This window comes from Paraburkholderia sp. GAS33, from assembly GCF_050436645.1.
GTDB classification, from domain to species: Bacteria; Pseudomonadota; Gammaproteobacteria; order Burkholderiales; family Burkholderiaceae; genus Paraburkholderia; species Paraburkholderia phenazinium_B.
This window is the reverse complement of sequence record NZ_JBNDMP010000015.1, coordinates 111004-167355: the sequence shown is the minus strand read 5'-3', so window position 1 is coordinate 167355 and position 56352 is coordinate 111004. Positions and strand designations below refer to the sequence as shown.

Genomic DNA, 56352 nt, shown 5'->3' with positions numbered 1-56352 from the left:
AGCTGGCCGGTATGCGTGGCCTGATGGCGAAGCCGGATGGCTCGATCATCGAGACGCCGATTACGGCGAACTTCCGCGAAGGCCTGAACGTGTTGCAGTACTTCATCTCGACCCACGGCGCACGTAAGGGTCTGGCTGATACGGCACTGAAGACGGCAAACTCGGGTTACCTGACGCGCCGTCTGGTGGACGTAACGCAGGATCTGGTGGTGGTCGAAGACGATTGCGGTACGTCGAACGGCGTCGCCATGAAGGCGTTGGTCGAAGGCGGTGAAGTCGTCGAAGCCCTGCGTGACCGTATCCTCGGTCGCGTGGCGGTGGCTGACGTCGTCAATCCGGAATCGCAGGAAACGCTGTACGAAGCAGGCACGTTGCTCGACGAAGACGCGGTCGAAGAAATCGAACGCCTCGGCATCGACGAAGTGCGCGTGCGTACGCCGCTGACTTGCGAAACGCGTTACGGTCTGTGCGCAGCCTGCTACGGCCGCGACCTGGGCCGCGGCTCCTCGGTCAACGTCGGCGAGGCAGTGGGTGTGATCGCTGCGCAGTCGATTGGTGAACCGGGCACGCAGCTGACGATGCGTACGTTCCACATCGGTGGTGCGGCATCGCGTGCGGCAGTGGCCTCGTCGATCGAAGCCAAGTCGAACGGTACGGTTCGTTTCACGTCGACGATGCGTTACGTCACGAATGCGAAGGGCGAGCAGATCGTCATCTCGCGTTCGGGCGAAGCGATGATCACCGACGACCACGGCCGTGAGCGTGAGCGTCACAAGGTGCCGTACGGCGCGACGCTGTTGCAACTGGACGGCGCGCAGATCAAGGCCGGCACGCAACTGGCGACGTGGGATCCGATGACGCGTCCGATCATCACCGAGTACGGCGGTACGGTGAAGTTCGAAAACGTCGAAGAAGGCGTGACGGTTGCCAAGCAGATCGACGATGTGACGGGTCTCTCGACGCTGGTCGTGATCGACGTGAAGCGCCGCGGTTCGCAAGCTTCGAAGACGGTGCGTCCGCAGGTCAAGCTGCTGGATGCGAGCGGTGAAGAAGTCAAGATCCCGAACACCGAGCACTCGGTGCAGATCGGCTTCCAGGTCGGCGCTCTGATCACCGTGAAGGATGGTCAGCAGGTGCAGGTGGGTGAAGTGCTCGCACGTATCCCGACCGAATCGCAGAAGACGCGTGACATTACCGGCGGTCTGCCGCGTGTGGCGGAACTGTTCGAAGCACGTTCGCCGAAGGACGCAGGTATCCTGGCGGAAGTCACGGGTACGACGTCGTTTGGTAAGGACACGAAGGGCAAGCAGCGTCTCGTTATCACGGACCTCGAGGGCAACCAGCACGAGTTCCTGATCGCGAAGGAAAAGCAGGTTCTGGTGCACGATGGTCAGGTCGTCAACAAGGGCGAAATGATTGTCGACGGTCCGGCCGATCCGCACGACATCCTGCGTCTGCAGGGCGTCGAAGCGCTGTCGCGTTACATCGTGGACGAAGTGCAGGACGTGTACCGTCTGCAGGGCGTGAAGATCAACGACAAGCACATTGAAGTGATTGTTCGTCAGATGCTGCGCCGCGTGCAGATTACGGACAACGGCGATACGCGTTTCATCCCGGGCGAACAGGTCGAGCGGTCGGATATGCTCGACGAGAACGACCGTATGATCGCGGAAGACAAGCGTCCGGCAACGTACGAAAACGTCTTGCTCGGTATTACGAAGGCGTCGCTGTCGACCGACTCGTTCATCTCTGCGGCATCGTTCCAGGAAACGACCCGCGTGCTGACCGAAGCAGCGATTATGGGCAAGCGCGACGACCTGCGCGGTCTGAAGGAAAACGTGATCGTTGGCCGTCTGATTCCGGCCGGTACGGGTCTCGCGTTCCACAAGGCACGCAAGAGCAAGGAACTGTCCGACCGCGAGCGTTTCGATCAGATCGCCGCGGAAGAGTCGTTCGAATTCGGTACGCCGGAAACCCCGGCCGCCGAACAGCAACACTCAGGCGAATAAGTCCTGGCGGCGCAAGCCGCTTGGGCTCGTAAGCCAGAAGCCGCTCAGTTTCGACTGAGCGGCTTTTTTTTTTGTCGACAGGAGTCAGTGCTTTGGCACTCACTCCTGTCCCACGCACCACAGTCGCTTTTGACACGCCTTTGAGCGGTTTTGTAGGCCAATTGGCTAACGTTGTCGGAAAGCGCGGGCGCAGTACGAATGCGTTGGTAAAATTCGTGTCACCGGCAATACGCTGTCCTCTCTCAAATTCATGTCCCGTTCGCTCGAAATCCTCAACGAAGTCTTCGGTTACCCCGTGTTCAGAGGGCAACAGGGGGAGATTGTCGAACATGTCGCCGGCGGCGGCGATTGCCTCGTGTTGATGCCGACGGGCGGCGGCAAATCGCTCTGTTACCAGATTCCGTCGCTGGTGCGGCGCGAGGCCGGACTGGGCGCGGGGATCGTGGTGTCGCCGTTGATCGCGCTGATGCAGGATCAGGTTGCTGCGCTCAAGGAAGTCGGCGTGCGCGCGGCGTATCTGAATTCGACCTTGTCTGGCCCGGAGGCCGCCGCGACTGAGCGCGCATTGCGCGAAGGCGAGATCGATCTGCTGTATGTGGCTCCCGAGCGGCTGATGACGTCGCGCTTCCAGGAGCTGCTCGAGCGCACGCGCATCGGCTTGTTTGCGATCGACGAAGCGCACTGCGTTTCGCAATGGGGGCACGACTTCCGCCCTGAGTACATTCAGCTGTCGGTGTTGCACGAACGTTTTCCGAACGTGCCTCGCATCGCGCTTACGGCTACTGCAGATGCCATCACGCGCGATGAAATCATCCACCGCCTGGCGCTCGACGATGCGCGGGTTTTCGTCTCCAGTTTCGACCGCCCGAACATCCGCTACCGGATCGTCGAAAAGGACAATGCGCGGACGCAATTGCTCGATTTCATCCGCGCCGAACATTCCAGGCCCGACGGCACGACCGACGCCGGCGTCGTGTATTGCCTGTCACGTCGCAAGGTGGAAGAAACGGCCGAGTGGCTGAAAGAGAAGGGCATGCGTGCGCTGCCTTATCACGCTGGCATGGAGTTCGAGATTCGCCAGAAGCACCAGGAGATGTTCCAGCGCGAGGAAGGCATCGTCATGTGCGCGACGATCGCGTTTGGCATGGGCATCGACAAGCCGGATGTGCGTTTTGTCGCTCACCTGGATTTACCGAAAAGCGTCGAAGGCTACTACCAGGAAACGGGCCGCGCGGGCCGCGACGGCATGCCGGCGAACGCATGGATGGCCTACGGCCTCGGCGACGTCGTGCAGCAGCGCAAGATGATCGACGAATCGGACGCCGACGATGCGCATAAGCGCGTGCAGACCGGTAAACTCGACGCGCTGCTTGGCTTGTGCGAAGCGGCGACATGCCGCCGGGTGCGTCTGCTTAACTATTTTGGCGAATCGAGCAAGCCCTGCGGCAATTGCGATACCTGTCTTGAACCGCCCGACACCTGGGATGCAACGCGGGAGGCGCAAATGGCGCTGTCCTGCGTGTTCCGCGCGCAACGGGCGAGTGGTTTCCACTTCGGCGCCGGCCATCTGATCGACATCTTGCGTGGCAACCGCAGCGAAAAGATCTTGCAACGCGGTCATGAAAAGTTGACCACCTTCGGAATAGGCGCTGCGCTGGGCGAGCCGGAATGGCGCGCCATCTTCCGCCAGCTCGTCGCGTTCGGGTACCTGACGGTCGACCATGAGGGCTTCGGCTCGCTGGTGCTCACCGAGGCAAGCAAAGCGGTACTCAAGAGCGAGCAGAACGTCACGATGCGCCGCTATGTGAAGCCGACGCGTACCCGCCAGTCGTCTGGCCGCACCAGTGAGCGCGCGGATCCGACGATCGGCATGGGGCCGCGCGAGCGCGCCCGCTGGGACCGTCTGCGTGCCTGGCGCACCGAGACGGCGAAGACCGACGGCGTGCCGGCCTACGTCATCTTCCACGACGCGACTTTGGCGGAAATTGCCCGCAACGGCCCCGATTCCATCGAGACCTTGCGCGGCATTCCGGGCATGGGTGCGCGCAAACTGGACCGCTTCGGTTGGGAATTGCTCGAAGTGGTCGGTGCCGACTAGGCATTACAGAGTCAGTCGGGGCTTCGAGACCTCGCAAGCTATTGACTCACTTAGTCTTTTCGGAATATTATGCTAGGTTCCGGTTCTTGGAATGCCGCCGCGCGGGTCAAAGCAAGATGAGCTCGCACGCTGGCAATCGGATCCGGAAGTTCGATGCGCAATCGTTTCTGCTTTGCCCAGAAAGATTTGCGTCGATTTTGTTCAATTTCAGGAATAAACAATGCCAACCATCAATCAACTGGTTCGCAAAGGCCGCGCTTCCGAAACAGTGAAGAGCAAGAGCCCGGCTTTGCAGGACTGCCCCCAGCGTCGCGGCGTGTGCACTCGCGTGTACACCACGACGCCGAAGAAGCCGAACTCGGCACTTCGTAAGGTCGCCAAGGTGCGCCTGACGAACGGCTTCGAAGTCATTTCGTACATTGGTGGTGAAGGCCACAACCTGCAGGAACACTCGGTCGTGCTGATTCGCGGCGGTCGTGTGAAGGACTTGCCGGGTGTGCGTTACCACATGGTTCGCGGCTCGCTGGACACCCAGGGCGTCAAGGATCGTAAGCAGGCTCGTTCGAAGTACGGTGCCAAGCGCGCCAAGGCTGGCAAGTAATTAGCCGGTCAGTCGTTTCAGGTCGCCTGCAAAGGCGGTATTAGCGGTGGTGCCGGAATCGCCGGTGCTGTCGAGTAAGTGGTCACCCGACCGGGCTGGTAAGTCGTAAGAGATGAATCGGGTTAGTTGGTGGCCGCGGGGCTAAAAATAGCTCCAACTGAAAAAGTTAAAGGAAGAAACATGCCGCGTCGTCGCGAAGTCCCCAAGCGGGAAGTGTTGCCGGATCCGAAGTTCGGTAACGTAGATGTAGCCAAGTTCATGAACGTGCTGATGCTCTCCGGCAAGAAGTCGGTTGCCGAGCGTATCGTGTACGGCGCTTTTGAACAGATCCAGACCAAGGGTGGCAAGGACCCGCTGGAAGTGTTCACGGTAGCGCTCAACAACGTGAAGCCGGTGGTCGAAGTGAAGAGCCGTCGCGTTGGTGGTGCGAACTATCAGGTTCCGGTCGAAGTGCGTCCGTCGCGTCGTATGGCATTGGCGATGCGTTGGTTGCGCGAAGCTGCGAAGAAGCGCAGTGAGAAGTCGATGGCCCTGCGTCTGGCAGGTGAACTCTCCGAAGCGGCCGAAGGCCGTGGCGGCGCGATGAAGAAGCGCGACGAAGTTCACCGGATGGCAGAAGCCAACAAGGCGTTCTCGCACTTCCGTTTCTAAGCTGCCCGATCCCGGGTTAGCGGAAGAAATCGGCAAGAAATTCCGGGCGGGTGCGCTTATAAAGCGCCTCGCCCGTTTGTGTTACAGCGCGATGGGTCTTTCTCGCATCGCGTTATCCCCATAGAGGATCAAAGTGGCTCGCAAGACACCTATCGAGCGCTACCGCAATATCGGTATTAGCGCTCACATCGACGCCGGCAAAACGACGACGACCGAGCGCATTCTGTTCTATACCGGCGTGAACCATAAGATTGGTGAAGTTCACGACGGCGCTGCCACCATGGACTGGATGGAGCAGGAGCAGGAACGCGGCATTACCATCACGTCGGCTGCTACCACGGCCTTCTGGAAAGGTATGGCTGGCGACCGCGCCGAGCACCGCATCAACATCATCGACACCCCGGGCCACGTTGACTTCACGATTGAAGTCGAGCGTTCGATGCGCGTGCTCGACGGTGCATGCATGGTTTACTGCGCAGTGGGCGGCGTGCAGCCGCAGTCGGAAACTGTGTGGCGTCAGGCTAACAAGTACAAGGTTCCCCGTCTCGCGTTCATCAACAAGATGGATCGTACCGGTGCGAACTTCTTCAAGGTCTACGACCAGCTCAAGCTGCGTCTGAAGGCGAACCCGGTTCCGGTTGTGGTGCCTATCGGCGCCGAAGAAACGTTCACGGGCGTGGTCGATCTGCTGAAGATGAAGGCGATCATTTGGGATGACGCGTCCCAGGGCACGAAGTTCTCGTACGAAGAAATCCCGGCTGAACTCGTTGACACGTGCAACGAGTGGCGTGAAAAGATGGTCGAGGCCGCGGCTGAATCGAGCGAAGAGCTGATGAACAAGTACCTCGAAGAGGGCGAGCTGACCGAAGAGGAAATCGTCAAGGGTCTGCGCGACCGTACGATCGCTTGCGAAATCCAGCCGATGCTTTGCGGTACCGCGTTCAAGAACAAGGGTGTGCAACGGATGCTGGACGCCGTGCTCGACTTCCTGCCGTCGCCGATCGACATCCCGCCGGTTACCGGCGAGCTGGAAAACGGTGAACAGGGTGAGCGCCGCGCTGCTGACGACGAAAAGTTCTCGGCACTGGCATTCAAGATCATGACCGACCCGTTCGTCGGCCAGCTGATCTTCTTCCGTGTGTACTCGGGCGTTGTGAATTCGGGCGACACGGTGCTGAACGCGACGAAGGACAAGAAGGAACGTCTGGGTCGTATTCTGCAGATGCACGCAAACCAGCGTGAAGAAATCAAGGAAGTCCGCGCAGGCGACATCGCTGCTGCAGTCGGCCTGAAAGACGCAACGACTGGCGACACGCTGTGCGATCCGCAGAGCCCGATCGTGCTCGAACGCATGATTTTCCCGGAGCCGGTGATTTCGCAGGCTGTTGAGCCGAAGACGAAGCCCGACCAGGAAAAGATGGGCCTGGCACTGAACCGCCTGGCTCAGGAAGATCCGTCGTTCCGCGTGCAAACGGACGAAGAATCGGGTCAAACTATTATTTCGGGCATGGGCGAGCTCCACCTCGAAATTCTGGTTGACCGGATGAAGCGCGAATTCGGCGTCGAAGCGACTGTCGGCAAGCCGCAGGTGGCTTACCGCGAGACGATTCGCGGCAAGGCGGAAGACGTTGACGGTAAGTTCGTCAAGCAGTCGGGTGGTCGCGGCCAGTACGGTCACGCGGTCATCACGCTCGAGCCGAACGAGCAAGGCAAGGGCTACGAGTTCCTGGACGAGATCAAGGGCGGCGTGATTCCGCGTGAATACATCCCGGCAGTCGACAAGGGTATCCAGGAAACGCTGAAGGCTGGCGTGCTGGCAGGCTTCCCGGTCGTTGACGTGAAGGTTCACCTGACGTTCGGTTCGTACCACGATGTTGACTCGAACGAAAACGCGTTCCGCATGGCCGGTTCGATGGCGTTCAAGGAAGCAATGCGCAAGGCAAGCCCGGTCATCCTCGAACCGATGATGGCTGTGGAAGTCGAAACGCCGGAAGACTACATGGGCAACGTGATGGGCGATCTTTCGGGCCGTCGCGGTATTGTTCAGGGCATGGAAGACATGATTGGCGGCGGCAAGATTGTTCGCGCCGAAGTGCCGCTGTCGGAAATGTTTGGCTACTCGACGTCGCTGCGTTCGCTGAGCCAAGGTCGTGCAACGTACACGATGGAGTTCAAGCATTATTCGGAAGCACCGCGCAACGTGTCGGAAGCAATCATCAACGCGAAGTCGAAGTAAGCGCGCGGCAAGTCATTCAACGATTAACTTTTTGAAAGAAGAGAAACATGGCTAAAGGTAAATTCGAACGGACCAAGCCGCACGTGAACGTCGGCACGATCGGTCACGTTGACCACGGCAAGACCACGCTGACGGCAGCGATCACGACGGTGCTGACCGCGAAGTTCGGCGGGGAAGCGAAGGCGTATGACCAGATCGACGCGGCGCCGGAAGAAAAGGCGCGCGGCATCACGATCAACACGGCACACGTCGAGTACGAAACGGCGAACCGCCACTACGCACACGTTGACTGCCCGGGCCACGCTGACTATGTGAAGAACATGATCACGGGCGCGGCGCAGATGGACGGCGCAATCCTGGTGTGCTCGGCCGCTGACGGCCCGATGCCGCAAACGCGTGAGCACATCCTGCTGGCACGTCAGGTTGGCGTTCCGTACATCATCGTGTTCCTGAACAAGTGCGACATGGTGGACGACGCTGAGCTGCTGGAGCTCGTCGAGATGGAAGTTCGCGAACTTCTGTCGAAGTACGACTTCCCGGGCGACGACACGCCGATCATCAAGGGTTCGGCCAAGCTGGCGCTGGAAGGCGACAAGGGCGAGCTGGGCGAAGTGGCGATCATGAACCTGGCCGACGCGCTGGATACGTACATCCCGACGCCGGAGCGCGCAGTGGACGGCGCATTCCTGATGCCGGTGGAAGACGTGTTCTCGATCTCGGGTCGTGGCACGGTGGTGACGGGTCGGGTTGAGCGCGGTGTGGTGAAGGTCGGCGAAGAAATCGAGATCGTGGGTATCAAGCCGACGGTGAAGACGACGTGCACGGGCGTGGAAATGTTCCGCAAGCTGCTCGACCAGGGTCAGGCGGGCGACAACGTGGGTATCCTGCTGCGCGGCACGAAGCGTGAAGACGTGGAGCGTGGCCAGGTGCTGGCCAAGCCGGGTTCGATCAACCCGCACACGCACTTCACGGCCGAAGTGTATGTGCTGAGCAAGGACGAAGGCGGTCGTCACACGCCGTTCTTCAACAACTACCGTCCGCAGTTCTACTTCCGTACGACGGACGTGACGGGCTCGATCGAGCTGCCGAAGGACAAGGAAATGGTGATGCCGGGCGACAACGTGTCGATCACGGTGAAGCTGATCAACCCGATCGCGATGGAAGAAGGTCTGCGCTTCGCCATCCGTGAAGGTGGCCGTACCGTCGGCGCAGGTGTCGTTGCCAAGATTCTCGAGTAAAATCGAGGGTTCGCGGTTGCAGTAATTTGCAGTAAAGGTGCCCGGGGCCGGGCGCCCGCCCTCAGTGGGTGTCCGGTCCTACGTTCTTTTTATATTTGGCGATGCAACATCGCCTCGCTCTTTCCAAGGAATTGTCATGCAGAACCAGAAAATCCGCATTCGCCTGAAGGCTTTCGACTATCGCCTGATTGATCAATCGGCAGCTGAAATTGTCGACACGGCAAAGCGGACTGGCGCAATCGTTCGTGGTCCGGTGCCCCTGCCGACCCGTATTCAACGTTTCGACATCCTGCGTTCGCCGCACGTCAACAAGACGTCGCGCGACCAGCTCGAAATCCGCACTCACCAGCGCCTGATGGACATCGTTGACCCGACGGACAAGACCGTCGACGCACTGATGAAGCTCGATCTGCCGGCTGGCGTAGACGTGGAAATCAAGCTGCAATAAGGCTTTGCGGCGATGCCCAGTCCGCTGGGCGTCGCTAAGTCATTGATTGCTTGCGGAAAACGAAAAGCCTCGCTATAATAGTGGGCTTTTCGCGCATTTGCGCAAAAAAGTCGGTGTGCTTCAGCTTGAAAAACGCCGGCATTTTGTAAATTAGCCCCGACCAATCGCAGTCGGGAATGGAGAAAACGATGAGCCTTGGACTCGTAGGTCGCAAGGTTGGCATGACCCGTATCTTTACGGCTGAAGGGGATTCGATTCCCGTCACCGTTCTGGACGTGTCCGACAACCGCGTGACGCAGATCAAGACTGTGGAAACCGATGGCTATACGGCCGTTCAGGTTGCATTCGGTACGCGCCGTGCATCGCGCGTGACGAAGCCGCTGGCAGGTCATCTCGCCAAAGCCGGTGTTCAAGCCGGTGAAATCCTCAAAGAATTCCAGGTTGATGCCGCTAAGGCTGCCGAGTTGTCGAACGGCGCCGTAGTGGGTCCCGATCTTTTCGAAGTAGGCCAAAAGGTCGACGTGCAAGGCGTGTCGATCGGTAAGGGCTACGCCGGTACCATCAAGCGTTACAACTTCGCATCCGGCCGTGCCTCGCACGGTAACTCGCGCTCGCACAACGTGCCGGGTTCGATCGGTATGGCGCAGGATCCGGGTCGTGTTTTCCCGGGTAAGCGCATGACCGGTCACATGGGTGACGATACGGTAACCGTGCAAAACCTCGAAATCGCTCGTATCGACGCCGACCGCAAGCTGTTGCTGGTCAAGGGTGCCGTTCCGGGTGCTAAGGGCGGCAAGGTTTTCGTGACGCCGGCCGTGAAGACGCGCGCCGTGAAAGGAGCGAAATAATGGAACTTAAGCTCCTGAATGCCAATGGTCAGGAAGGCGCAGCTGTTAGCGCGTCGGACGTCGTGTTCGGCCGTGATTACAACGAAGCCCTGATTCACCAGGTTGTGGTGGCCTACCAGGCTAACGCCCGTAGCGGTAACCGCGCGCAGAAGGACCGTGAGCAAGTCAAGCACACGACCAAGAAGCCGTGGCGTCAAAAGGGCACGGGTCGCGCCCGTGCCGGTATGTCGTCGAGCCCGTTGTGGCGCGGCGGTGGCCGTATCTTCCCGAATTCGCCGGAAGAAAACTTTTCGCACAAGGTTAACAAGAAGATGCATCGCGCAGGTCTCTGCTCGATCTTCTCGCAGCTGGCTCGCGAAGGCCGCATCTCGGTGGTTGACGAGCTGACGCTCGAAGCGCCGAAGACGAAGCTGCTGGCCGAAAAATTCAAGGCGATGGGTCTCGAATCCGTGCTGGTGATTACCGACACGGTTGACGAAAACCTGTACCTCGCGTCGCGCAACCTCGCCCATGTGGCAGTTGTCGAGCCGCGTTACGCCGACCCGCTGTCGCTGATCTACTTCAAGAAGATCCTGATCACGAAGGCTGCGGTCGCCCAGATCGAGGAGTTGCTGTCATGAGCGAGATTCGCAAGAACGATCATCGTTTGATGCAGGTCCTGCTCGCGCCGGTGATCTCCGAAAAGGCGACGCTGGTGGCCGACAAGAACGAGCAAGTCGTGTTCGAAGTCGCGCCGGATGCCACGAAGCAGGAAGTGAAGGCCGCTGTTGAACTGATGTTCAAGGTGGAAGTCGATTCCGTCAACGTGCTGGTCTCGAAGGGCAAGGCAAAGCGCTTTGGCCGCTTCATGGGCAAGCGCAAGGACGTGAAGAAGGCCTACGTCTGCCTGAAGCCTGGTCAGGAAATCAACTTTGAAGCGGAGGCCAAGTAATCATGGCAATCGTTAAAGTTAAGCCGACTTCGCCGGGTCGCCGCGCGATGGTCAAGGTGGTCAACAAGGATCTGCATAAGGGCAAGCCGTTCGCACCGCTGCTCGACGCGCAATCCTCGATCGCCGGCCGTAACAACAACGGTCACATCACCACGCGTCATAAGGGCGGTGGTCATAAGCATCACTATCGTGTCGTCGATTTCCGTCGCACGAAGGATGGCATTCCGGCCAAGGTCGAACGTCTTGAGTACGATCCGAACCGTAGCGCGAACATCGCGCTGGTTCTGTACGCGGACGGCGAGCGCAAGTACATCATCGCTCCGAAGGGTGTGACGGTGGGTCAGCAACTGATGTCGGGTTCGGAAGCTCCGATCCGCGCAGGTAACACGCTGCCGATCCGCAACATTCCGGTCGGTACGACGATTCACTGCATCGAAATGCTGCCGGGCAAGGGCGCGCAAATGGCGCGTTCGGCTGGTACGTCGGCGATGCTGCTGGCTCGTGAAGGTACCTACGCACAGGTCCGCCTGCGTTCGGGTGAAATTCGCCGTGTGCACGTTGAGTGCCGCGCGACGATCGGTGAAGTTGGCAACGAAGAGCACAGCCTCCGTCAAATCGGTAAGGCTGGCGCAAACCGCTGGCGCGGTATCCGCCCGACGGTGCGTGGCGTTGCAATGAACCCGGTCGATCACCCGCACGGTGGTGGTGAAGGCAAGACGGCTGCAGGTCGCGACCCGGTGAGCCCGTGGGGCACGCCGACGAAGGGTTATCGTACCCGCAGCAACAAGCGCACGACGAGCATGATCGTCCAGCGCCGTCACAAGCGTTAAGGAGTAGGCAATGGCACGTTCTGTAAAAAAAGGTCCGTTCTGCGACGCCCATTTGCTGAAGAAAGTTGAGGCGGCTGCAGCTTCGCGGGATAAGAAGCCGATCAAAACCTGGTCGCGTCGTTCGACGATTCTGCCGGATTTCATCGGTTTGACGATTGCCGTGCACAACGGCCGTCAACACGTTCCGGTGTATATCTCGGAAAACATGGTCGGCCACAAGCTTGGCGAGTTCGCATTGACCCGGACGTTCAAGGGTCACGCGGCCGACAAGAAGGCTAAGAAATAAGGGGCTCATGATGGAAGTGAAAGCAATTCATCGCGGTGCCCGCATCTCGGCGCAGAAGACGCGCCTTGTGGCTGACCAGATCCGCGGTTTGCCGGTCGACAAGGCGCTGAACGTTCTGACGTTCTCGCCGAAGAAGGCTGCGGGAATCGTGAAAAAGGTCGTGCTGTCGGCGATCGCGAATGCGGAGCACAACGAAGGCGCCGATATCGATGAGCTCAAGATCACGAGCATCTATATCGACAAGGCTGCCTCGCTCAAGCGTTTTACCGCGCGCGCTAAAGGCCGCGGTAACCGCATCGAGAAGCAATCCTGTCACATCACTGTGACGGTCGGTAACTAAGGGGTCATACGATGGGACAGAAAATTCATCCGACTGGCTTCCGTTTGGCCGTCAGCCGCAATTGGGCGTCGCGTTGGTACGCGAACAACAACAATTTCGCGGCGATGTTGCAGGAAGACATCGGTGTACGTGAGTACCTGAAGAAGAAGCTGAAGAACGCTTCGGTTGGTCGCGTCGTTATCGAGCGTCCGGCGAAGAACGCGCGCATTACGATTTATAGCTCGCGTCCGGGCGTGGTCATCGGCAAGAAGGGCGAGGATATCGAACTGTTGAAGTCGGAACTCCAGAAGCGTATGGGCGTTCCGGTTCACGTCAACATCGAAGAAATCCGCAAGCCGGAAACCGATGCGCAACTGATCGCCGATTCGATCACGCAACAGCTCGAGCGCCGGATTATGTTCCGCCGCGCGATGAAGCGTGCAATGCAAAACGCCATGCGTCTGGGTGCTCAAGGCATCAAGATCATGAGCGCTGGCCGCCTGAACGGTATCGAAATCGCCCGTACGGAATGGTATCGCGAAGGTCGCGTACCCCTTCATACGCTGCGCGCTGACATCGACTACGCAACTTCGGAAGCGAAGACGACGTACGGCATCATCGGCGTGAAGGTGTGGGTCTACAAGGGCGATACGCTCGGCCGCAACGACGCACCGGTGGTGGAAGAAGTCGCCGAAGAAAAGCGTCCGCGCCGCAATGCACGTCCGGGTGGCGATCGCCGTCCGCGTCGCGATGGTGAAGGTGGTGGTCCGGCAGGTGCACGCCGTGGCGCCCCCCGTCGTGCTGGCGGTGACGGGAAGACTGGAGAATAACGATGCTGCAACCGAAACGCAGAAAGTATCGCAAAGAGCAGAAGGGTCGTAACACCGGTATCGCCACCCGCGGCAACGCGGTGTCGTTCGGTGAATACGGTCTGAAGGCTATCGGTCGTGGTCGTTTGACCGCGCGCCAGATTGAAGCGGCGCGTCGTGCAATGACCCGTCACATCAAGCGTGGTGGCCGTATCTGGATCCGCATTTTCCCGGACAAGCCGATTTCGCATAAGCCGGCTGAAGTACGTATGGGTAACGGTAAAGGTAACCCTGAGTACTACGTCGCAGAGATTCAACCGGGCAAGATGCTGTACGAAATGGACGGCGTAACCGAAGAGTTGGCACGCGAAGCGTTCCGTCTGGCTGCAGCGAAGCTGCCGCTCAAGACGACCGTTATCGTTCGTCAGCTCGGCGCCTAAGGAGCAAATGATGAAGGCTTCCGAACTTCACCAGAAAGATCAGGCCGCGCTCAACAAGGAGCTGTCGGACCTGCTGAAGGCGCAATTCGGCCTGCGCATGCAACTCGCGACCCAGCAGCTCACGAACACGAGCCAGCTGAAGAAGGTCCGTCGCGACATCGCACGTGTGCGGACCGTCCTGACTGAGAAGGCGAACCAGAAATGAACGATAGCGTAAAAACCTCGCTCAAGCGGACGCTGGTCGGCAAGGTCGTCAGCAACAAGATGGACAAGACGGTCACCGTGCTGGTCGAGCACCGCGTGAAGCACCCGATCTACGGCAAGTACGTTGTGCGTTCGAAGAAGTACCACGCGCACGACGATGCGAACACGTACAACGAGGGCGACCTTGTTGAAATCCAGGAAACACGTCCGATTTCTAAGACGAAAGCTTGGGTTGTGGCTCGCCTGGTCGAGGCTGCTCGCGTCATCTGACGCCGCAAGTTGTAGAAGTAGTTGAAATCGCAGTAAGTTTCGCTTGCAAGACCGAGATTATTTGTTATAATCTCGGTCTTCCCTCTTTGTGGGAGCCCCGTCGCGGGCGAAGTTGGTGGGGGAAGCGGTTCAGGCGCCAGTCTGTTCCGAAGGATTCACCGGATTGCGATGGCGGGTTTCGTTTGCCGTCGCTGCTGTTCTAACCCAAGCAGCCGATTGGCTGACGGGACCAAGACTGACCGGGTGCGCCATGGTGGTGCGACCGGATTAAGTTGGGAATGATAAACCATGATCCAGACCGAAACTCGGCTTGAAGTGGCCGACAACACGGGTGCACGTGAAGTCATGTGCATCAAGGTGCTCGGCGGCTCGAAGCGTCGTTATGCCAGCATTGGCGACATCATCAAGGTGACCGTCAAAGAAGCAACGCCGCGCGGGCGCGTGAAGAAAGGCGAAATTTATAACGCCGTGGTGGTTCGCACCGCCAAGGGCGTTCGTCGTCAGGACGGCTCGCTGATCAAGTTCGATGGCAACGCCGCTGTGTTGTTGAATGCCAAGCTCGAACCTATTGGCACCCGTATTTTCGGGCCTGTCACGCGCGAGTTGCGTAGCGAACGATTCATGAAGATCGTTTCGCTGGCACCGGAAGTGCTGTAAGGAGTCGCGATGAACAAGATTCGCAAAGGTGACGAAGTTATCGTCATCACCGGCAAGGACAAGGGCAAGCGCGGCATCGTGCTGTCCGTTGGCGAGAATCATGTGACGGTCGAGGGCATTAACCTCGTCAAGAAGCATGTCAAGCCGAACCCGATGAAGGGTACGACGGGCGGCGTGGAAGCCAAGACGATGCCGCTGCAAATTTCGAACGTCGCATTGGTCGACGCGAATGGCAAGGCATCGCGTGTAGGCATCAAGGTCGAAGGAGACAAGAAAGTCCGTTTCCTTAAGACGACCGGTGCCGAGCTGAGCGCCTGACGCTGCGGAGTAAAAAAATGGCTCGTTTGCAAGAGTTTTACAAAGAGAAGGTTGTACCCGGCCTCATCGAGAAGTTCGGTTACAAGTCCGTGATGGAAGTGCCGCGCATCACCAAGATTACCCTGAACATGGGCCTTGGCGAAGCGGTTGCTGACAAGAAGATCATCGAAAACGCCGTTGGCGACCTGACGAAGATTGCTGGCCAGAAGCCGGTGATCACGAAGGCACGTAAGGCAATCGCTGGCTTCAAGATCCGTCAGGGCTATCCGATCGGTGCAATGGTCACGTTACGTGGTCAGGCAATGTACGAATTTCTGGACCGTTTCGTGACGGTTGCGCTCCCCCGTGTGCGCGACTTCCGTGGCGTGTCGGGTCGTGCGTTCGATGGTCGCGGCAACTACAACATCGGTGTGAAAGAGCAGATCATTTTCCCCGAAATCGACTACGACAAGATCGACGCACTGCGTGGGCTGAACATCAGCATCACGACGACTGCGAAGACCGACGACGAAGCAAAGGCCCTGCTCGCCAGCTTCAAGTTCCCGTTCAGAAACTGAGGTTACCGTGGCTAAACTGGCACTGATCGAACGTGAAAAGAAGCGTGCTCGCCTCGCTGCTAAGTACGCTCCCAAGCGTAACGAGTTGAAGGCGATCATTGGCGATATGAGCAAGTCGGACGAAGAGCACTACGCAGCCCGTCTCGAACTGCAACAACTGCCGCGCAACTCTAATCCGACCCGTAAGCGCAACCGTTGCGCAATTACCGGTCGCCCGCGCGGCACGTTCCGTAAATTCGGGCTGGCGCGTAACAAGATTCGCGAAATCGCGTTCCGCGGCGAGATCCCTGGCCTGACCAAGGCGAGCTGGTAATAGGAGAAACGTAAATGAGCATGAGTGATCCTATCGCCGATATGCTGACTCGCATCCGCAATGCGCAGATGGTTGAGAAGGTTTCGGTGCAAATGCCCTCGTCGAAAGTGAAGGTTGCGATCGCGCAGGTCCTGAAGGACGAAGGCTATATCGACGATTTCGCAGTGAAGTCCGAAGGTGCGAAGTCGGAATTGAACATCGTGTTGAAGTACTACGCTGGCCGTCCGGTCATCGAACGCATTGAACGCGTTTCGAAGCCTGGTCTGCGTGTGTACCGCGGCCGTAACGACATCCCCGTGGTCATGAATGGCCTCGGCGTGGCAATCGTGTCGACGCCGAAGGGCGTGATGACGGACCGCAAGGCGCGCGCTACGGGCGTTGGCGGCGAAGTCATCTGCTACGTCGCTTAAGGCCGAAAGGAGAGAAACATGTCTCGAGTAGGTAAAAGCCCGATCGTGCTGCAAGGCGCGGAAGTGGCCCTGAGCGACGATCGCATCACCGTCAAGGGTCCGTTGGGCACGATTACGCAAGCTGCAAACCGCCTCGTGAAAGTGGTGAACGACAACGGCACGCTGAAGTTCGAGCCGGTTGACGAAAGCCGCGAAGCGAACGCGATGTCGGGCACGATGCGCGCACTCGTTGCGAACATGGTGAACGGCGTGACGAAGGGTTTCGAGCGCAAGCTGACGCTGGTTGGCGTCGGTTACCGCGCACAGGCGCAAGGCGACAAGCTGAACCTGTCGCTGGGTTTCTCGCACCCCGTGGTGCACCAGATGCCGGAAGGCGTCAAGGCTGAAACCCCGACGCAAACCGAAATCGTGATCAAGGGGATCAATAAGCAACAAGTTGGCCAGGTCGCTGCAGAAGTGCGCGGCTATCGTCCGCCGGAGCCCTATAAGGGCAAGGGTGTGCGTTACGCCAACGAGGTTGTGATCCTCAAAGAAACGAAGAAGAAGTAAGGGTGCGCAATCATGGATAAGACTCAATCTCGCCTGCGCCGCGCTCGTCAGACGCGTATCAAGATCGCTGAGCTGCAGGTCGCGCGTCTCGCCGTGCATCGCACGAACACGCACATCTATGCGCAAGTGTTCTCGCCGTGCGGCACCAAGGTGCTCGCCAGCGCGTCGACGCTCGAAGCCGAAGTGCGTGCGCAACTGGCTGATCAGACCGGCAAGGGTGGCAACGTTGCTGCTGCTACGCTGATCGGCAAGCGCATTGCAGAAAAGGCTAAGGCTGCCGGCATCGAATCCGTCGCCTTCGACCGTTCGGGTTTCCGTTACCACGGCCGCGTGAAAGCGCTGGCTGATGCGGCGCGCGAAGCCGGACTCAAGTTCTAAGGGAAGAATTCGTCATGGCAAAGATGCAAGCGAAAGTTCAGGCTGACGAACGCGACGATGGCCTGCGCGAAAAGATGATTTCGGTCAACCGCGTGACCAAGGTTGTGAAGGGCGGCCGGATTCTCGGTTTTGCCGCACTGACCGTGGTTGGCGACGGCGATGGCCGCATCGGCATGGGCAAGGGCAAAGCGAAGGAAGTTCCGGTTGCTGTTCAGAAGGCAATGGAACAAGCTCGCCGCAACATGTTCAAGGTGCCGCTCAAGAACGGTACGTTGCAACACGAAGTGCACGGTAAGCACGGCGCATCCGCAGTCCTCCTCGCTCCGGCGAAGGATGGTACCGGCGTGATCGCTGGCGGCCCGATGCGCGCAGTGTTCGACGTGATGGGTGTGCAGAATGTGGTGGCCAAGAGCCACGGTTCGACGAACCCGTACAACCTCGTTCGTGCAACGCTCGACGGCCTGCGCAAGCAGTCCACGCCGGGCGACATCGCGGCGAAGCGTGGCAAGTCCGTCGAAGAAATTCTGGGCTAAAGGTGGACACCATGTCTGATAAAACTGTCAAGGTTCAGCTCGTCAAGAGCCTGATCGGGACCCGCGAAACGCACCGCGCTACGGTGCGTGGCCTGGGCCTGCGTCGACTCAACTCGGTTAGCGAGTTGCAAGACACGCCGGCTGTGCGCGGCATGATCAACAAGGTTTCGTACCTCGTTAAGGTCATCAGCTAAGCGGCTGACCCGGACTCAAGGAGTTGATAATGGAATTGAATAACCTGAAGCCGGCCGAAGGCTCGAAGCACGCAAAGCGTCGCGTGGGTCGTGGTATCGGTTCGGGCCTCGGCAAGACGGCTGGCCGTGGTCACAAGGGTCAAAAGTCGCGTTCGGGCGGCTTCCACAAGGTTGGCTTCGAAGGCGGTCAAATGCCGCTGCAACGTCGCCTGCCGAAGCGGGGCTTCACCTCGCTGACGAAGGAATTCGTCGGTGAAGTGCGTCTGTCGGATCTTGAAAAGCTGCCGGTCGACGAAATCGATCTGCTGGCTCTGAAGCAAGCCGGCCTGGTCGGCGAGCTGATCACGAGCGCCAAGATCATCAAGACGGGCGAGCTAAAGCGCAAGATCGTTGTGAAGGGTCTGGGTGCGACGAAGGGTGCGCGCGCTGCGATTGAAGCAGCTGGCGGCTCCTTTGCCGAGTAACGTGCAAGTCGTTTGCCGTCACTAGCATTTGCATCGGAGAAGCTACTTGGCTAACAGCCCGAGTCTCGCAAAACCCGGTCGAAGCGCGGCGAAGTTCGGCGATCTGCGTCGGCGTGCAGTGTTCCTGCTGCTGGCGCTGGTCGTCTACCGTATCGGCGCGCATATTCCGGTTCCGGGTATTGATCCGGACCAACTGGCAAAGCTGTTCCAGAGCCAGTCGGGTGGCATCCTTGGCATGTTCAACATGTTCTCGGGTGGCGCACTTTCGCGGTTCACGATTTTCGCGCTTGGGATCATGCCGTACATTTCGGCGTCGATCATCATGCAGTTGCTGGCGATTGTCTCGCCGCAAATGGAAGCGCTGAAGAAAGAAGGGCAAGCGGGTCAACGGAAGATCACGCAGTACACGCGTATCTTCACGGTCCTGCTGGCAACGTTCCAGGCCTTCGGCATCGCCGTGGCGCTTGAGAACCAGCCGGGCCTGGTGATTGATCCGGGTATGGTGTTCCGTCTGACAACGGTCGTAACGCTGGTGACCGGCACGATGTTCCTGATGTGGCTGGGTGAGCAGATCACGGAACGCGGGCTTGGCAACGGTATCTCGATCATTATTTTCGGCGGGATTGCGGCGGGTTTCCCGAATGCAATCGGCGGTCTGTTTGAACTGGTGCGAACCGGCTCGATGGGTCCGTTCTCGGCGATTATCGTGGTTGCACTGATCGCTGCTGTGACCTACCTGGTGGTGTTTATCGAACGCGGCCAGCGCAAGATCCTCGTGAACTATGCGAAGCGGCAGGTCGGTAACAAGATTTACGGTGGGCAGTCGTCACATCTGCCGCTGAAGCTGAACATGTCGGGCGTGATTCCGCCGATCTTTGCATCGTCGATCATTCTCTTCCCGGCAACTATCCTGAACTGGTTTAGTTCGGGGTCGCGTAACAGCTGGTTCGCAGACACGCTGCACAACGTGGCCGAAGCGCTTAAGCCCGGTCAACCCGTGTATGTGTTGTTGTACGCGTTGGCGATCGTCTTCTTCTGCTTTTTCTACACCGCACTGGTGTTCAACAGCAGGGAAACGGCCGACAACCTGAAGAAGAGCGGCGCTTTCGTCCCGGGTATTCGCCCGGGCGATCAGACGGCTCGATATATCGACCGCATCCTCACGCGTCTGACGCTGGCTGGTGCGATCTACATCGTGTTCGTGTGTCTGCTGCCCGAATTTCTGGTGCTGCGCTGGAACGTGCCGTTTTATTTTGGTGGAACGTCGCTGCTGATCATTGTCGTCGTCACAATGGATTTCATGGCGCAGGTGCAGTCGTACGTTATGTCGCAACAGTATGAATCGCTGCTGAAGAAAGCCAATTTCAAAGGCGGCGGCGTCCCGATGCGTTGAAAGGACTTATGGCCAAAGACGATGTGATCCAGATGCAGGGTGAAGTCATCGAAAACCTGCCTAATGCTACCTTCAGGGTGAAGCTGGAAAACGGCCATGTCGTATTGGGACACATATCCGGCAAGATGCGGATGCACTACATCCGAATCCTGCCGGGCGACAAGGTGACGGTTGAATTGACGCCTTACGATCTGTCGCGTGCGCGGATCGTGTTCCGGGCGAAGTGATTTGAAAAAAGGGTAATATCATGAAAGTGATGGCATCGGTTAAGCGCATTTGCCGCAATTGCAAGATCATCAAGCGCAAAGGCGTTGTGCGCGTGATTTGCAGCTCTGATCCGCGCCACAAACAGCGTCAAGGCTGAACGCCGCGCTTTTGCTTGCGCTTTTTGTTTGAGGAAAAACAATGGCTCGTATCGCAGGGGTTAACATCCCGAATCACCAGCATACCGAAATTGGCCTGACGGCGATTTACGGTATTGGCCGCACGCGCTCGCGCGACATTTGCGTCGCTGCTGGTGTGGCATTTTCGAAGAAGGTCAAGGACCTGAACGACGCAGACCTCGAAAAGCTGCGTGAAGAAGTCGGCAAGTTCATCGTCGAAGGCGATCTTCGCCGTGAAACGACGATGAACATCAAGCGGCTGATGGATCTGGGCTGCTATCGTGGCGTGCGTCACCGCAAGGGCTTGCCCCTGCGTGGCCAACGCACGCGTACGAATGCCCGTACGCGCAAGGGTCCGCGTCGTGCAGCGCAATCGCTGAAGAAGTAAGCGGAACTGACAGTTACAGGAAAACGTAATGGCTAAGGCTTCGAACAACTCCGCGGCGCAACGCGTTCGCAAGAAGGTCAAGAAGAACGTCGCCGAGGGCGTGGTTCACGTTCACGCGTCGTTCAACAACACCATCATCACGATCACCGATCGTCAGGGCAACGCACTCGCCTGGGCAACGTCGGGTGGTCAGGGCTTCAAGGGTTCGCGTAAATCGACCCCGTTTGCAGCCCAGGTGGCAGCTGAATCGGCTGGCCGCGTGGCGATGGAATACGGCGTGAAGAACCTCGAAGTGCGGATCAAGGGCCCTGGCCCTGGCCGTGAGTCCGCGGTGCGCGCGTTGCATGGTCTTGGCATCAAGATCACCGCGATCTCCGACGTGACGCCGGTACCGCACAACGGCTGCCGTCCGCCGAAGCGTCGTCGTATCTAAGACGCTTGTTTCGCTAGCGCCTGTTGCCGCCGGGTAGTGTGCCGGCGACGACGGGCTGCTTGCGTTATTGAATTGACTAAGCCCACCGTTCGACCCAAAGGGTTCGGACTAGCGTGAACGCGAGTTCACGTGATCAATCATTGAAGGAATCAACGTGGCACGTTATATCGGCCCTAAGGCCAAGCTGTCCCGCCGTGAAGGCACTGACCTCTTCCTGAAGAGCGCCCGTCGTTCGCTGGCTGACAAGTGCAAGCTTGACAGCAAGCCTGGCCAACATGGCCGCACTTCGGGTGCCCGTACGTCCGACTACGGCACGCAGCTGCGCGAAAAGCAAAAAGTGAAGCGCATCTACGGCGTTCTCGAGCGCCAGTTCCGCCGTTACTTCGCTGAAGCCGACCGCCTCAAGGGCAACACGGGTGAAAACCTGCTGCAATTGCTCGAGTCGCGTCTCGACAACGTCGTGTATCGCATGGGCTTCGGTTCGACGCGCGCTGAAGCGCGTCAACTCGTCGGCCACAAGGCGATCACGGTGAACGGCGTCGTCACCAACATCCCGTCGCTGCAAGTTAAGGCAGGTGACGTGGTTGCGGTGCGTGAACAGGCCAAGAAGCAAGCGCGTATTCTCGAAGCGCTGTCGCTGGCTGAGCAAGGCGGTCTGCCGAGCTGGGTCGCTGTCGATTCGAAGAAGTTCGAAGGCACGTTCAAGAGCAAGCCGGAACGCAGCGATATCGCTGGCGATATCAACGAAAGCCTGATCGTCGAATTGTATTCGCGGTAATCGGATTGGCGGCCGGGGCACCCTGATTGCGATGCGCAAGGGGGCGCCTCGGCTGTTTATTTTCAGGTTGTTACCGGTCAGCCTTATCGGTGTAACGAGCCGAGGGTATTGAAAAGGAAAACCTATGCAAACCAGTTTGTTGAAGCCCAAGATCATCGCAGTTGAATCGCTTGGTGAGAGCCATGCGAAAGTGGTCATGGAACCGTTTGAACGCGGTTACGGCCACACCTTGGGTAACGCGCTTCGGCGCGTACTGCTGTCGTCGATGATCGGCTACGCGCCGACCGAAGTGACGATTGCAGGCGTGGTTCACGAGTATTCGACGCTCGACGGTGTGCAAGAGGACGTAGTCAACCTGCTGCTGAACCTGAAGGGTGTCGTGTTCAAGTTGCATAATCGTGACGAAGTGACGGTTACGCTGCGCAAGGAAGGCGAAGGCGTTGTCACCGCCGGTGACATCGAACTCGCGCACGATTGTGAAGTGATCAATCCGGATCACGTGATTGCGCATCTGTCGAAGGGCGGCAAGCTCGACGTTCAGATCAAGGTCGAAAAGGGCCGCGGTTATGTGCCGGGCAACGTGCGTCGCTACGGCGAAGAGTCGGCCAAGATCATCGGCCGTATCGTGCTGGACGCTTCGTTCTCGCCGGTTCGCCGTGTGAGCTATGCCGTGGAAAGCGCGCGTGTCGAACAGCGTACCGACCTCGACAAGCTCGTCATGAACATCGAAACCAACGGTGTGATTTCGCCGGAAGAAGCGATTCGTCAATCGGCACGTATTCTGGTCGATCAGCTGTCGGTGTTCGCTGCGCTGGAAGGCACGGAAGCTGCCGCTGAAGCGCCTTCGCGTGCGCCGCAGATCGATCCGATCCTGCTGCGTCCGGTGGATGATCTCGAACTCACGGTTCGTTCCGCGAACTGCCTGAAGGCCGAGAACATTTACTACATCGGCGACCTGATCCAGCGCACGGAAAACGAACTGCTGAAGACGCCGAATCTGGGCCGCAAGTCGTTGAACGAAATCAAGGAAGTACTGGCGTCGCGTGGTCTGACGCTCGGCATGAAGCTCGAAAACTGGCCGCCGGCTGGGCTGGACAAGTAAGCGCGAGCTTATTGAGTATTCGTCCGGGACGAAAGTCACCGCGGCACGACTGGCACGGACGCGGATTTTCCTTTAAAATCCGCGTCTTGCCTTTTTTAACTACCGGCCCGTGCACTCGCAACCCTCCGGGTTCGCCGAGCGCGATAGAAGAGCTGGACCAAAACTTTGAATCGAAGGAATTGAAATGCGTCACCGTCATGGTCTGCGGAAACTGAACCGCACGAGCAGCCACCGTCTGGCAATGCTCCGTAACATGTCCAACTCGCTGATCGAGCACGAAGTCATCAAGACGACGCTGCCGAAGGCGAAGGAACTCCGTAAAGTCGTCGAGCCGCTGATCACGCTCGGCAAGAAGCCGTCGCTGGCAAATCGTCGTCTGGCGTTCAACCGCCTGCGCGATCGTGATTCCGTCTCGAAGCTGTTCGACGTGCTCGGCCCGCGCTTCGCAAACCGTCCGGGTGGCTACCTGCGCATCCTGAAGTTCGGTTTCCGCGTTGGCGACAATGCACCGATGGCACTGGTCGAATTGATGGACCGTCCGGAAGTCGAAGAAGTTGAAGTGCAAGAAGCTGAATAAGCTTCCCGCATCGCTCAGAAGGCCAGACGAAAGTCTGGCCTTTTTGTTTGTGGACGCAGACAGAATCAGACCGTAGCTAATCAAGCGGCAGCATGCCGGGCGCCTGCCTGCGGCCGACCGAGTCCGGTGATACGATAGCAACACGCGTTTTCCACCCTGCCGGAGTTATCCGTGACCTCGAATGTGACGCTGATCCTGACGACCGTGCCCGATGCGGACACGGCGCAGAAGCTCGCCACACAGGCGCTGGATGCACGCCTTGCCGCTTGCGTCAGCCAGCAGGGAGTGATCCATTCGACCTACCACTGGCAGGGCAAGCTCGAGTCCGCCGATGAGATCCAGCTACTCTTCAAAACGAGCGCGGCACGGGCTCTGGAGCTCGAGTTATTCATCGAGAAACATCATCCGTACGACACCCCCGAAATCCTCTGCTGGCAAGCCACGGCCTCTGTAGCTTACGGCCAGTGGGTCATTGCTGAGACTCAACGCCCTGTTCATGTTTAATGCTCTTCACCGACGGGGGCGCGATTCCCTGCGCGCGGCCGTGCTGTTCGTCTCCTGCCTGCTGGTAGTCCTGATGTCCGCTGCTGGCGCGGCGTATGCCGACGACGATTTCCTGGATCCGGCTGTTGCCTTCAAATTCAGCGCAAGCGAACAGCCTGGCGAAGTGCTTGTTCACTACAAGATCGCGGACGGGTACTACATGTATCGGGAGCGGTTCTCCTTTGCGACCCGCAACGGAACCGTGACGATCGGCGATCCACAATTGCCCGCGGGCCACGTCAAGTTCGATCAAACGTTCGGGAAGAATGTCGAAACCTACCGGAACGAGTTGACCATTCGCGTCCCGGTAAAGCAGGCCGCGGGGCCCTTCGATCTCGCGGTGACTTCGCAAGGTTGCGCCGACGCGGGTATTTGCTATCCGCCGATGGAGCGCGTGTATCACGTCGAAGGCGCCGCGCTGCACGCCGCTAGCGTCTCGCCCACCCCCGCAGTCACCACTCAAACGGCAAACAACGCCGACGTAGCAAACACCTCCTCGTGGTACGAACGCACAACCAGCGCTGACTACGCGCAGTCGCTTTTGCAGGGCGGCAGCTTCTTCACGATCGTCGGCCTGTTCTTCGTCGCCGGCGCTGTGCTCAGCCTGTTGCCGTGCTCGTATCCGATGATCCCGATCCTGTCGGCCATTATCATCGGCGAAGGGGCACGTGTGACGCGTGGTCGTGGCTTCGCGCTGTCGCTTGCTTATGTGATCGGTATGGCGCTCGTCTATACCGTGCTCGGTATCGCCGCGGCGCTTGTGGGTCAGAGCCTCGGCGCATGGTTGCAGAATCCGTGGGTATTGGGTGCATTCGGTGTGCTGCTGACGGCGTTCGCAGTGACGCTGATCGCCGGCTACGACATTGCCTTGCCGCAACGCTGGCAGGACGGTGCGTCGTGCGCATCGCAAGGGCGCTCCGGTGGCAAGTTCGCGGCGGTGGCGGCGATGGGCGCGCTGTCCGCGCTGGTCGTCGGCGCTTGCATGACGGCGCCGCTGTTCGCGATCCTGGCGTTTATCGCCCACACAGGCAACGCCGTGCTCGGTGCGGCCGCGCTGTTCTCGATGGGTATCGGCCTGGGCGTTCCGTTGTTGATCATCGGCTTGGGCGCAGGTACCTTGCTGCCGCGTGCGGGTGTGTGGATGGACGGCGTGAAGATCTTCTTCGGGGTAGTGCTGCTCGCCGCCGCGTTGTGGATCGTTTGGCCAGTGCTGGGTGCGACTGCGCAAATGTTGCTGAGCGCGTTATGGCTGCTGGTCGCCGCGGCCTCTCTCGGACTGTTCTCGCCACCAGCCGGCGCCAGTTCGGTGTGGCGTCGACTTGGTCGGGGTCTGGGCGTCGCGCTGACCGTCTGGGCCGTGGTGGTGCTAGTTGGTCTCGCGGCCGGATCGTCGGATCCGCTCAAGCCGCTCGCAGTACTGGCCGCGCGCAGTGGCCCCGGTGATGTGGCCGGCGCCCCTTCGGGGGCAGCGAACGCCGCTACTGCGGCAGACAGTCTCACGTTTGCCCCGGTACGCTCGTCGACCCAGCTCGACCAGGCCGTAAAGGCCGCTGCCCAGCCGGCGATGCTCGACTTCTACGCGGACTGGTGCGTGAGTTGCAAGGAAATGGAGAAATTCACTTTCAGCGACCCGCGCGTACATGCCCGGCTGCAGCAACTCAACCTGCTGCGCGCGGACGTGACTGCCAACAACCCCGATGACCAGACCTTGCTGAAGCGCTTCAAGCTGTTTGGGCCTCCGGGCATCATCTTCTTCGACCCGAGCGGAGCGGAGGTGCTGCGCGTCGTCGGCTACGAGTCGGCCGACACGTTCCTGCACAGCCTCGACCGCCTGGCCACGCCGCCGCAATCGTAGTCGCCGCGGTCCTGACAAAGCACGCCGTCGCAAACAGCACGCGAGACTTTCAGCCATTAAAAAAGCGGAGACCCGCTCCCGGTGCCTCCGCTTTCATCAAACTTCAAACCTGCTGCACAGCGTCTGCGTCTGACATCATCGTTCGTCACGAGGTGCCCAACCCAGCGCCTCAGCCCGCATCACTTCTGCGCGCGCAAAATCCGCGCAGCATCCAACGCAAAATACGTCAGCACGCCATCTGCGCCCGCCCGCTTGAACGCCAGCAACGATTCCATCATTGCCTTGTCGTGATCGAGCCAGCCGTTTTGCGCGGCCGCTTTGAGCATCGCGTACTCGCCGCTCACCTGATACACATAAGTCGGAAAGCGGAACTCGTCCTTCACGCGACGGACGATATCGAGGTACGGCATGCCGGGCTTCACCATCACCATGTCCGCGCCTTCTTCGATGTCCGCACGCACTTCGCGCAGCGCTTCATCCGAATTCGACGGGTCCATCTGATAGGTCATCTTGTTGCTCTTGCCGAGGTTCGTCGCGGAACCGACGGCGTCGCGGAACGGCCCGTAGAACGCCGACGCGAACTTGGCCGAGTAGGCCATGATCCGCGTATGAATGTGATCCTCGCTCTCGAGCATTTCGCGGATCGCGCCGATACGCCCGTCCATCATGTCCGACGGTGCCACGATATCCACGCCCGCTTCCGCCTGTGCGCGGGCCTGCTCGACGAGAATCTCGACGGTCACGTCGTTGATCACATAGCCCGCTTCATCGATCACACCGTCCTGGCCGTGGCTCGTGTAGGGATCGAGTGCAACGTCGGTAAGAACGCCTAGCTCCGGGAAATGCTTTTTCAGTTCGCGGACGGCGCGCGGAATCAGACCGGCTTCGTTGGTCGCCTCGCGGCCGTCCGGTGTTTTCAGCGACGGTTCGATCGCCGGAAACAGCGACAGCACCGGCACGCCAAGCGCGACGCACTGTTCGGCCACGCCCATCAGCAGATCGACCGACACGCGTTCCACGCCCGGCATCGACGCCACGGCTTGCCGCACGTTGGTGCCTTCTACGACGAACACGGGGTAGATCAGGTCGTTGGTGGTGAGGATGTTTTCGCGCATGAGACGGCGCGAGAAGTCGTCACGGCGCATGCGGCGCGGACGGTGATGCGGATAGAAGCTCATATCGAATGTCTTGGATTGCGTGGAGATGGTGAAGCAACAGCGCGTGCCTGAACCTGCTGAAAACTCTTTTCGAGACAATGGTATATCATACCGATCGAGCAAGGCGCCATGCGCTGACCTCCCCGCTTCTCCTCCCTGAGCGGGTGCCTGTCGTTTTTCGATTAGGCTGTTTGGCCCGCCGTCAGTTGCGGCGGGTTTTTTTATGGGCGAACGAAAAAGGGCCCAGACCAGGTTAATCCCCAGCCTGGCAGCGGAAGCTATTCGGACGCGACCACGCCGTCCGCGCTGCCCGCATCCTCAGGAACGAGCCAGCTTTCAATCAGCTCGTGAGCCTCGTCCAGACCGACCCGCTTGAGGGCCGAGAACAACTGGGCGGTCAACTCTCCCCGATAACCGCCAGCCGTATATTCCGCCAGCCCTTTGTGGGTGGCCCGCAGCGCGTTGATGCTCTCCTGCCGCGTCAATTTGTCGCACTTTGTCAGCAGGGTGTGGATCGGCTTGCCGGTCGGCGCAAACCACTCGATCATCACCCGGTCCAGATCGGTGAGCGGGCGGCGCGAATCCATCATGAGGATCATGCCGCGCAGTTGCGATCGCTGTTGCAGATAGCTCGACAGCAACGCCTCCCAGTGCGCCTTGGCGGCGCCGGGCACTTCCGCGTACCCATAACCGGGCAAATCCACCAGGTGGGCCACTGGCTCGGCTGCAGGCCCTACCGAGAAGTAATTGATATGCTGGGTACGGCCCGGTGTCTTACTGGCGAAGGCGAGACGCTTCTGGTTGCACAGCAGATTAATCGCCGTCGACTTGCCCGCATTCGAGCGTCCCGCAAACGCGATTTCGGGTTGCGGGGTGGCCGGCAGATCACGCAAGTGATTGACGGTCGTAAAGAAGCGGGACTGGTGGAGCAGGAAGGACATGGGGGAACCAGAATATGAGACGCCGGGGAACCCGGGGTGGGGACGGGTCAAGCCCGACTGGCGTCTAAGCGATTAGCGAGTTATTGTACAATATGATGGTTTACTGAATTTACTGAAGACCTGAGGAGGGGCCAGCGCGCGTGCCTCTGCGGTAAATCGGTCGCCGTCGTTTTGCAGAACCTCTAATTCCCACAAGACGAAACAGGGTGTGCGAATGAATCGACTGTGCAAAGCACTGATGGTATTTCAAGTAGCGGCAGGTCTTTCAGGTTTAGCAGTTCAGGCGCGAGCAGCAGATCCGGCAAAACCGGACGTCAATCGGGGACAGGCAATTGCGACGCAGGTTTGCGCGTCGTGTCACGGCGCCGACGGTAATAGCACCGGCGGGGCGTATCCCAAGCTGGCCGGCCAGCACCCCGAATATCTCGTCAAGCAGTTGATGGATTTCAAAACCCAGCCCGGTGCCAAGCAGCCTGCGCGTAATAATGCGATTATGGCCGGCATGGCCGCAGCGCTGTCCAGCCAGGATATGGTTAACGTTGCCGCGTATTTTGCGGCGCAGACGCCGAAGCCCGGTTACGCACACGACAAGAACACCGTCCCGCTAGGCGAGAAGATTTATCGCGCGGGCATCGCCGAGCGAGCTGTCCCGGCGTGTGCAAGTTGCCATGGTCCTACAGGCCAGGGCATTCCGGTGCAGTATCCGCGTCTGTCGGGGCAGTGGGCGGAATATACGGTGACGCAGTTGAACGCGTTCACGCAGGGCCCGGGCGCGCGCAACAACAGCGACCCGATGCATACCATTGCGTCACGGCTGTCGGATAGCGATATCAAGGCTGTGGCCGATTACATCGCGGGCTTGCATTAGTAAGTCCGCACGCAAGTGCAACCGGCCCAGCGAGGCCGGTGAAAAAACAAGAAAAGGGTGATGGCGTCGCTCGCTTCGTGCGTCAGCGGCGGCCGTTCACCCTTTTTTGCTGTTCTGTCGGAGTGTGAATGAGCGTCACCACGTCGGGTATTGAAATAACGTCGGGCCAGCGGCCCATGCGTCGCGTTATCGAGTTGATGAGTTCGATGCGATTCGCCATCGCGCTGCTGGTGATTCTGGCGATCGCGAGCATCATCGGCACCGTCCTCACCCAGGACGATCCGTATCCCAACTACGTCAATCAGTTCGGCCCCTTCTGGGCGGATATCTTCCGCTCGCTGAGCCTGTACACCGTGTACAGCTCCTGGTGGTTCATGCTGATCCTCTGCTTCCTGATGGTCTCGGTGTCGCTGTGCGTGATCCGCAATGCGCCGAAGATGGTCGCGGACATGAAGAGCTGGAAGGACAAGGTCCGCGAGTCGAGCCTGCGAGCGTTCCACCACAAGGGCGAGTTCGCCGTCGGCAGCTCGCGTGAGCAGGCCACGGCCACGCTGGCGAAACTGTCGGGCCGGCTCGGCTACAAGTTCGTGACGCGGGAATCGGAAGGCGCGACGTTGATCGCGGCCAAGCGCGGTGCGCTCACCAAGCTCGGCTATATCTCGGCTCACATTGCGATTGTCGTCATCTGCCTGGGCGGCCTGCTCGACAGCAATCTGCCGATCAAGCTGCAGATGTGGATGTTCAACAAGACGCCCATCAACAGCAACACGGTGATCAGCGACATTCCGCCCGAACACCGTCTGTCCCAATCCAATCCGACGTTCCGCGGCTACGCATGGGTGCCGGAGGGCGAGCATGTGTCGACGGCGATCCTGAACCAGCCGAATGGCTCGTTGATCCAGGACTTGCCGTTTTCGATCCAGTTGAACAAGTTCATCGTCGATTACTACTCGACCGGCATGCCGAAGCTGTTTGCGAGCGATATCGTCGTGATCGATCACAAGACCGGCCAGAAGATTCCGGCACGGGTCGAAGTGAACAAGCCGTTCGACTACGACGGTGTATCGATCTACCAGTCGAGCTTCCAGGATGGCGGCTCGCAGATGCAGATGACCGCCTTCCCGATGTCGGGCACCAGCGCCAAAACGGCTCCGTTCAGCGGCACGATCGGCAATTCGGTGCCGTTGGGTAATGCGGTGCCTGGGGCGGACGGCCAGACGATCGAATTCGCCGATTTCCGCGCCATCAACGTGGAGAACATCTCGAACGGCAGCGGCGCCAATGACGCGCGCGGCGTCGCGCATCAGACGCTGAAGGAAGCCTTCGACGAGCGGCTCGGTTCAGGCGCCAAGACCTCGAAGCCGCTGGATCTGCATAACGTCGGCCCATCGGTGCAATACAAGGTGCGCGGCAAGGACGGCCAGGCGCGCGAGTACAACAACTACATGCTGCCGGTCGACGTGGGTGGCGAGAAGATGTTCCTCGCCGGCATGCGCATCAACCCGGACGATCCGTTCCGCTATCTGCGGATCCCCGCCGACCAGGGCGGCACGGTCAACGAGTGGATGAACCTGCGCGCCGCGCTCGAGAATCCGGCCACGCGCGCCGCGGCGGCGCACCGTTTCGCGCTGCGCTCGGTGCCGGCATCGAACGCGGACCTGCAGCAGCACCTCGAAGAAAGCGCGTTGCGCGTCCTGACCCTCTTTGCGGGTGGCGACAGCAGCGTCGGCATGATGCAGGGCGGCCAGAACATCGGTGGTTTCCAGGCGATCGCCGCCTTCATCGACCATTCAGTGCCGAAGGGCGAGCAGGAAAAAGCGGCCTCGCTGCTGCTGCGCATGCTCGAAGGCTCGACCTGGGACGTATGGCAACTGGCCCGCGAACAGGCCAGCGAGCCCGACGCGACGCCCTCCGCGGACACGAGCCTCTTTATCCAGAGCTCGATCAATGCGATATCTGACAGCTTTTTGTATGGATCGCCGGTCTATTTACAGCTCGACTCATTCAAGCAGGTGCAAGCTTCGGTATTTCAGTTGACGCGCGCGCCGGGCAAAAAAGTCGTGTATCTTGGCAGCCTGCTCCTCGTATTGGGCATCTTCTCGATGTTCTACGTCCGCGAACGGCGCCTCTGGTTCTGGATCAAAGATACCGATCACGGTACGAACGTCGTGATGGCGATGTCGAGCGCGCGCAAGACGCTTGATTTCGACAAGGAGTTCGCCCAGACGCGCGACGCTGTCGGCGCTGTGCTGGGTGCCAAACCCAGTGACGCTGCCGAGAATGGCGCCACCTCCGGCGCACCGTCCGCAGGTTCACAAGATACGACCCGGTAAGATCATGGACTTGACTCAGGTTTCCTCATCTCCTTCGCGTGGTAACGCGTCGGCCAAGAACGCGGCAGCCAGTCCGGCGCAACATCCGGCGCTGCTCGACGAACGCTCGTTTCTGAAGCGCCTCGGCGCTTTCGACTGGCTGTTCGCTCTGGCGATGGTCGCGGGTGCGGGTTTCGCGCTGTGGCGCTATCACCCGTACATGAATTACTACGACAAGCTGATCCTGGTTTGCGCGGTGCCGGTGTTCGTGACGCTCGGCTGGCGTTGGAAGCCGGCCCGTCTTCTGATCGCCGGAATCGCGGTGCTGTCGCTGTTCGCGATCCAGACCTATCAGGGCGACCTGGCGCGCGCCGATAGCGCGTTCTTCCTCAAATATTTCCTGTCGAGCCAATCCGCGATTCTGTGGATGAGCGCGTTGTTCGTGCTGGCCACGCTGTTTTACTGGATCGGCCTGGTGTCGCGTTCGCCCACGGGCGCCGCGATTGGCTCGAAAATGACGTGGGCTGCGGTGCTGATGGGCTTCGTCGGCCTGATGGTGCGCTGGTACGAGTCATACCTGATCGGCTCGGACGTCGGGCATATCCCCATCTCGAACCTGTATGAAGTGTTCGTGCTGTTCAGCCTGATCACCGCGCTTTTCTACCTGTATTACGAGCAGCACTACAACACCCGCGCGCTCGGCGCGTTCGTGTTGCTGGTGATCAGCGCCGCGGTTGGCTTCCTGATGTGGTACTCGATTTCCCGCGATGCGCAGCAGATCCAGCCGCTCGTGCCGGCGCTGCAAAGCTGGTGGATGAAGATCCACGTGCCGGCTAACTTCATCGGCTACGGCAGCTTTGCGTTGTCGGCGATGGTCGGCGTCGCGTACCTGGTCAAGGAAAACGGCATGCTGGCGGACCGCCTGCCGCCGCTCGACGTGCTCGACGACCTGATGTACAAGTCGATCGCGGTCGGTTTTGCGTTCTTCACCATTGCCACGATCCTCGGTGCGCTGTGGGCTGCGCAGGCTTGGGGCGGTTACTGGAGCTGGGATCCGAAGGAGACCTGGGCACTGATCGTCTGGCTGAACTACGCAGCGTGGCTGCACATGCGGCTCATGAAGGGCCTGCGTGGCGCCGTCGCGGCGTGGTGGGCGCTGACAGGCCTGCTGGTCACGACGTTCGCGTTCCTCGGCGTCAACATGTTCCTCTCCGGGTTGCATAGCTACGGCAAGCTGTAATATCTGCGTTTCTGAACCGACAAAGAACCGCCGAGTGCTTCGCACCGGCGGTTTTTTCTTTGCGCATGGAATTTTGCTGCATCCAGAGTGTTCGCCAGAACAGTACCTATGGATGCGCAGTCGAACGATCATCAATCAACGTAGCCCGCCGGGGCCAGCAGGAGCAGCACCATGTGGATAAAGCGAAGCGACAGGATTGCACTGCAGGGCGACGATATTGCTCCGAGTGAAATCACGCCGAAACGCGTGTACGAGAGCCAGCGCGAGAACCGTCGACGCGTCCTGCGGGCGGCCGGTGCGGCGGCGATGGGCAGTTTGCTCGGCGTGAGCGGCGAGGCGCTCGCCGTGTACTCGTCGCCGGATGCGAAAGGACCTAAGCTGGCGGCGAAGACCAATCCGAAATTTGTCGCGACGGATAAGGTCACGCCTTACAAGGACATTACCACCTACAACAACTTCTACGAGTTCGGAACCGACAAGAGCGACCCCGCGCAGAATGCCGGCACATTGCGCCCGCATCCGTGGCGGGTGAGCGTTGAAGGCGAAGTGAAGAATGCCAAGGTGTTTGACATTGACGATCTCCTGAAGATGGCGCCGCTCGAGGAGCGGGTATACCGGCATCGTTGCGTGGAGGGCTGGTCGATGGTGATGCCGTGGATCGGATTTCCGCTTGCGGAACTCATCAAGCGAGCCCAGCCGAACGGCAATGCCAAATACGTGCAGTTCATCACGCTTGCTGATCCGTCGCAAATGCCCGGCCTGTCCACGCCTATTCTGGACTGGCCGTACTCGGAAGGCTTGCGGATGGACGAAGCGATGAACCCGCTGACCTTGCTGACGGTGGGTCTGTACGGCGAAGTGCTGCCCAATCAGAACGGTGCGCCGCTGCGAATCATCGTGCCGTGGAAATACGGCTTCAAGAGCGGCAAGTCGCTCGTGAAGATCCGTTTCGTCGACAAGCAGCCAGCCACGAGCTGGAATACCTACGCGCCGAACGAATACGGCTTCTACTCGAACGTGAATCCGAATGTCGATCATCCGCGCTGGAGCCAGGCCACCGAGCGGCGGATTGGCGAAGATGGGTTCTTCACGCCGAAGAGAAAGACGCTGATGTTCAACGGCTACGGCGATCAGGTCGCATCGCTGTATCAGGGCATGGACCTGAAGAAGAACTTCTAGGCGGGAATTGCGATGGCCTCCTCTGAAACACCAACCGTGTCTGAACCCGCTTCGCGTCGGCAGCCACCCGCTGCAAAGCGCTCCGCCGCAGCGGGCGGCCGCTGGGTGGTGCCGGCGAAGATCGCTGTATTCGTCGCGGCGTGGTATCCGCTCGCGCGAATCGTGTTCTTCGGCTTGACCGACCGGCTCGGGGCCAACCCGATCGAGTTCATCACCCGGTCAACCGGTCTGTGGACGCTGGTGTTCCTGTGCATCACGCTCGCCGTGACGCCGCTGCGCCGCTTGACGGGAGTGGCTGCAGTGCTGCGTTTCCGGCGCATGCTGGGTCTGTACACGTTCTTCTACGCCACGCTGCATTTCACGACCTATGTGTGGTTCGACAAATGGTTCGACGTGGCGGCGATCCTGAAGGATATCGGCAAGCGGCCCTTCATCATGGTCGGCTTCGCGGCGTTTCTTCTGCTCCTCGCGCTGGCTGTGACCTCGCCGCGCGCGATGGTGAGAAAGCTTGGCCGCCGCTGGCAGACGCTGCACCGCGCGATCTATGCGATCGGAGTACTCGCGATCCTGCATTTCTGGTGGATGAAATCCGGCAAGCACGATTTGCTGCTGCCGAAGATTTACGGCGCGGTAATGGTTGCGTTACTGGGCTGGCGGCTGCTTGTGTGGTTGCGCGCGCGTGGGGCGACGTCGGCTGGGAAGAGGTGACGGTTTCGCTGACGGTGCTCGTAGTCTCAGCCAGCGTTCAATAAAAAAGGCGATGCCGCAGTGGCATCGCCTTCTTGCTCTCAGCTTGTGGAGCGTCTGCCTTCGAGTTTAATCCGGCAGGACGGTTTCGCCGGAAAACAGCTGCTTGACCTCTTCGCGCGCGCGGACCACATACGCTTTCTCGCCGTCGACCATGACTTCGGCCGCCCGCGGACGCGTGTTGTAGTTCGAGCTCATCACGAAACCGTACGCACCGGCCGAACGCAAGGCGAGCAGATCGCCCGGCTCGATTGCGAGCAGGCGCTCGCGGCCCAGCCAGTCGCCGCTTTCGCAAACTGGGCCGACCACGTCATACACATGCGCCGGGGAGTCGCGCTTCACCACCGGTTCGATGCCGTGGTACGCCTCGTACATTGCCGGGCGCGCGAGATCGTTCATCGCGGCGTCGACGATGGCAAAGTTCTTTTCCGCACCGGGCTTCAGAAACTCGACACGCGTGAGCAGCACACCGGCATTGCCGACCAGCGAGCGCCCCGGCTCGAAATACACTTCACGATGCCCATGACCGCGTGCTTCGATGTGATCGAGTACCGTACGCACGAACTCGCCGATATCCGGCGGCGTTTCGTCGTCGTAGGTGATGCCAAGACCGCCGCCCACGTCGATGTGACGGATCGATAAACCGTCCGCTTCGATCTGTCCGACCAGCACCAGCAACTTGTCCACTGCGTCCAGATACGGCGCGATCTCAGTAATCTGCGAGCCGATATGGCAGTCGATCCCCACCACCTCGAGGTGCGTCATCGCTGCAGCCGCGCGATAGGTGGCGAGCGCCTCGTCGAACGCCACACCGAACTTGTTCGACTTCAGTCCGGTGGAAATATACGGATGCGTTTTTGCGTCGACGTCGGGATTCACGCGCAGCGAGACGGGGGCTGTCTTTCCCACCGAGGCGGCAACTGCATTCAGGCGGTCGAGCTCCGGAATCGACTCGACGTTGAAGCATTTGACACCCGCCTCGAGCGCTTCGCGCATTTCGTCAGCGCTCTTGCCGACGCCCGAAAACACCACGTTTTCCGCTTTGCCACCGGCGGCAAGCACGCGTGCGAGTTCGCCGCCCGAGACGATATCGAAGCTCGCGCCAAGTCTTGCAAACACGTTCAACACGGCGAGATTGCTATTTGCCTTGACGGCGACGTGCACGGTGGCGCGGCGGCCCGCACATGCGCCGGCGTAGGCCTGCCATGCGTCGGTCAACGCCGCGCGCGAATAGACGTACAGCGGCGTGCCGAACTGCTCGGCAAGGGAAACGGCGGAAACGCCTTCGGTGTGCAATACACCGTCGACGTAGGCAAATGCGGATCGAGTCATGCGAAAGTCTTATTGAACGGGAGTGCTATCGGAGGCCGGCAGTTGCGGTGCCGACGCAGCCGAATCGGGTACGGTGCGCAGTTCGGTTTCCGGCGACAGCGTGAGCGGTGTGCCGGTTGTGTCGGGTACGGTACCGGAGGCTGCCTGCGAATCGGGTTTCACTGCGTCAGTGGACGGCACCTGGGTTTCGTCAACGGGTTTGGCGGGTAGCGGTGGCACGGTCGGCAAGTAAAGCGGTCCGCGTTGTCCGCAGCCGCCAAGAGCGCAACCTGCGACAATGACCAAAGCGGCTACAATCGCGCCGGGCGTCGTCGCGCCGCGCGCCGTTGTGCCTGGCTGACTTACGCCGGGCGCCGCAGCGCGGGGCTGCCTTACACCGGGCACCATTGAGCGCATCCGGGAAACGACTCGCATGACTGTCCCTGAAAAAATTATCGTTGGAGTTTAGCATGTCCGATAGCGAATACCTGACCCGTGCCGAGGCCGCGCTTGCAGCCATTGAACGCACACTCGACGATACCGAAGCCGATATCGAATTCGAGCGCAGCGGCAACGTTTTGACGCTCGAATTCGAGAATGGCACGAAGATCATCGTGAACCTGCAGCCGCCGATGCAAGAAATCTGGATCGCCGCGAAGTCGGGCGGTTTTCATTTCCGTTATGCCGACGGCGCATGGCGCGACACCCGCAACGGCACTGAGTTTTTCGCCGCGCTGTCTGACTACGCGACACAACAGGCCGGCGAGCCGGTTCGGTTCGAAGCGTAAGCGAGGTGCTTTGGCGGGCGTCTTACTTTGAGTGTCGACGCCGCGCGGAGTACTGAGCATCAAGCGTACGCCGGCGAACCCGGCAGCAACTCCGGGTTAGTGCCCGCGGAACAGGTTCATGATGTTCTGCTTTTCCTCATCACCGACCTGTTGCGGGGTCGCTGCCTCCGCCGCGCCGGATACCGCATCGCTCGAATTCGCGTCCAGATCGGCCTGGCTCACCCCGACGGTCGCCACGAAACCATTGCCTGGCGTGAAGTTGTCGAAATACGGCTCGTCGCCTAGCATGACGAGGCCGCCAGGCATCGGCATCCTGTATTCCGGCACGCCCTTCAGTGCCTTGGCCATGTAGTCGATCCAGACCGGTAACGCGAGGCCGCCGCCCGTTTCCTTGTCGCCGAGGCTGCGCGGATTGTCGTAGCCGATCCATGCGATTGCGGTAAGCGTGTGCTGATACCCGGCGAACCACGCATCGCGCGAGTCGTTGGTCGTCCCGGTTTTGCCGGCGAGATCGGTGCGTTTGAGGACATTGCTCTTTGCCCCGGTGCCGCGTTGAGCGACGCTTTGCAGCAGGCCGTTCATCACATAAGCATTGCGCACGTCGATTGCGTGGGGCGCGCTCTGCCCTGCGACGAGCGGCCTGGCTTGCGCAACGATGGAGCCACGCTGGTCAGTCACTTCCGCGATCAGATACGGGTTGATCCGATAGCCGCCATTGGCGAACACCGAAAAACCTCCGGCCATCTGCAGTGGAGTGACGAGCCCGGCACCGAGCGCCATCGGCAGATAGGCAGGATGACGGTCCGCATCGAAGCCGAAACGCGTGATGTACTGCTGCGCGTATTTGGGGCCGATCTGGTTGAGGATGCGGATCGACACGAGGTTCTTCGATTTCTGCAGCGCGGTGCGCATCGTCATTGGACCGTCGAAGCCACCGCCATAGTTCTTGGGCTCCCACGCCTGGCCGCCGGTTTCCGCTGCGGTAAAGAACAGCGGCGCGTCGTTGATGACCGTGGCTGGCCCCAGACCTTTTTCGAGCGACGCCGAATAGATAAACGGCTTGAAACTCGAGCCCGGTTGCCGCCACGCCTGGGTGACGTGGTTGAACTTGTTCTTGTTGAAGTCGAAGCCGCCCACCAGCGCGCGGATCGCGCCGTCCTGCGGCACCACGGACACGAAAGCCCCTTCCACCTGCGGCAACTGCGTGATCGACCAGCTACCGTCATCACCCTTGACGATCCGGATGATGGCGCCGGGACGGATACGCTGATTCGCTTGCGCGCGCGGCCCGAGTGCGAGCGACGCGAAGCGCAGGCCATCGCCCTGCAGCGTCGCGACATTGCCGTCGGCGAGCGTCGCCTCGACCTGCTTCGGACTTGCGGAGGTGACTACCGCCGCGACGAACTCGCCGTCGTCCAGATGCTCGAGCAGCGCGTCGTCGATGGCCTGTTGGCGCTCGTCCTCGTCAGTCGGCAGATCGATGAACGCTTCGGGACCGCGATAGCCATGACGTCGTTCGTAGTCCATCAGACCTTTGCGCAACGCGTGGTAGGCCACATCCTGGTCGGCGGAGTCGATCGTGGTCACGACATTCAGCCCGCGGGTGTAGGCCTCTTCATGGTATTGGGCGTACATCATCTGACGCACCATCTCCGCCACATATTCCGCGTGCACGCTGAATTCCTTGACCGCGCTCTTGACGGCGAGCGGCTGCCTGCTCGCCTCGTCGTACTGCTCCTGCGTGATGTAGCGCAACTCCAGCATGCGCTGCAGGATGTACTCCTGACGAATCCTGGCGCGCTTCGGATTGACGACCGGGTTATAGGCCGAAGGGGCCTTGGGCAGACCCGCGAGCATCGCCGCTTCGGCGAGCGTGAGGTCCTTCATGTCCTTGCCGAAATACACCCGTGCTGCGCTGGCGAAGCCATACGCGTGCTGACCGAGATAGATCTGATTCATGTACACCTCGAGAATCTGATCTTTCGTCAGCTTCGACTCGATCTTGTACGCGAGCAACATCTCGTAGATCTTGCGCGTGTAGGTCTTTTCGCTCGAGAGAAAGAAGTTGCGGGCCACCTGCATGGTGATCGTGCTGGCGCCTTGCGTAGCGTGGCCGTTGGTGAGCGCGACGTAGCCGGCCCGCGCGATACCCGTCAGATCGACGCCGCCGTGATCGTAGAAGCGTGCGTCTTCAATGGCGAGCACCGCCTTCTTGAGATTCTCGGGGACATCCTGAATGTGCACGATGTCGCGCCGCTCTTCACCAAATTCACCGATCAGCACATGGTCTGCCGTGTAGATGCGCAGCGGAACCTTCGGACGATAGTCGGTAAGCGCGTCGATTGAAGGCAGGTTCGGCGTAGCAACCACCAGCGCATAACCGGTCACGAGTCCGGCGCATGCGATGCCGGCGAATATCAGACCTACCAGCCCTAGGACGAGCTTCAGCCACAGCGGACGTTTGCGCTTCTGTCGAGCGGGTGGCGAGGGCGGCGGGGATGTAGGTGAAGACGATTGCATATGAATACCAAAAAACAGTCCCGCGATTATAGCCGCCTGGCTCGTCAGCTTTCGACATGCTTACATTGGACATGCCGCGCAGGGGATGACCTTACTGTAGACGCTTTGAGGTCGCCCAGGGAGCCGTGAACCTCACGTTAGCCATTCGGCTGAATATCGCGCATCGCCGCCGCTGCGCACAATTGCCTCCGGTACTCGCGTTCGAATGTTTCGACGCGTGTGCCACGTATCTGGCATGTGTCTAAAGGGAGGCGGGATGACATTTAAAAGTTCGTTTCAGGTGAAGGTGCGGCGTTTTGCTGCTGGGATCGATGTGAGTCCGCAGGCGGTGAGGCTGGTGGTGTTGAGTCAGCGTTTGCCTGTGGACGGTCCGCTGCGTGTCGAATATCTAGCGGCCGTGCCGCTTCCTGCCGGTGCGATGGCTGGTGTCGAGATCGTGGACCGGGGCGCCGTGACGCGTGCACTGCGCGATGTGTTCGCGGAGTTGCCGCGTGCCTGTGCGTCGCGCACGCTGCGCTGTGCGATGGCATTGCCTGCCTCGGCAACGCTGATGTCGAGTTTGCCGCTCGCGCGACTGAGCCATGCTGGCGACGTCGAAGCAGCGGACGGACCTTCGCTCGCGGCGCTGGAGTTAGCCGTCTGGAGCGAAGCGGAGCGTATTGCGGGAATCGAGCGTCATGCGCTCGCGGTCGACTGGTTCATTGAACGCTCGCCGCATGGCGCCAGTGCGGTGACGATTGCGACCGCCGCCCGCCAGCATCTGGAGACGCGCATCGAGTGTGCCGCAGCGGCGGGTGTCACGCTGACGGCGATCGACGGCGAACCGCACGCGGCTTTGCGCGCACTGGTGCACGCGGCCGCTATGGAACTGGAGCAACACGAACCTTACGCGGCGATCTGGATCGGCGCAGAGGGTGTGTACGGGTGGCGCATTGTCGACGACGCGGTCGTCGGCGAGATGCATTATCCGTCGCCCGAGCACTCCGATCTGGCCGACGCGTTGCGCGATCTTGCGGGCGGCGTTGCCCTCGGCTATGCGTTCCTGGGGGGCGACGTGGAACTACTCGATGGCGTGGGTTTTTCCGAAGCAGATCTCGCCGACGTACTGGGCTGCACGGTGGTGCCGTTCGAATGCATTGCGCTGGGCGATTGCACGGGCCCGTTGCCTGCGAAGTTATTGCACGAGTCGAACTATGCGGTGGCATTCGGCCTCGCATTGCGCGGAGTGATGGAATGATGTGGATGAACTCGCGCATAGGGCCAGCCGGACATCCGGTGTGGATCGGCGGCTTCAATCTGCTGCCTTACCGGCAACGCGAGGCGCGCTGCGCGCGGCGACGCTGTCTGCTCGAATGGTTGGGCGCGGCGCTCGTCGGCTATGCGGCCGTGCTGGCGGCGGGTGGCTGGCAGACGTTCGAACGCGCACGGCTGGAGGCACAACGTGCTTCCCGCGAGAAGGAGTTGATCGGCCTTGCCGTGCCGCTTGCGGAGCACGCACGGCTCCAGCGCGACGCCGATGAGCGGAGCAAACGGGCCGCGCGTGCGATCGCGCTATCCGGTCCATTAGTACGTCTACTTGATCTGCTCGATACGTTAAGCCATGTGTCCGCAGATGACGTCGTGCTGCAGCAGCTTCGACAACGTATGCACGAGACGGAGTTGCTTGCGATATCGAAGGACCCTTTGGCGTCCACTGTCTGGCTCGAAGAGTTGGGTAGCATGCGTGGCGTGAAGAGTTCCGAGGTCATCGACCTGCATCCTTTGCCGCGCACCGGACACGATACTGCGGCAGGTAACAGCAGCGCGGTCGAGTTTGCCGCGCGGTTGCGATGGGATGAGCCCGCTAAAAGCGCGGGGCATCCGGCAGTACCCGCGAACGGGGGATCGCATGAGGTCGATCAGAAGCGAGGTGCGCGATGAGTACGTTGTTTGCGGATCGCACCGGCGTTTTGAATCAGACTACGCAAGCCACGAACTGGATGAATCAGATCCGTTTGCCGCTTGAAGCGTGGAGCGCGCGTCGACGCCATGTGGCGGGGGCTCTCATCGCGGCGACGGTGTTTGGTGTTGGCGCGAATGCCTGGATTGCGGCCGATCTGGCTGGCGTTCAGGCAAGCCGTTCGGCCCTTTCCGAAGCGCAGCAGCGTGTCGCTCAAGCAAGGCGGTCGGTTGCCCAGTTGCCTGAGCAACACCGAAGCGCCGCGCTTGCTTCGCTCGGAAAATCGCCGGAGCCGTCCACGCCTGCTGACGACGTGCGCCTGATCTCGCTGCTCGCAGCCCGCTGTGGCGTCACGTTGCTTACGTTGGCGCCGGCCGCAGGAAACGGCGCGGGCCTCGACGCGGTGCGACCCATGCAACTCACCGCCCAGACGGATTTCCTGCATTTGATGATGTTCCTGCGCGGTCTGTCGGATCTGCCGGTGCTGGTGGTGCCCGAGGATCTCACCGTGAAACGCAGTGCTGGGGCATTGCTCGTCAGCGCCACGCTGCATGTGTTCAACGCGTTGAGCCCGGCGTCCGCTAGTCCCGCGATTCTGGTCGATGACAATCTGGAGGCGGACGACGAGGACGTGGTCTTCGACGATCCGTTCTCGTCCCCGCCGCAACTGGATGGGGACCTGGCGCAAGCGGGCCTGCTGCGCCTTGCCGGTCTGCTGCGCGACCGGACGCGCGGTCTCGCGCTGCTCGAAACAACGGACGGCGCTGCGACCGTCGAGCAAGGTCAGTTCGTCGGTGGCGACCGGGTCACAGGCATGGACGCACTCAGCATCACGCTGACGAATCGCATCGGCACGCGCACGCTGGCATTGGCGGAGGCTTCATGAGGACGGGGATGAAGAGAATCAGGCTGGCGCTCGGCAGCGCCTTCCTGTGTGTCGGTGCGGCGCACGCATCGTTGCCACCGTTGCCGCCAATGATGCCGTCGGACGACACGGTTGAGCCGTACGACGCACCGCCATTGCCGCGCAATCTGGCGGTTGACGTGCCGAATCCGTTCCTAGGCCAGGATGCGGCGGATGAGGAGCCAATGGCTGACCGACCGGTTGGCGTACTCGATCGGGAAAGCGCTGCCGGGGACGAGGTAGACGGTCCACCGCGCGACGGTGCACCGCTTGACGACGCGCAACTCGAGGGCAAACCACTCCCCGCCTCACGCAGTGCGGCGCCGCGCGCAGAAACATCGGCTCACGCGCTCGAAGGTCCACCCGTGCCGCTTGCCCCGACGCAGCGCCTCGGCGACTCGTCGACCGCGGCGGCGTACGACGGTTTGTCGCCCGATAAGCCGATCTCGTTGAACTTCCAGCGTGCCGAACTGGGCGCGGTACTGAATGCATTCGCGCAGTTCACCGGCCTGAACATCGTCGCCAGCGACCGGGTTCGAGGCACGGTGTCGTTGCGGCTCGACAAGGTGCCGTGGCGCACTGCGTTCGACACCTTGCTCGATGTCAATGGTCTGGCAATGGAGCGTCACGGCAACGTGATCTGGGTCGCGCCACTTGCCGATCTCGCGGCGCGCGAGCGGCAACGCTTCGAGGCGCACGCACGGCTGGCCGATCTGGAGCCGCTCGCCAGCCGTACGTTCGAACTGCATTACGCCCATGCCGAAGACGTACGGCGCCTGTTGACCGGCTCGGGCACCCAGCGGGTGTTGTCAAAACGTGGCGCGGCGATGGCGGATGCGCGCACCAACCTGCTGTTCGTGACCGATCTGGAGGCACGTCTCGCGCAGATTGCCGAACTGCTGGCGTCGATCGACCGGCCATCGCGTCAGGTGCTGATCGAAGCGCGGATTGTCGAAGGGGATCAGGGCTTTTCGCGCAACCTGGGCGTCAAACTTTCACTTGCGGCGGCAGCGGCTGCTGACGGTGGCGCGGCGCGTGGGCTCAGCGGGGGCGCGGACGGCGGCGGTACGGTCTACGATCTGTCGGCAGGTCCGCTGTCCGGTTTTGACGCCGCCACCGTGGGCCTCACGTTATTTGCTGCACAGGCCACGCGGCTCCTCAACGTCCAGTTGAGCGCGCTGGAAGCCGAAGGACAGGGGGAAACGGTGTCCAGCCCGCGGGTCGTGACCGCCGACCGCATGAAGGCGATCGTCGAGCAGGGCACCGAACTGCCTTATCAGGCCAAGGTCGGCCAAGGTGTCTCCGGCGTGCAGTTTCGCCGCGCGAGCCTGAAACTGGAGGTCGAGCCGCAGATCACGCCGGACGGACGAGTCGTGCTGGACCTCGATATCGCCAAGGACGGCGTCGGCGAGCAGACCGCCGCGGGGCCTGCCATCAACACCAAACACGTGCGCACGCGGGTCGAGGTGGAAGACGGCGGCACGGTGTCGATTGGCGGCATCTATGCCACAGATGACCGGGATGATGTGACGCGCGTGCCACTTCTGGGCAAAATACCCCTTTTGGGCGCTTTATTTCGTCATCGGGCACACCGTGACCAGCGCAGCGAGCTGGTCGTTTTCATCACGCCGCGCGTTGTGCAGACGAATTGAGTGCTTGCCGCAGCCGCGGCCCGCAGGCTCGACAAGGCAGTCGCTTTGCCAGTAAGCTGCGGCACGAACCATACCGGATTAGCCAGAGGACACCGTTGCAAGCGCGGGACGCACACGCCAATGTATTTTTTGTAGGGCTCATGGGGGCAGGCAAGACCACCGTGGGCCGCGCTGTGGCGCGCCGGCTGGATCGTCCGTTCTTCGATTCCGACCACGAGATCGTGGCGCGCACCGGCGCGCGTATTCCCGTCATCTTCGAACTCGAAGGCGAGGCGGGTTTTCGCGACCGCGAAGCGCAGGTCATCAGCGACTTCACCAGTCAGCGGGATATCGTGCTGGCCACCGGCGGCGGAGCCATCTTGCGGCCGGAAAACCGTCAGGCGCTGCAAAATAACGGCCTTGTCGTCTATTTGCGCGCCAATCCGCACGATCTTTGGCTGCGCACGCGGCGCGACAAGAATCGGCCGCTGCTGCAGACCGAAGACCCCAAAGCGCGTCTGGAAGAACTGTTCGCGGTGCGCGACCCGCTTTATCGCGAGTGCGCACATTTCGTCATCGAAACCGGCCGGCCGTCGGTCAACGGCCTCGTTAACATGGTCCTGATGCAGCTCGAGATGGCCGGCATCGCCAAACCTCCTGCGTCATAATGCAAGCATGATTACCGTCAATGTCGAATTGGGCGACCGCGCCTATCCCATTCATATCGGCGCCGACCTGATCGGCCAGACCGCGCTGTTTGCGCCGCATATTGCCGGTTCGTCCGTCACCATCGTCACCAACACCACCGTCGATCCGCTCTACGGCGACGCGCTGCGGAAGGCACTGGCGCCGCTCGGCAAGCAGGTGTCCACGGTCGTGCTGCCGGACGGCGAGGTCTACAAGAACTGGGAAACGCTCAATCTGATCTTCGACGCGCTGCTCGGCGCGCGGGCCGACCGCAAGACCACGCTGATTGCGCTGGGCGGCGGCGTGATCGGTGACATGACGGGTTTTGCAGCCGCCTGCTATATGCGCGGCGTGCCCTTCATCCAGGTGCCGACCACCTTGCTGTCGCAGGTCGATTCCTCGGTGGGTGGCAAGACCGGGATCAATCATCCGCTCGGCAAGAACATGATCGGCGCGTTCTATCAGCCGCAAGCGGTGATCGCCGACATCGGTGCGTTGCGTACGCTGCCGGCGCGCGAACTGGCTGCAGGCATCGCCGAAGTCATCAAGACGGGCGCCATCGCGGACGCGGCGTTCTTCGACTGGATCGAAGCGAATATCGGCGCCTTGAACCGCTGTGAGCCGCAGGCGCTGGCTGAAGCGGTCAAGCGTTCGTGCGAGATCAAGGCATCGGTGGTGGCGAAAGACGAGCGCGAAGGCGGTCTGCGTGCGATCCTCAACTTCGGCCACACGTTCGGCCATGCAATCGAAGCCGGACTCGGCTACGGCGAATGGCTACATGGCGAGGCCGTAGGCTGTGGAATGGTCATGGCAGCGGATCTGTCGGTGCGCCTTGGACATCTCGACGAAGCCGCGCGCAAGCGCCTGGTCGACGTGATCACCGCCGCGCATCTGCCCATCCGCGCGCCGGCACTCGGTGAATCGCGCTATGTCGACCTGATGCGGGTCGACAAGAAAGCCGAGGCAGGCGAGATCAAGTTCATCCTGCTGAAGCGTTTCGGTGAGACGCTGATCGGCCCCGCGCCCGATTCCGCCGTGCATGCCACGCTAGCGGCCGCCGTCTGAACGTGGCGATGCGGCCCGGGTATCGTCCACGATTCGGAGAAGCCGGTGAGTGACACGCATCGCGAAACCTTAACGGAATCAACCGGCGCCGCGCCTGTAGGCGCAGCCCCGGCACACGCCGTTGTTATGCCGCCCCTCGCTGCGCTGGAAGCGCATCTGGCACCGTACGCGGCACATGCGTCGCAATCGCGCGGCCGCCGCTATGCCGAAGCGCCGCCTAGTGCGCGGACCGAATTCCAGCGCGACCGCGATCGCATCGTGCACTCAACCGCGTTCCGCCGCCTCGAATACAAGACGCAGGTGTTCGTGAATCACGAGGGCGATCTGTTTCGCACCCGTCTCACGCATAGTCTGGAAGTGGCGCAGATCGCGCGTTCGGTGGCTCGCAACCTGCGCGTAAATGAAGATCTGGTGGAAGCCATTTCCCTCGCTCACGATCTCGGCCACACGCCGTTCGGCCACGCCGGCCAGGACGCGCTCAACGAGTGCATGCGCGAGCATGGCGGCTTCGAGCACAATCTGCAGAGCCTCGCCGTGGTCGACGATCTCGAAGAGCACTACGGAGCCTTTAACGGCCTCAATCTGTGCTTTGAAACGCGCGAGGGCATCCTCAAGCACTGCTCACGAGAAAATGCGCGGCGTCTCGGCGCTTTAGGCGAGCGCTTCCTCGAAGGCCGACAGCCTTCCATCGAGGCGCAGATTGCGAACGTCGCAGACGAGATCGCGTACAACAACCACGATGTCGACGATGGCTTGCGTTCAGGGCTGATCACCGTCGGGCAGCTGGCCGAGGTCGAGTTGTGGCAGACGCACTATGAGGCGGCGCTGCGGGACTATCCGCAGATCGAGGGACGCAGGCTGATCCACGAAACCGTGCGGCGGATCATCAATACGCTGATCGTCGACCTCATCGAAACCACTACCGGCAACCTGAACCGGCATGCTCCGGCTTCGCTTGACGCCGTGCGTGCCGCTCCGCCGCTCGTCGCGCATAGTGAAACGGTGGCCGCGCAGGCGACTGTACTCAAGCGCTTTCTGTTCAAGAACTTGTATCGGCACTATCGCGTCATGCGCATGGCAAACAAGGCGCGCCGCGTAGTGATCGGTCTGTTCGACGCGTTCACCGACGATCCGCGGCTGCTGCCGCCGTCCTATCAATCGCCGGATCTGGCGATCCAGCCTCGCCTGGTTGCCCACTACATCGCGGGCATGACCGACCGGTACGCGCTCAAGGAATATCAGCGGCTGTTCGTCATCGCGGATAACTAGGGCGCTCGAGCGTCGCACTCGCCGGCGCCTCTATCAGGAGAGGCGCGGCGGGCGATCAACCGTGCGTTGAGCGAGTCCCTTAGCGCGACCGCGCAACCAGCGCGCCGGCAATCAGGGCAATGCCGCCCACGATCGCAATGGTTTGCCACGGGTTCTCGTGGACGTAGTCGTCGGCATCCGAAATCGCAGTTTCGGCGCGTTGGCGCACGGCATCGCGGGTTTCGTTCAGGCGCTCGCGCGCAACGTCCAGACGCTTGCGCAACTGGGCGCGCAGCGCCACCGCATCGGCTTGAGTGCCGTCAGCCAGCGTATCTTCGAGTTCCGACATCAGTGAGCGCAGTTCAGTAGCGATGTCTTCAGCCGCATGGCGGCTGTGGCGCGCGATCCGGCGCGCGCGGCGGCTCGTCGTCGTCCAGGATTCGCCAAGGGCGTCTCGCGTATTCGGTAGTGCAGTCATGGTCGCTCCGTCGTTGGTTGGTCAAAGGGGTCCCGCATAAACCGCGAGGGAAACTCCATGCCACGCAACTTCGGTGCCATACACCGGATGCGGTCCCACGCACCTGATCCGCGCTTTGCGACTGCACAATTTGCAGCGCAGACGTACCCACGCTGGTCAAACTTACAAAACAACGTGTACCGACGTCATGCGAAGGGGCCGTTGTGCGCCATACAAATGAAAATGCCGCCATGAATGCATGGCGGCATTGTTCAAGCCCCGAAAACTCGTCTAACCTTAGGCTTGGTGTCAGAAGCGATAACCTATGCTGATGTAACTGACGATCGGGTTCAGCTTGATTTTTGTCTGCGACTGGACATTGAGCGTGCCGACCGGCGTGGCGGCCGCAGTGTTCAGCTTCGCAGTGGTGCTGAGCGGCAGATATGAGAGCGAGAAACCGGCAAACCAGTGCTGGTCGATTGCGAAGGTGAAGCCCCCATTAAACACCGGCTCCCACGAACTATCCGTGGATACGGTGGTCGGACCATGCAACACCTGCTGTTCGAAGACGCTGTTGGTGATTTCCGCGTCGGTGAACGAAACGTGGGTGACGCCCACGCCAAGATACGGACGGAAGCGCGCTTGTGCGTCTCTGAAGTAGTACTTGAACAGCAGAGTCGGGCTCCACTGTTTGGCATCACCGAGCTTGCCGTATGACGAGAAGGCACCCGAGCCATCCAGATTGAATTTCGGCGGGACGCCAATCACGAATTCGGTCGCGATGTGGTCGGTGACGAAGTAGCCAGCGGTAAAGCCGAGGGTGTCGGCGCTATCGAGGCTGGCTCCTGTATTAGGTAGTGTGACATTGACGGGTGAGCCGCCAACGCTTGTCTCCTTCAACGGTTGGCTAGAGGACTGAGGTGCAAGATGCAACCAGCCTGTCGTGACGTAAAAGGTTCCGGCCGATTGAGCGTGGGCTGCCGTCATGCAGGCAAGCGCCGCGATCCCCGTCATGGCCTGTTTTAATTTCATATGTGTGCTCCTCCAGAAAAGGCCCGCTCATTATGACCAGAACGTTTGAAACAAACCATACGCGGCGGTTAGAGCTTTCTCCCTAAGCCCCGCGTGGTTTTCGGCTTAGCCGCGCCGCACCGAATCGTACGGGCGTTCGGCTACTTTGGACCTTCGGGTATATACCAACGCGACTATTGGATACTCCAGCATGGCACGGCTCGCACGTCTCTATGTCCCCGACCAGCCGCAGCACGTCATCCTGCGCGGGCTTGATCAGCAGCCCGCATTTGTCGACGAACAGGATTACGAGCTCTTCATCGATTGTCTGAAGGCGGCTTCCCGCGACCATCATCTGTCTATCCACGCGTACGCGTTGATGCCAGGTGCGGTGCAACTGCTCGTCACTCCTACAGAGGAGTCGAGCTTGCCCAAGGCAATGCAAGCGGTTGGTCGCCGCTACGTCGCCCACTTCAACCGGCGCTATTCGCGGCGCGGCACCTTGTGGGAGGGACGCTACCGGGCAACCGTCATCGAAGGCGAGCGTTACTTCCTGCTGGCAAGCCGGGTGGTGGAAATGTGTCCGGTGCGAGGGCAACTCGTTAGTGCACCAGAAGATTACCGGTGGTCGAGCTACCGGCACCATATTGGGCTGACACTCGACAGCCTGATTACGGATCACCCGTTGTACTGGTCGCTCGGCAATACGCCGTTCGAGCGCCAGCGCGCCTACCGCGAACTTTGCGAGCAGCCGCTGGATGAGCGCGAAGCCAGCCAGTTGCAACAGGCCACGCTAAAAGGCTGGGTCCTGGGAAGCGACACGTATCGCGAATGGGCGGCGCGAGCAGCCAACCGCCGGGTGTCGCCGCTGCCGCGCGGGCGACCGCGCAAGGTTCGGGAAACGCCGCAGACCCAATAAGCGTTTCGTTTCAAGGGGCAACACCCGAGACGGCATCTTCGGATGCCGTTTTATTTGCACCGAATTGATGTGGAACCAATAAAAATGCTGTGCGATGCACCAATCTGATAATAGGTGCCACATCATCACATTTTATTTGCTATTCCCTTGATTCGTCGCGTATATTCCGAATTCCGGCTGTTTCGATGCGCGCCGCGTCGAAGCTGCCTGCGCAGTTGCAGCGCGACTGTGGGCAATAAAAAAACGGTTCAACGGCCTTCCCCGGCCCCCTTTCAGACGGTGTCCCCATGAACGATCACCAGCAACCGGTCTCTTCGGTTCCCGCCGCGCAAGGTCTCTATGACCCGCAAAACGAGCACGACGCCTGTGGTGTCGGCTTCGTCGCGCACATCAAAGGCAAGAAAAGCCACGAGATCATCGAGCAGGGTCTGAAGATTCTCGAGAACCTCGATCACCGGGGCGCCGTCGGCGCAGACCCGCTGATGGGCGACGGCGCCGGCATCCTGATCCAGATCCCGGACGGCTTCTATCGCGAGGAAATGGCCAAGCAGGGCGTGACGTTGCCGCCGAACGGCGAATACGGCGTCGGCATGATCTTCCTGCCGAAGGAACACGCCTCGCGTCTCGCCTGCGAACAGGAACTCGAACGCACGGTGAAAGCTGAAGGCCAGGTGGTGCTGGGCTGGCGCGACGTGCCGGTCGACCATTCCATGCCGATTTCGCCCACCGTCAAGGCGAGCGAGCCGCTGATCCGTCAGATCTTTATCGGCCGTGGCAAGGACATCATGGTGACCGACGCGCTCGAACGGAAGCTGTACGTCATCCGCAAGACCGCGAGCCACCGCATCCAGGCGCTCAAGCTCAAGCATGGCAAGGAATACTTCGTGCCGTCCATGTCGGCGCGCACGGTGGTCTACAAGGGCCTGCTGCTGGCCGGCCAGGTGGGCGTGTACTACCGCGACCTGCAGGACGACCGCACCGTGTCGGCGCTGGCGCTGGTGCACCAACGCTTCTCCACGAACACGTTTCCGGCGTGGGAACTGGCTCACCCGTACCGGATGATTGCCCACAACGGCGAAATCAACACGGTGAAGGGCAACGTCAACTGGCTGAATGCGCGTACGGGCGCAATCGCCTCGCACGTGCTTGGTGACGACCTGCCGAAGCTGTGGCCGCTGATCTACCCGGGCCAATCGGACACCGCCTCGTTCGACAACTGCCTCGAACTGCTGGTGATGGCCGGCTATCCGCTCGTCCACGCGATGATGATGATGATCCCGGAAGCCTGGGAACAGCACACGCTGATGGACGACAATCGCCGCGCGTTCTACGAATACCACGCCGCCATGATGGAGCCGTGGGACGGCCCCGCCGCGATCGCGTTCACCGACGGCCGTCAGATCGGCGCCACGCTCGACCGTAACGGCCTGCGTCCGGCGCGCTACATCGTGACGGACGACGACCTCGTCATCATGGCGTCGGAAGCGGGCACGCTGCCGATTCCCGAATCGAAGATCGTCAAGAAGTGGCGTCTGCAGCCGGGCAAGATGTTCCTGATCGACATGGAACACGGCCGTATCATCGACGACAAGGAGCTCAAGGACAACCTCGCCAACGCGAAGCCGTACAAGAGCTGGATCGACGCGGTGCGCATCAAGCTCGACGAAATCGAGCCGAGCGCGGAAGACGTCGTGACGGAGCGTCGCGAGCCCGCAGCCTTGCTGGATCGTCAGCAGGCCTTCGGCTACACCCAGGAAGACCTCAAGTTCCTGATGGCGCCGATGGCGCAAGCCGGCGAAGAGGCCGTCGGTTCGATGGGCAACGACTCGCCGCTGGCGGTCATGTCCAACAAGAACAAGACGCTCTATCACTACTTCAAGCAGCTGTTCGCGCAAGTCACGAACCCGCCGATCGACCCGATCCGTGAAAACATGGTGATGTCGCTGGTGTCGTTCGTCGGTCCGAAGCCGAACCTGTTGGATACGAACAACATCAACCCGCCGATGCGTCTCGAAGTGTCGCAGCCGGTGCTCGACTTCCGTGATATCGCCAAGATCCGCGCGATCGATCAATACACGGGCGGCAAGTTCAGTTCGTATGAGCTGAACATCTGCTATCCGGTGTCCTGGGGCAAGGAAGGCATCGAAGCGCGCCTGGCGTCGCTGTGCGCGGAAGCCGTCGATGCGGTGAAGTCCGGCTACAACATGCTGATCGTGTCGGACCGCAAGACCGATCGCGACAACGTCGCGATCCCGGCGTTGCTCGCCACCGCCGCGATCCACACGCATCTCGTGCAGCACGGTCTGCGCACGAGCGCGGGGCTGGTTGTCGAAACCGGCTCGGCGCGTGAGACGCATCACTTCGCGTTGCTCGCGGGCTACGGCGCGGAAGCCGTGCACCCGTACCTCGCGATGGAAACGCTCGCGCAGATGGCGGCCGGCCTGAAGGGCGACCTGTCGGCGGACAAGGCGGTCTACAACTTCACCAAGGCAGTCGGCAAGGGCCTGCAGAAGGTCATGTCGAAGATGGGCATTTCGACGTACATGTCGTACACCGGTGCGCAGATCTTCGAAGCGGTCGGCCTTGCCGAAGACCTGGTGTCGAAGTACTTCAAGGGCACCTCGTCAAAGGTGGGCGGCATTGGCCTGTTTGACGTAGCGGAAGAAGCCATTCGTCTGCATCGCGAAGCATTCGGCGACAACCCCGTGCTGGCCACGATGCTCGACGCAGGCGGCGAGTACGCCTACCGCGTGCGCGGCGAAGAACATATGTGGACGCCGGATGCGATCGCCAAGCTGCAGCACTCGGCGCGCAGCAACTCGTATCAGACGTACAAGGAATACGCGCACCTGATCAACGACCAGACCCGCCGTCACATGACTTTCCGCGGCCTGTTCGAGTTCAAGTTCGATCCGAGCAAGGCGATTCCGCTCGACGAAGTCGAACCGGCGAAGGAAATCGTCAAGCGCTTTGCTACGGGCGCCATGTCGCTCGGCTCGATCTCGACCGAAGCCCACGCCACGTTGGCGGTGGCGATGAACCGCATCGGCGGCAAGTCGAACACCGGTGAGGGCGGCGAGGATGCGAACCGCTATCGCAACGAACTGCGCGGCATTCCGATCAAGAACGGCGACACGATGAAGTCGGTGATCGGCGAGGAAGTCATCGTCGACATTCCGTTGAAGGACGGCGATTCGCTGCGTTCGAAGATCAAGCAGGTGGCGTCGGGCCGTTTCGGCGTGACGGCGGAGTATCTGTCGTCGGCCGACCAGATCCAGATCAAGATGGCGCAGGGCGCGAAGCCGGGCGAAGGCGGCCAGCTGCCGGGTCACAAGGTGTCCGATTACATCGGCAAGCTGCGTTACTCGGTGCCGGGCGTTGGCCTGATCTCGCCGCCGCCGCACCATGACATTTACTCGATCGAAGATCTGGCACAGCTTATCCACGATCTGAAGAACGCGAACTCGGCTGCCAGTATCTCGGTGAAGCTTGTGTCCGAATCGGGCGTCGGTACGGTTGCTGCAGGTGTGGCAAAGGCGAAGGCTGATCACGTCGTGATCGCGGGTCATGATGGCGGCACGGGCGCCTCGCCCCTGTCGTCGCTCAAGCACGCCGGCACGCCGTGGGAACTCGGTCTCGCTGAAACGCAGCAGACCCTGGTGCTGAATCAGTTGCGTGGCCGTATTCGTGTGCAGGCCGACGGTCAGATGAAGACCGGCCGCGACGTCGTGATCGGCGCCCTGCTCGGCGCGGATGAATTCGGCTTTGCGACGGCGCCGCTCGTGGTCCAGGGCTGCATCATGATGCGCAAGTGCCACCTGAATACCTGCCCGGTTGGCGTTGCGACGCAGGATCCGGTGCTGCGCGCGAAGTTCAAGGGCCAGCCGGAACACGTCGTCAACTTCTTCTTCTTCGTTGCGGAAGAAGCGCGCGAAATCATGGCGCAACTGGGCATCCGCAAGTTCGACGACCTGATCGGCCATGCCGAACTGCTCGACACGAAGAAGGGCATCGAGCACTGGAAGGCGAAGGGTCTGGACTTCTCGCGTGTGTTTTACCAGCCGTCAGTCCCGGTAGAAGTGGCACGCAAGCACGTCGATGTGCAGGACCACGGTCTCGACAAGGCGCTCGATCACACGCTGATCGAGAAAGCGAAGGCGGCGATCGAGAAGGGCGAGCATGTCTCGTTCATCCAGCCGGTGCGCAACGTGAATCGCACGGTCGGTGCGATGTTGTCCGGCATGGTCGCCAGGAAGTATGGCCATGACGGTTTGCCCGACGACTCGATTCACATTCAGCTCAAGGGCACGGCTGGCCAGAGCTTCGGCGCGTTCCTCGCCAGGGGCATCACGCTCGATCTGGTCGGCGACGGTAACGACTACGTCGGCAAGGGCCTGTCGGGCGGACGCATCATCATTCGTCCGACTAACGATTTCCGCGGCAAGTCGGAAGAAAACATCATCTGCGGTAACACGGTGATGTACGGCGCGATCGAAGGCGAATCGTTCTTCCGCGGTGTGGCAGGCGAGCGTTTCTGCGTGCGTAACTCGGGTGCGACAGCGGTTGTCGAAGGCACGGGTGACCATGGTTGCGAATACATGACCGGCGGCACGGTGGTCGTGCTCGGCGAAACCGGCCGTAACTTCGCGGCCGGCATGTCGGGCGGCCTCGCTTATGTGTATGACCCGGACAGCACGTTTGCCGGCAAGTGCAACAAGTCGATGGTCGCGCTCGATCCGGTGCTGCAACAGGCCGAACAGGAACGCACGGTCGACAAGGGCCTGTGGCACGCGAACGAAACCGACGAAGTGCTGCTCAAGGGGCTTATCGAGCGTCACTTCCAGTTCACCGGCTCGCCGCGTGCGAAGGCATTGCTCGAAAACTGGGACGCGTCGCGCCGTCAGTTCGTGAAGGTGTTCCCGACGGAATACAAGCGCGCACTGGGCGAGATGGCTGCGAAGAAGGCAAACAAGGAAGTCCTCGCCGCGTAATTTGCAGCCCAAGACGGTAGATACCCAATAGTTGTGCCCGCCGCCCTCGTGTGCGGCGGGTGCCGATTCCCCCACCTGTACAGATAGATAAGAGAACCACATGGGCAAGGCAACCGGTTTTCTCGAGTTCGAACGTCGCCATGAGACGTACGAAGCTCCGCTCACGCGTGTGAAGCACTACAAGGAATTCGTCGCGGCGCTGTCCGACGACGAAGCGAAAATTCAAGGCGCACGTTGCATGGACTGTGGCATTCCGTTCTGCAACAACGGCTGCCCGGTGAACAACATCATCCCGGACTTCAACGACCTGGTGTTTCATCAGGACTGGAAGAACGCGATCGACGTGCTGCACTCTACCAACAACTTCCCGGAGTTCACGGGCCGCATCTGCCCGGCGCCGTGCGAAGCGGCGTGCACGCTCGGCATCAATGACGATCCGGTCGGCATCAAGTCGATCGAACACGCGATCATCGACAAGGCGTGGGCCGAAGGCTGGGTCGCGCCGTTGCCGTCAAAGCACAAGACAGGCAAGAAGGTCGCCGTGGTTGGCTCTGGCCCCGCCGGTCTCGCCGTTGCGCAGCAACTCGCGCGCGCGGGGCACGATGTGACGGTGTTCGAAAAGAACGACCGCATCGGTGGCCTGCTGCGTTACGGCATTCCTGATTTCAAGCTGGAAAAATGGCTGATCGACCGCCGCATGCGTCAGATGGAGGCCGAAGGGGTGACGTTCCGCGCCAACGTGTTCATCGGCAAGGATCCTTTGGCTTCGCATATCAACAATACGGCGAAGGAAACGATCACGCCGGCCGAGCTGAAAGAGCAGTTCGACGCGGTAGTGCTGTCGGGTGGTTCGGAAACGCCGCGCGATCTGCCGGTGCCGGGCCGCGAACTGGAAGGCATCCATTACGCCATGGAGTTCCTGCCGCAGCAGAACAAGGTCAATGCGGGCGACAAGCTCACGAGCCAACTGGTCGCCAAGGGCAAGCACGTGGTGGTGATCGGTGGCGGCGATACAGGGTCCGACTGCGTCGGCACCTCGAACCGTCACGGCGCGAAGGATGTCACGCAGTTCGAACTGCTGCCGCAGCCGCCGGAAGAAGAGAACAAGCCGCTCGTGTGGCCGTACTGGCCGATCAAGCTGCGCACCTCGTCCTCGCACGAGGAAGGTTGCGAGCGCGATTGGGCAGTGGCGACCAAGCGTTTCGAAGGCAAGAACGGCAAGGTTGAAAAGCTGATTGCCGTGCGAGTCGAATGGAAGGACGGCAAGATGCAGGAAGTGGCGGGTTCCGAATTCGAAATGAAGGCCGACCTGGTGCTGCTGGCGATGGGCTTTACGCAGCCGGTCTCGCCGGTGCTGGAAGCATTCGGCGTCGACAAGGATGCGCGCGGCAACGTGCGTTCGTCGACGGAAGGTGACAAGGCGTATTACACGTCGGTGGACAAGGTGTTCACGGCCGGCGATATGCGGCGTGGTCAATCGCTGGTGGTGTGGGCGATCCGCGAAGGCCGTCAATGCGCGCGTTCGGTGGACGCATTCCTGATGGGGCATTCGGAGCTGCCGCGCTAAATCTTCACCGGTTCCGCGCGACCAGACGTGGAGCCGGCAACGATTTGCAGGAAGAGGTGGAGACGACAAGCTGTGCCCAAAGCCGGGCGCCCGCAAGGACGACCCGGCTTTTCAATTGGGGGATGGAAGCTACCTCCGATACCTGCCCAAAGTGAGCCCTTCAACGTCAATCTCCGGCTCACGCAGCGTAACCAGATCCGCGACAACCTTCCCGGATCCCATCGCCATAGCCCAGCCGGTGGACCCGTGGCCGAGATTGATCCAGAGCCCATCAATCCCGGAGGGGCCAAGAAGAGGCGCCCCATCCGGCATCATGGGTCTCCTCCCAACCCAGAAGTGCGCGGAGCTGGGTTTGCTTGCGTGAGGAAACCAGTCGTCGAGAACCTTGAGCACGGTCTGCAACGCCTGCTCCCTAAGAGTCGACCGCCGATCCCCAAGTTCAGCCGTCCCCGCGACCCGCAGGTTCCTGCCAAACCGCGTGATAGCAGTTTTAAAAGCTTCGTCCATCAAAGCGCCCCGAGGCGCCTTCTCATCGTCGATAACGGGCAACGTAGCCGAATACCCTTTCACAGGATAAAGCGGCACCTTGACGCCCAGTGGCGCAAGCAACTGCACACTATCCGCGCCTAACGCCACCACAACGGCGTCCGCCCGAAGCACTTCTTCACCAATTTCACTATCGACCCGCACCCCCCGCACCGCACCACCCTGAACATCAAGTCCAGTCACCCGAGTATCGAGCCGGAACCGTACGCCATGGTTCTCGCAGATCGACCGCAACTCCCGCGTAAACCGGGCACAATCGCCAGCCTCGTCATCCGGCAGAT

61 protein-coding genes (2 of these 61 cut by a window edge) are annotated in these 56352 nt (G+C 60.6%); 53 read left to right on the top strand and 8 right to left on the bottom strand.

All coding sequences use genetic code 11. The annotated features are described in order from the left end of the window. From rpoC to dsbD, 37 genes are all read left to right on the top strand, one after another. Nucleotides 1-2009, top strand: the final stretch of a protein-coding gene (gene rpoC / locus P3T24_RS33450; RefSeq protein WP_074262711.1) for a DNA-directed RNA polymerase subunit beta'. The gene continues 2230 nt to the left of window position 1, outside the view; 2009 of the gene's 4239 nt are visible here — the last part of the coding sequence; its start codon lies off the left edge, out of view; the stop codon is at nt 2007-2009. 250 nt (nt 2010-2259) lie between these two features. Beyond that, entirely contained in the window at nt 2260-4107 is a 1848-nt protein-coding gene (recQ, locus tag P3T24_RS33445) for a DNA helicase RecQ (RefSeq protein WP_429441050.1), read from the top strand. 220 nt (nt 4108-4327) lie between these two features. Then, the gene (gene rpsL / locus P3T24_RS33440) at nt 4328-4708 is read left to right on the top strand and encodes a 30S ribosomal protein S12 (protein ID WP_035935550.1); all 381 of its coding nucleotides are present in this window, start codon (nt 4328-4330) and stop codon (nt 4706-4708) included. A 180-nt stretch (nt 4709-4888) separates the two neighbouring features. Then, nucleotides 4889-5359: a 30S ribosomal protein S7 gene (rpsG, locus tag P3T24_RS33435; RefSeq protein ID WP_006053291.1), complete on the top strand. Its 471-nt coding sequence runs from the start codon at nt 4889-4891 to the stop codon at nt 5357-5359. Nucleotides 5360-5492: 133 nt separating this feature from the next. Next, nucleotides 5493-7595, top strand: coding sequence for an elongation factor G (fusA, locus tag P3T24_RS33430; protein ID WP_074262709.1), 2103 nt, complete (start codon nt 5493-5495; stop codon nt 7593-7595). A 47-nt stretch (nt 7596-7642) separates the two neighbouring features. After that, nucleotides 7643-8833, top strand: a complete 1191-nt coding sequence (gene tuf, locus P3T24_RS33425) for an elongation factor Tu (RefSeq protein WP_074262708.1) — start codon at nt 7643-7645, stop codon at nt 8831-8833. A 136-nt stretch (nt 8834-8969) separates the two neighbouring features. Beyond that, nucleotides 8970-9281 carry a 30S ribosomal protein S10 gene (gene rpsJ / locus P3T24_RS33420; RefSeq protein WP_006998489.1) on the top strand — a complete coding sequence of 104 codons (312 nt, stop codon included), beginning with the start codon at nt 8970-8972 and terminating at the stop codon, nt 9279-9281. Nucleotides 9282-9469: 188 nt separating this feature from the next. Beyond that, nucleotides 9470-10129 (top strand): 50S ribosomal protein L3, encoded by a 660-nt coding sequence (rplC, locus tag P3T24_RS33415; protein WP_074262707.1) that lies wholly within the window; start codon nt 9470-9472, stop codon nt 10127-10129. Then, complete coding sequence (gene rplD / locus P3T24_RS33410; RefSeq protein ID WP_074262706.1) at nt 10129-10749, top strand: 50S ribosomal protein L4; 621 nt, start codon at nt 10129-10131, stop codon at nt 10747-10749. Before rplC ends, rplD begins: the two co-directional genes overlap by 1 nt. After that, on the top strand, nt 10746-11060 hold the full coding sequence (rplW, locus tag P3T24_RS33405) for a 50S ribosomal protein L23 (RefSeq protein WP_074262705.1): 315 nt from the start codon (nt 10746-10748) through the stop codon (nt 11058-11060). Before rplD ends, rplW begins: the two co-directional genes overlap by 4 nt. Nucleotides 11061-11062: 2 nt before the next feature. Continuing rightward, nucleotides 11063-11890 (top strand): 50S ribosomal protein L2, encoded by an 828-nt coding sequence (gene rplB / locus P3T24_RS33400; RefSeq protein ID WP_074262704.1) that lies wholly within the window; start codon nt 11063-11065, stop codon nt 11888-11890. A 10-nt stretch (nt 11891-11900) separates the two neighbouring features. Continuing rightward, the gene (rpsS, locus tag P3T24_RS33395; protein WP_004199273.1) at nt 11901-12176 is read left to right on the top strand and encodes a 30S ribosomal protein S19; all 276 of its coding nucleotides are present in this window, start codon (nt 11901-11903) and stop codon (nt 12174-12176) included. A 7-nt stretch (nt 12177-12183) separates the two neighbouring features. Continuing rightward, entirely contained in the window at nt 12184-12516 is a 333-nt protein-coding gene (rplV, locus tag P3T24_RS33390) for a 50S ribosomal protein L22 (RefSeq protein ID WP_007180133.1), read from the top strand. A gap of 11 nt (nt 12517-12527) precedes the next feature. Then, the gene (gene rpsC, locus P3T24_RS33385; protein ID WP_429411483.1) at nt 12528-13325 is read left to right on the top strand and encodes a 30S ribosomal protein S3; all 798 of its coding nucleotides are present in this window, start codon (nt 12528-12530) and stop codon (nt 13323-13325) included. Between the two features lie 2 nt (nt 13326-13327). Beyond that, entirely contained in the window at nt 13328-13744 is a 417-nt protein-coding gene (rplP, locus tag P3T24_RS33380; RefSeq protein WP_074262702.1) for a 50S ribosomal protein L16, read from the top strand. Between the two features lie 10 nt (nt 13745-13754). Next, entirely contained in the window at nt 13755-13949 is a 195-nt protein-coding gene (gene rpmC, locus P3T24_RS33375; RefSeq protein WP_007180130.1) for a 50S ribosomal protein L29, read from the top strand. Further along, nucleotides 13946-14218: a 30S ribosomal protein S17 gene (gene rpsQ, locus P3T24_RS33370; RefSeq protein ID WP_007180129.1), complete on the top strand. Its 273-nt coding sequence runs from the start codon at nt 13946-13948 to the stop codon at nt 14216-14218. Before rpmC ends, rpsQ begins: the two co-directional genes overlap by 4 nt. Before the next feature lie 288 nt (nt 14219-14506). Beyond that, nucleotides 14507-14875: a 50S ribosomal protein L14 gene (gene rplN / locus P3T24_RS33365; RefSeq protein WP_006052212.1), complete on the top strand. Its 369-nt coding sequence runs from the start codon at nt 14507-14509 to the stop codon at nt 14873-14875. Nucleotides 14876-14884: 9 nt separating this feature from the next. Then, nucleotides 14885-15193, top strand: coding sequence for a 50S ribosomal protein L24 (gene rplX, locus P3T24_RS33360; protein ID WP_074262701.1), 309 nt, complete (start codon nt 14885-14887; stop codon nt 15191-15193). Between the two features lie 17 nt (nt 15194-15210). Next, nucleotides 15211-15750: a 50S ribosomal protein L5 gene (rplE, locus tag P3T24_RS33355; RefSeq protein WP_006052214.1), complete on the top strand. Its 540-nt coding sequence runs from the start codon at nt 15211-15213 to the stop codon at nt 15748-15750. Between the two features lie 7 nt (nt 15751-15757). After that, nucleotides 15758-16063 (top strand): 30S ribosomal protein S14, encoded by a 306-nt coding sequence (rpsN, locus tag P3T24_RS33350; RefSeq protein WP_074262700.1) that lies wholly within the window; start codon nt 15758-15760, stop codon nt 16061-16063. A gap of 14 nt (nt 16064-16077) precedes the next feature. Further along, complete coding sequence (rpsH, locus tag P3T24_RS33345; protein WP_074262699.1) at nt 16078-16473, top strand: 30S ribosomal protein S8; 396 nt, start codon at nt 16078-16080, stop codon at nt 16471-16473. An 18-nt stretch (nt 16474-16491) separates the two neighbouring features. Beyond that, entirely contained in the window at nt 16492-17022 is a 531-nt protein-coding gene (rplF, locus tag P3T24_RS33340; RefSeq protein ID WP_074262698.1) for a 50S ribosomal protein L6, read from the top strand. Nucleotides 17023-17034: 12 nt separating this feature from the next. Next, nucleotides 17035-17400 carry a 50S ribosomal protein L18 gene (gene rplR, locus P3T24_RS33335; RefSeq protein WP_006052218.1) on the top strand — a complete coding sequence of 122 codons (366 nt, stop codon included), beginning with the start codon at nt 17035-17037 and terminating at the stop codon, nt 17398-17400. Between the two features lie 14 nt (nt 17401-17414). Beyond that, nucleotides 17415-17933 carry a 30S ribosomal protein S5 gene (gene rpsE, locus P3T24_RS33330; protein ID WP_074262697.1) on the top strand — a complete coding sequence of 173 codons (519 nt, stop codon included), beginning with the start codon at nt 17415-17417 and terminating at the stop codon, nt 17931-17933. An 11-nt stretch (nt 17934-17944) separates the two neighbouring features. After that, complete coding sequence (gene rpmD / locus P3T24_RS33325; RefSeq protein WP_007180126.1) at nt 17945-18127, top strand: 50S ribosomal protein L30; 183 nt, start codon at nt 17945-17947, stop codon at nt 18125-18127. Between the two features lie 29 nt (nt 18128-18156). Continuing rightward, complete coding sequence (gene rplO / locus P3T24_RS33320) at nt 18157-18591, top strand: 50S ribosomal protein L15 (RefSeq protein WP_074262696.1); 435 nt, start codon at nt 18157-18159, stop codon at nt 18589-18591. A gap of 46 nt (nt 18592-18637) precedes the next feature. Beyond that, entirely contained in the window at nt 18638-19984 is a 1347-nt protein-coding gene (secY, locus tag P3T24_RS33315; protein ID WP_074262695.1) for a preprotein translocase subunit SecY, read from the top strand. Nucleotides 19985-19992: 8 nt separating this feature from the next. Next, nucleotides 19993-20211: a translation initiation factor IF-1 gene (gene infA, locus P3T24_RS33310; protein ID WP_004521905.1), complete on the top strand. Its 219-nt coding sequence runs from the start codon at nt 19993-19995 to the stop codon at nt 20209-20211. A gap of 20 nt (nt 20212-20231) precedes the next feature. Beyond that, nucleotides 20232-20348, top strand: a complete 117-nt coding sequence (rpmJ, locus tag P3T24_RS33305; protein ID WP_004199844.1) for a 50S ribosomal protein L36 — start codon at nt 20232-20234, stop codon at nt 20346-20348. 41 nt (nt 20349-20389) lie between these two features. Then, nucleotides 20390-20755 carry a 30S ribosomal protein S13 gene (gene rpsM / locus P3T24_RS33300; protein WP_006052223.1) on the top strand — a complete coding sequence of 122 codons (366 nt, stop codon included), beginning with the start codon at nt 20390-20392 and terminating at the stop codon, nt 20753-20755. Between the two features lie 28 nt (nt 20756-20783). After that, nucleotides 20784-21188 carry a 30S ribosomal protein S11 gene (rpsK, locus tag P3T24_RS33295; protein WP_006052224.1) on the top strand — a complete coding sequence of 135 codons (405 nt, stop codon included), beginning with the start codon at nt 20784-20786 and terminating at the stop codon, nt 21186-21188. 154 nt (nt 21189-21342) lie between these two features. Beyond that, entirely contained in the window at nt 21343-21966 is a 624-nt protein-coding gene (gene rpsD, locus P3T24_RS33290; protein ID WP_074262694.1) for a 30S ribosomal protein S4, read from the top strand. Between the two features lie 124 nt (nt 21967-22090). Next, complete coding sequence (locus tag P3T24_RS33285; protein ID WP_027199071.1) at nt 22091-23068, top strand: DNA-directed RNA polymerase subunit alpha; 978 nt, start codon at nt 22091-22093, stop codon at nt 23066-23068. A 184-nt stretch (nt 23069-23252) separates the two neighbouring features. Continuing rightward, on the top strand, nt 23253-23645 hold the full coding sequence (gene rplQ / locus P3T24_RS33280; RefSeq protein WP_074262693.1) for a 50S ribosomal protein L17: 393 nt from the start codon (nt 23253-23255) through the stop codon (nt 23643-23645). Between the two features lie 171 nt (nt 23646-23816). After that, nucleotides 23817-24149: a divalent-cation tolerance protein CutA gene (gene cutA / locus P3T24_RS33275; RefSeq protein WP_429289386.1), complete on the top strand. Its 333-nt coding sequence runs from the start codon at nt 23817-23819 to the stop codon at nt 24147-24149. After that, nucleotides 24142-26043, top strand: coding sequence for a protein-disulfide reductase DsbD (dsbD, locus tag P3T24_RS33270; RefSeq protein WP_429441047.1), 1902 nt, complete (start codon nt 24142-24144; stop codon nt 26041-26043). Before cutA ends, dsbD begins: the two co-directional genes overlap by 8 nt. 179 nt (nt 26044-26222) lie before the next feature. On the opposite strand, the gene hemB is transcribed toward dsbD, so the two are convergent. Together hemB and yihA are read right to left on the bottom strand one after the other, a co-directional pair. Further along, nucleotides 26223-27221 (bottom strand): porphobilinogen synthase, encoded by a 999-nt coding sequence (hemB, locus tag P3T24_RS33265; RefSeq protein WP_074262690.1) that lies wholly within the window; start codon nt 27219-27221, stop codon nt 26223-26225. A 257-nt stretch (nt 27222-27478) separates the two neighbouring features. Then, complete coding sequence (gene yihA, locus P3T24_RS33260; RefSeq protein ID WP_429289384.1) at nt 27479-28141, bottom strand: ribosome biogenesis GTP-binding protein YihA/YsxC; 663 nt, start codon at nt 28139-28141, stop codon at nt 27479-27481. A gap of 214 nt (nt 28142-28355) precedes the next feature. Between yihA and P3T24_RS33255 the strand changes: the two genes are divergently transcribed. The 5 genes from P3T24_RS33255 to msrQ all read left to right on the top strand — a co-directional run bounded on the left by P3T24_RS33255 (nt 28356) and on the right by msrQ (nt 34448). Beyond that, nucleotides 28356-29009, top strand: a complete 654-nt coding sequence (locus P3T24_RS33255; RefSeq protein ID WP_074262688.1) for a c-type cytochrome — start codon at nt 28356-28358, stop codon at nt 29007-29009. A gap of 128 nt (nt 29010-29137) precedes the next feature. Continuing rightward, on the top strand, nt 29138-31342 hold the full coding sequence (locus P3T24_RS33250) for a cytochrome c biogenesis protein ResB (RefSeq protein ID WP_429441045.1): 2205 nt from the start codon (nt 29138-29140) through the stop codon (nt 31340-31342). Between the two features lie 4 nt (nt 31343-31346). After that, the gene (gene ccsB / locus P3T24_RS33245; RefSeq protein WP_074262686.1) at nt 31347-32561 is read left to right on the top strand and encodes a c-type cytochrome biogenesis protein CcsB; all 1215 of its coding nucleotides are present in this window, start codon (nt 31347-31349) and stop codon (nt 32559-32561) included. Nucleotides 32562-32732: 171 nt separating this feature from the next. After that, a complete protein-coding gene (gene msrP, locus P3T24_RS33240) occupies nt 32733-33740 on the top strand; it encodes a protein-methionine-sulfoxide reductase catalytic subunit MsrP (protein ID WP_074262685.1) in 1008 nt (335 codons plus the stop codon). A 12-nt stretch (nt 33741-33752) separates the two neighbouring features. Further along, nucleotides 33753-34448, top strand: a complete 696-nt coding sequence (gene msrQ, locus P3T24_RS33235; protein ID WP_074262684.1) for a protein-methionine-sulfoxide reductase heme-binding subunit MsrQ — start codon at nt 33753-33755, stop codon at nt 34446-34448. Between the two features lie 108 nt (nt 34449-34556). Here msrQ and lysA read toward each other — a convergent pair whose 3' ends face one another. Together lysA and lptM are read right to left on the bottom strand one after the other, a co-directional pair. Then, entirely contained in the window at nt 34557-35819 is a 1263-nt protein-coding gene (gene lysA / locus P3T24_RS33230) for a diaminopimelate decarboxylase (RefSeq protein ID WP_429441042.1), read from the bottom strand. A 9-nt stretch (nt 35820-35828) separates the two neighbouring features. Beyond that, the gene (gene lptM / locus P3T24_RS33225) at nt 35829-36233 is read right to left on the bottom strand and encodes an LPS translocon maturation chaperone LptM (RefSeq protein ID WP_429441041.1); all 405 of its coding nucleotides are present in this window, start codon (nt 36231-36233) and stop codon (nt 35829-35831) included. 35 nt (nt 36234-36268) lie between these two features. Between lptM and cyaY the strand changes: the two genes are divergently transcribed. Then, nucleotides 36269-36586 carry an iron donor protein CyaY gene (gene cyaY, locus P3T24_RS33220; protein WP_074262682.1) on the top strand — a complete coding sequence of 106 codons (318 nt, stop codon included), beginning with the start codon at nt 36269-36271 and terminating at the stop codon, nt 36584-36586. Between the two features lie 96 nt (nt 36587-36682). Here cyaY and P3T24_RS33215 read toward each other — a convergent pair whose 3' ends face one another. Continuing rightward, the gene (locus P3T24_RS33215) at nt 36683-39106 is read right to left on the bottom strand and encodes a penicillin-binding protein 1A (protein ID WP_429441038.1); all 2424 of its coding nucleotides are present in this window, start codon (nt 39104-39106) and stop codon (nt 36683-36685) included. Between the two features lie 256 nt (nt 39107-39362). Here P3T24_RS33215 and pilM point away from each other — a divergent pair, with 256 nt between their 5' ends. From pilM to P3T24_RS33180, 7 genes are all read left to right on the top strand, one after another. After that, nucleotides 39363-40343 (top strand): type IV pilus biogenesis protein PilM, encoded by a 981-nt coding sequence (pilM, locus tag P3T24_RS33210; RefSeq protein WP_429441037.1) that lies wholly within the window; start codon nt 39363-39365, stop codon nt 40341-40343. Between the two features lie 5 nt (nt 40344-40348). After that, nucleotides 40349-41026 (top strand): fimbrial assembly protein, encoded by a 678-nt coding sequence (locus tag P3T24_RS33205; RefSeq protein WP_429441035.1) that lies wholly within the window; start codon nt 40349-40351, stop codon nt 41024-41026. Beyond that, nucleotides 41023-41931: a hypothetical protein gene (locus tag P3T24_RS33200; protein ID WP_429441034.1), complete on the top strand. Its 909-nt coding sequence runs from the start codon at nt 41023-41025 to the stop codon at nt 41929-41931. Before P3T24_RS33205 ends, P3T24_RS33200 begins: the two co-directional genes overlap by 4 nt. A gap of 8 nt (nt 41932-41939) precedes the next feature. Next, entirely contained in the window at nt 41940-43601 is a 1662-nt protein-coding gene (locus P3T24_RS33195) for a type IV pilus secretin PilQ (protein WP_429441032.1), read from the top strand. Between the two features lie 95 nt (nt 43602-43696). After that, nucleotides 43697-44248, top strand: coding sequence for a shikimate kinase (locus P3T24_RS33190; protein WP_074262676.1), 552 nt, complete (start codon nt 43697-43699; stop codon nt 44246-44248). A 7-nt stretch (nt 44249-44255) separates the two neighbouring features. After that, nucleotides 44256-45332 carry a 3-dehydroquinate synthase gene (gene aroB / locus P3T24_RS33185; RefSeq protein WP_429441031.1) on the top strand — a complete coding sequence of 359 codons (1077 nt, stop codon included), beginning with the start codon at nt 44256-44258 and terminating at the stop codon, nt 45330-45332. 126 nt (nt 45333-45458) lie between these two features. Then, a complete protein-coding gene (locus P3T24_RS33180) occupies nt 45459-46601 on the top strand; it encodes a deoxyguanosinetriphosphate triphosphohydrolase (protein ID WP_429441059.1) in 1143 nt (380 codons plus the stop codon). A 79-nt stretch (nt 46602-46680) separates the two neighbouring features. Here P3T24_RS33180 and P3T24_RS33175 read toward each other — a convergent pair whose 3' ends face one another. Together P3T24_RS33175 and P3T24_RS33170 are read right to left on the bottom strand one after the other, a co-directional pair. Beyond that, nucleotides 46681-47058 (bottom strand): DUF883 family protein, encoded by a 378-nt coding sequence (locus P3T24_RS33175; RefSeq protein ID WP_074262673.1) that lies wholly within the window; start codon nt 47056-47058, stop codon nt 46681-46683. 288 nt (nt 47059-47346) lie between these two features. Further along, nucleotides 47347-48069, bottom strand: a complete 723-nt coding sequence (locus P3T24_RS33170) for an OmpW/AlkL family protein (RefSeq protein ID WP_074262672.1) — start codon at nt 48067-48069, stop codon at nt 47347-47349. Between the two features lie 190 nt (nt 48070-48259). Between P3T24_RS33170 and P3T24_RS33165 the strand changes: the two genes are divergently transcribed. The 3 genes from P3T24_RS33165 (at nt 48260) to P3T24_RS33155 (ending at nt 55525) form a co-directional block, all read left to right on the top strand. Further along, on the top strand, nt 48260-48967 hold the full coding sequence (locus P3T24_RS33165; protein ID WP_074262671.1) for a transposase: 708 nt from the start codon (nt 48260-48262) through the stop codon (nt 48965-48967). Between the two features lie 287 nt (nt 48968-49254). Then, nucleotides 49255-53958 carry a glutamate synthase-related protein gene (locus tag P3T24_RS33160; protein WP_429441029.1) on the top strand — a complete coding sequence of 1568 codons (4704 nt, stop codon included), beginning with the start codon at nt 49255-49257 and terminating at the stop codon, nt 53956-53958. Nucleotides 53959-54058: 100 nt separating this feature from the next. Beyond that, nucleotides 54059-55525 carry a glutamate synthase subunit beta gene (locus P3T24_RS33155; RefSeq protein WP_429441027.1) on the top strand — a complete coding sequence of 489 codons (1467 nt, stop codon included), beginning with the start codon at nt 54059-54061 and terminating at the stop codon, nt 55523-55525. A 129-nt stretch (nt 55526-55654) separates the two neighbouring features. Here the strand turns inward: P3T24_RS33155 and P3T24_RS33150 are convergent, their stop codons facing one another. After that, nucleotides 55655-56352: the 3' portion of a D-amino acid dehydrogenase gene (locus P3T24_RS33150; RefSeq protein WP_429441025.1), read on the bottom strand. The gene runs 568 nt beyond the window's last position; only the last 698 of its 1266 coding nucleotides appear in the window; its start codon lies beyond the right edge, outside the window — the gene reads right to left on this strand; its stop codon occupies nt 55655-55657.

Bases quoted from the DNA above. Each gene is read 5' to 3' on its own strand.
- P3T24_RS33160 (WP_429441029.1), top strand. From the start codon at position 49,255: ATGAACGATCACCAGCAACCGGTCTCTTCGGTTCCCGCCGCGCAAGGT.
- P3T24_RS33215 (WP_429441038.1), bottom strand. From the start codon at position 39,106: ATGCAATCGTCTTCACCTACATCCCCGCCGCCCTCGCCACCCGCTCGA.
- P3T24_RS33175 (WP_074262673.1), bottom strand. From the start codon at position 47,058: ATGACTGCACTACCGAATACGCGAGACGCCCTTGGCGAATCCTGGACG.
- rpmD (WP_007180126.1), top strand. From the start codon at position 17,945: ATGTCTGATAAAACTGTCAAGGTTCAGCTCGTCAAGAGCCTGATCGGG.
- rpsK (WP_006052224.1), top strand. From the start codon at position 20,784: ATGGCTAAGGCTTCGAACAACTCCGCGGCGCAACGCGTTCGCAAGAAG.
- P3T24_RS33255 (WP_074262688.1), top strand. From the start codon at position 28,356: ATGAATCGACTGTGCAAAGCACTGATGGTATTTCAAGTAGCGGCAGGT.
- P3T24_RS33165 (WP_074262671.1), top strand. From the start codon at position 48,260: ATGGCACGGCTCGCACGTCTCTATGTCCCCGACCAGCCGCAGCACGTC.
- rpmC (WP_007180130.1), top strand. From the start codon at position 13,755: ATGAAGGCTTCCGAACTTCACCAGAAAGATCAGGCCGCGCTCAACAAG.
- rplQ (WP_074262693.1), top strand. From the start codon at position 23,253: ATGCGTCACCGTCATGGTCTGCGGAAACTGAACCGCACGAGCAGCCAC.
- rpsL (WP_035935550.1), top strand. From the start codon at position 4,328: ATGCCAACCATCAATCAACTGGTTCGCAAAGGCCGCGCTTCCGAAACA.
- pilM (WP_429441037.1), top strand. From the start codon at position 39,363: ATGACATTTAAAAGTTCGTTTCAGGTGAAGGTGCGGCGTTTTGCTGCT.
- yihA (WP_429289384.1), bottom strand. From the start codon at position 28,141: ATGTCCTTCCTGCTCCACCAGTCCCGCTTCTTTACGACCGTCAATCAC.
- aroB (WP_429441031.1), top strand. From the start codon at position 44,256: ATGATTACCGTCAATGTCGAATTGGGCGACCGCGCCTATCCCATTCAT.
- rpsC (WP_429411483.1), top strand. From the start codon at position 12,528: ATGGGACAGAAAATTCATCCGACTGGCTTCCGTTTGGCCGTCAGCCGC.
- hemB (WP_074262690.1), bottom strand. From the start codon at position 27,221: ATGAGCTTCTATCCGCATCACCGTCCGCGCCGCATGCGCCGTGACGAC.
- msrQ (WP_074262684.1), top strand. From the start codon at position 33,753: ATGGCCTCCTCTGAAACACCAACCGTGTCTGAACCCGCTTCGCGTCGG.
- recQ (WP_429441050.1), top strand. From the start codon at position 2,260: ATGTCCCGTTCGCTCGAAATCCTCAACGAAGTCTTCGGTTACCCCGTG.
- rplR (WP_006052218.1), top strand. From the start codon at position 17,035: ATGGATAAGACTCAATCTCGCCTGCGCCGCGCTCGTCAGACGCGTATC.
- rplD (WP_074262706.1), top strand. From the start codon at position 10,129: ATGGAACTTAAGCTCCTGAATGCCAATGGTCAGGAAGGCGCAGCTGTT.
- P3T24_RS33285 (WP_027199071.1), top strand. From the start codon at position 22,091: ATGCAAACCAGTTTGTTGAAGCCCAAGATCATCGCAGTTGAATCGCTT.
- tuf (WP_074262708.1), top strand. From the start codon at position 7,643: ATGGCTAAAGGTAAATTCGAACGGACCAAGCCGCACGTGAACGTCGGC.
- P3T24_RS33250 (WP_429441045.1), top strand. From the start codon at position 29,138: ATGAGCGTCACCACGTCGGGTATTGAAATAACGTCGGGCCAGCGGCCC.
- rplV (WP_007180133.1), top strand. From the start codon at position 12,184: ATGATGGAAGTGAAAGCAATTCATCGCGGTGCCCGCATCTCGGCGCAG.
- rpsM (WP_006052223.1), top strand. From the start codon at position 20,390: ATGGCTCGTATCGCAGGGGTTAACATCCCGAATCACCAGCATACCGAA.
- rpmJ (WP_004199844.1), top strand. From the start codon at position 20,232: ATGAAAGTGATGGCATCGGTTAAGCGCATTTGCCGCAATTGCAAGATC.
- rplB (WP_074262704.1), top strand. From the start codon at position 11,063: ATGGCAATCGTTAAAGTTAAGCCGACTTCGCCGGGTCGCCGCGCGATG.
- infA (WP_004521905.1), top strand. From the start codon at position 19,993: ATGGCCAAAGACGATGTGATCCAGATGCAGGGTGAAGTCATCGAAAAC.
- lysA (WP_429441042.1), bottom strand. From the start codon at position 35,819: ATGACTCGATCCGCATTTGCCTACGTCGACGGTGTATTGCACACCGAA.
- rpsJ (WP_006998489.1), top strand. From the start codon at position 8,970: ATGCAGAACCAGAAAATCCGCATTCGCCTGAAGGCTTTCGACTATCGC.
- P3T24_RS33200 (WP_429441034.1), top strand. From the start codon at position 41,023: ATGAGTACGTTGTTTGCGGATCGCACCGGCGTTTTGAATCAGACTACG.
- rplE (WP_006052214.1), top strand. From the start codon at position 15,211: ATGGCTCGTTTGCAAGAGTTTTACAAAGAGAAGGTTGTACCCGGCCTC.
- P3T24_RS33155 (WP_429441027.1), top strand. From the start codon at position 54,059: ATGGGCAAGGCAACCGGTTTTCTCGAGTTCGAACGTCGCCATGAGACG.
- rpsE (WP_074262697.1), top strand. From the start codon at position 17,415: ATGGCAAAGATGCAAGCGAAAGTTCAGGCTGACGAACGCGACGATGGC.
- rplP (WP_074262702.1), top strand. From the start codon at position 13,328: ATGCTGCAACCGAAACGCAGAAAGTATCGCAAAGAGCAGAAGGGTCGT.
- P3T24_RS33195 (WP_429441032.1), top strand. From the start codon at position 41,940: ATGAAGAGAATCAGGCTGGCGCTCGGCAGCGCCTTCCTGTGTGTCGGT.
- cyaY (WP_074262682.1), top strand. From the start codon at position 36,269: ATGTCCGATAGCGAATACCTGACCCGTGCCGAGGCCGCGCTTGCAGCC.
- rplC (WP_074262707.1), top strand. From the start codon at position 9,470: ATGAGCCTTGGACTCGTAGGTCGCAAGGTTGGCATGACCCGTATCTTT.
- msrP (WP_074262685.1), top strand. From the start codon at position 32,733: ATGTGGATAAAGCGAAGCGACAGGATTGCACTGCAGGGCGACGATATT.
- rplN (WP_006052212.1), top strand. From the start codon at position 14,507: ATGATCCAGACCGAAACTCGGCTTGAAGTGGCCGACAACACGGGTGCA.
- P3T24_RS33170 (WP_074262672.1), bottom strand. From the start codon at position 48,069: ATGAAATTAAAACAGGCCATGACGGGGATCGCGGCGCTTGCCTGCATG.
- P3T24_RS33180 (WP_429441059.1), top strand. From the start codon at position 45,459: ATGCCGCCCCTCGCTGCGCTGGAAGCGCATCTGGCACCGTACGCGGCA.
- rplW (WP_074262705.1), top strand. From the start codon at position 10,746: ATGAGCGAGATTCGCAAGAACGATCATCGTTTGATGCAGGTCCTGCTC.
- P3T24_RS33205 (WP_429441035.1), top strand. From the start codon at position 40,349: ATGAACTCGCGCATAGGGCCAGCCGGACATCCGGTGTGGATCGGCGGC.
- ccsB (WP_074262686.1), top strand. From the start codon at position 31,347: ATGGACTTGACTCAGGTTTCCTCATCTCCTTCGCGTGGTAACGCGTCG.
- rpsS (WP_004199273.1), top strand. From the start codon at position 11,901: ATGGCACGTTCTGTAAAAAAAGGTCCGTTCTGCGACGCCCATTTGCTG.
- rplX (WP_074262701.1), top strand. From the start codon at position 14,885: ATGAACAAGATTCGCAAAGGTGACGAAGTTATCGTCATCACCGGCAAG.
- rplO (WP_074262696.1), top strand. From the start codon at position 18,157: ATGGAATTGAATAACCTGAAGCCGGCCGAAGGCTCGAAGCACGCAAAG.
- rplF (WP_074262698.1), top strand. From the start codon at position 16,492: ATGTCTCGAGTAGGTAAAAGCCCGATCGTGCTGCAAGGCGCGGAAGTG.
- lptM (WP_429441041.1), bottom strand. From the start codon at position 36,233: ATGCGAGTCGTTTCCCGGATGCGCTCAATGGTGCCCGGTGTAAGGCAG.
- rpsG (WP_006053291.1), top strand. From the start codon at position 4,889: ATGCCGCGTCGTCGCGAAGTCCCCAAGCGGGAAGTGTTGCCGGATCCG.
- rpsQ (WP_007180129.1), top strand. From the start codon at position 13,946: ATGAACGATAGCGTAAAAACCTCGCTCAAGCGGACGCTGGTCGGCAAG.
- dsbD (WP_429441047.1), top strand. From the start codon at position 24,142: ATGTTTAATGCTCTTCACCGACGGGGGCGCGATTCCCTGCGCGCGGCC.
- rpsH (WP_074262699.1), top strand. From the start codon at position 16,078: ATGAGCATGAGTGATCCTATCGCCGATATGCTGACTCGCATCCGCAAT.